This window comes from Xanthomonas sp. NCPPB 1638, assembly GCF_041475635.2.
GTDB lineage: Bacteria > Pseudomonadota > Gammaproteobacteria > Xanthomonadales > Xanthomonadaceae > Xanthomonas > Xanthomonas cucurbitae.
On the sequence record NZ_CM192984.1, the window covers coordinates 2687598 to 2745268 of the forward strand.

The 57671-nt window shown below is 65.9% G+C and carries 39 protein-coding genes and 4 pseudogenes; 21 read left to right on the forward strand and 22 right to left on the reverse strand.

Features of this window, described 5'->3' with window-relative positions:
• Window positions 1-135: 135 nt before the first annotated feature.
• The gene (locus ACCQ13_RS11540; protein WP_104604854.1) at window positions 136-558 is read right to left on the reverse strand and encodes an energy transducer TonB; all 423 of its coding nucleotides are present in this window, start codon (window positions 556-558) and stop codon (window positions 136-138) included.
• Window positions 555-911: a 4a-hydroxytetrahydrobiopterin dehydratase gene (locus ACCQ13_RS11545; protein ID WP_104604852.1), complete on the reverse strand. Its 357-nt coding sequence runs from the start codon at window positions 909-911 to the stop codon at window positions 555-557. The genes ACCQ13_RS11540 and ACCQ13_RS11545 overlap by 4 nt, the downstream gene beginning before the upstream one ends.
• Before the next feature lie 88 nt (window positions 912-999).
• Here ACCQ13_RS11545 and ACCQ13_RS11550 point away from each other — a divergent pair, with 88 nt between their 5' ends.
• The 7 genes and pseudogenes from ACCQ13_RS11550 to ACCQ13_RS11580 all read left to right on the forward strand — a co-directional run.
• Window positions 1000-1599, forward strand: a complete 600-nt coding sequence (locus ACCQ13_RS11550; RefSeq protein WP_029219923.1) for an NfuA family Fe-S biogenesis protein — start codon at window positions 1000-1002, stop codon at window positions 1597-1599.
• 13 nt (window positions 1600-1612) lie between these two features.
• The gene (locus ACCQ13_RS11555) at window positions 1613-3403 is read left to right on the forward strand and encodes a transmembrane repetitive protein (RefSeq protein ID WP_159407214.1); all 1791 of its coding nucleotides are present in this window, start codon (window positions 1613-1615) and stop codon (window positions 3401-3403) included.
• Between the two features lie 76 nt (window positions 3404-3479).
• Window positions 3480-4157 (forward strand): TraX family protein, encoded by a 678-nt coding sequence (locus tag ACCQ13_RS11560; protein ID WP_159407215.1) that lies wholly within the window; start codon window positions 3480-3482, stop codon window positions 4155-4157.
• Window positions 4158-4263: 106 nt separating this feature from the next.
• Window positions 4264-4464: pseudogene (locus ACCQ13_RS11565) on the forward strand (helix-turn-helix domain-containing protein); the annotation flags it as partial.
• 325 nt (window positions 4465-4789) lie between these two features.
• Window positions 4790-5089, forward strand: a complete 300-nt coding sequence (locus tag ACCQ13_RS11570) for an SEC-C metal-binding domain-containing protein (RefSeq protein WP_223214457.1) — start codon at window positions 4790-4792, stop codon at window positions 5087-5089.
• Between the two features lie 91 nt (window positions 5090-5180).
• A complete protein-coding gene (locus ACCQ13_RS11575; RefSeq protein WP_159407217.1) occupies window positions 5181-5396 on the forward strand; it encodes a hypothetical protein in 216 nt (71 codons plus the stop codon).
• Between the two features lie 429 nt (window positions 5397-5825).
• Window positions 5826-6116: pseudogene (locus ACCQ13_RS11580) on the forward strand (hypothetical protein); the annotation flags it as partial.
• Here the strand turns inward: ACCQ13_RS11580 and ACCQ13_RS11585 are convergent.
• A pseudogene (locus ACCQ13_RS11585) lies at window positions 6113-6705 on the reverse strand (transposase); the annotation flags it as partial. The pseudogenes ACCQ13_RS11580 and ACCQ13_RS11585 sit on opposite strands and share 4 nt — an antisense overlap.
• Before the next feature lie 101 nt (window positions 6706-6806).
• Between ACCQ13_RS11585 and ACCQ13_RS11590 the strand changes: the two are divergent.
• From ACCQ13_RS11590 to ACCQ13_RS11625, 8 genes and pseudogenes are all read left to right on the forward strand, one after another.
• Window positions 6807-6899: pseudogene (locus ACCQ13_RS11590) on the forward strand (integrase); the annotation flags it as partial.
• A gap of 132 nt (window positions 6900-7031) precedes the next feature.
• A complete protein-coding gene (gene xopE / locus ACCQ13_RS11595) occupies window positions 7032-8093 on the forward strand; it encodes a XopE/AvrPphe family type III secretion system effector (protein WP_159407218.1) in 1062 nt (353 codons plus the stop codon).
• Window positions 8094-8500: 407 nt separating this feature from the next.
• Window positions 8501-9316 (forward strand): MNIO family bufferin maturase, encoded by an 816-nt coding sequence (bufB, locus tag ACCQ13_RS11600; RefSeq protein WP_159407219.1) that lies wholly within the window; start codon window positions 8501-8503, stop codon window positions 9314-9316.
• Window positions 9309-10202 (forward strand): HvfC/BufC N-terminal domain-containing protein, encoded by an 894-nt coding sequence (locus tag ACCQ13_RS11605; protein WP_274391946.1) that lies wholly within the window; start codon window positions 9309-9311, stop codon window positions 10200-10202. Before bufB ends, ACCQ13_RS11605 begins: the two co-directional genes overlap by 8 nt.
• A gap of 253 nt (window positions 10203-10455) precedes the next feature.
• On the forward strand, window positions 10456-12846 hold the full coding sequence (locus ACCQ13_RS11610) for a TonB-dependent receptor plug domain-containing protein (RefSeq protein WP_274391947.1): 2391 nt from the start codon (window positions 10456-10458) through the stop codon (window positions 12844-12846).
• A 19-nt stretch (window positions 12847-12865) separates the two neighbouring features.
• Window positions 12866-14332 (forward strand): DUF3526 domain-containing protein, encoded by a 1467-nt coding sequence (locus ACCQ13_RS11615; RefSeq protein WP_274391948.1) that lies wholly within the window; start codon window positions 12866-12868, stop codon window positions 14330-14332.
• Window positions 14329-15687, forward strand: coding sequence for an ABC transporter permease subunit (locus ACCQ13_RS11620; RefSeq protein WP_104604645.1), 1359 nt, complete (start codon window positions 14329-14331; stop codon window positions 15685-15687). Before ACCQ13_RS11615 ends, ACCQ13_RS11620 begins: the two co-directional genes overlap by 4 nt.
• 10 nt (window positions 15688-15697) lie before the next feature.
• Window positions 15698-16408 carry an ABC transporter ATP-binding protein gene (locus ACCQ13_RS11625; protein WP_104604646.1) on the forward strand — a complete coding sequence of 237 codons (711 nt, stop codon included), beginning with the start codon at window positions 15698-15700 and terminating at the stop codon, window positions 16406-16408.
• Window positions 16409-16416: 8 nt separating this feature from the next.
• Here the strand turns inward: ACCQ13_RS11625 and ACCQ13_RS11630 are convergent, their stop codons facing one another.
• From ACCQ13_RS11630 to ACCQ13_RS11640, 3 genes are all read right to left on the reverse strand, one after another.
• Entirely contained in the window at window positions 16417-18267 is a 1851-nt protein-coding gene (locus tag ACCQ13_RS11630; RefSeq protein ID WP_372372080.1) for an asparagine synthase-related protein, read from the reverse strand.
• A gap of 12 nt (window positions 18268-18279) precedes the next feature.
• Window positions 18280-18909, reverse strand: a complete 630-nt coding sequence (locus tag ACCQ13_RS11635) for a lasso peptide biosynthesis B2 protein (protein WP_249027670.1) — start codon at window positions 18907-18909, stop codon at window positions 18280-18282.
• A gap of 147 nt (window positions 18910-19056) precedes the next feature.
• Window positions 19057-19212: a hypothetical protein gene (locus ACCQ13_RS11640; protein ID WP_170067010.1), complete on the reverse strand. Its 156-nt coding sequence runs from the start codon at window positions 19210-19212 to the stop codon at window positions 19057-19059.
• A 248-nt stretch (window positions 19213-19460) separates the two neighbouring features.
• On the opposite strand from ACCQ13_RS11640, the gene ACCQ13_RS11645 reads away from it, so the two are divergent.
• A complete protein-coding gene (locus tag ACCQ13_RS11645; protein ID WP_274391951.1) occupies window positions 19461-20387 on the forward strand; it encodes a hypothetical protein in 927 nt (308 codons plus the stop codon).
• An 11-nt stretch (window positions 20388-20398) separates the two neighbouring features.
• Here ACCQ13_RS11645 and ACCQ13_RS11650 read toward each other — a convergent pair whose 3' ends face one another.
• Window positions 20399-22141: an ABC transporter ATP-binding protein gene (locus ACCQ13_RS11650; RefSeq protein WP_211293019.1), complete on the reverse strand. Its 1743-nt coding sequence runs from the start codon at window positions 22139-22141 to the stop codon at window positions 20399-20401.
• A gap of 96 nt (window positions 22142-22237) precedes the next feature.
• On the opposite strand from ACCQ13_RS11650, the gene ACCQ13_RS11655 reads away from it, so the two are divergent.
• Window positions 22238-23392 carry an acetyltransferase domain-containing protein gene (locus ACCQ13_RS11655; RefSeq protein ID WP_104604652.1) on the forward strand — a complete coding sequence of 385 codons (1155 nt, stop codon included), beginning with the start codon at window positions 22238-22240 and terminating at the stop codon, window positions 23390-23392.
• Window positions 23393-23567: 175 nt separating this feature from the next.
• Window positions 23568-23843 (forward strand): hypothetical protein, encoded by a 276-nt coding sequence (locus tag ACCQ13_RS11660; RefSeq protein ID WP_104604654.1) that lies wholly within the window; start codon window positions 23568-23570, stop codon window positions 23841-23843.
• 119 nt (window positions 23844-23962) lie between these two features.
• On the opposite strand, the gene ACCQ13_RS11665 is transcribed toward ACCQ13_RS11660, so the two are convergent.
• Both ACCQ13_RS11665 and ACCQ13_RS11670 read right to left on the reverse strand, forming a co-directional pair.
• A complete protein-coding gene (locus ACCQ13_RS11665; protein ID WP_104604656.1) occupies window positions 23963-25294 on the reverse strand; it encodes a PQQ-dependent sugar dehydrogenase in 1332 nt (443 codons plus the stop codon).
• Window positions 25291-25707 carry a DUF2231 domain-containing protein gene (locus ACCQ13_RS11670; protein ID WP_104604658.1) on the reverse strand — a complete coding sequence of 139 codons (417 nt, stop codon included), beginning with the start codon at window positions 25705-25707 and terminating at the stop codon, window positions 25291-25293. The genes ACCQ13_RS11665 and ACCQ13_RS11670 overlap by 4 nt, the downstream gene beginning before the upstream one ends.
• 924 nt (window positions 25708-26631) lie before the next feature.
• On the opposite strand from ACCQ13_RS11670, the gene ACCQ13_RS11675 reads away from it, so the two are divergent.
• Window positions 26632-29403, forward strand: a complete 2772-nt coding sequence (locus tag ACCQ13_RS11675; protein ID WP_274391952.1) for a S8 family serine peptidase — start codon at window positions 26632-26634, stop codon at window positions 29401-29403.
• A 90-nt stretch (window positions 29404-29493) separates the two neighbouring features.
• On the opposite strand, the gene ACCQ13_RS11680 is transcribed toward ACCQ13_RS11675, so the two are convergent.
• A complete protein-coding gene (locus ACCQ13_RS11680) occupies window positions 29494-39432 on the reverse strand; it encodes an autotransporter-associated beta strand repeat-containing protein (RefSeq protein WP_274391953.1) in 9939 nt (3312 codons plus the stop codon).
• Window positions 39433-40140: 708 nt separating this feature from the next.
• Here ACCQ13_RS11680 and ACCQ13_RS11685 point away from each other — a divergent pair.
• Window positions 40141-41952, forward strand: a complete 1812-nt coding sequence (locus ACCQ13_RS11685) for an EAL domain-containing protein (RefSeq protein WP_274392108.1) — start codon at window positions 40141-40143, stop codon at window positions 41950-41952.
• A gap of 99 nt (window positions 41953-42051) precedes the next feature.
• Here ACCQ13_RS11685 and ACCQ13_RS11690 read toward each other — a convergent pair whose 3' ends face one another.
• From ACCQ13_RS11690 to ACCQ13_RS11730, 9 genes are all read right to left on the reverse strand, one after another.
• Complete coding sequence (locus tag ACCQ13_RS11690) at window positions 42052-42978, reverse strand: M14 family metallopeptidase (protein WP_274391954.1); 927 nt, start codon at window positions 42976-42978, stop codon at window positions 42052-42054.
• Window positions 42979-43500: 522 nt separating this feature from the next.
• Window positions 43501-43758 carry a KGG domain-containing protein gene (locus ACCQ13_RS11695; protein WP_104603666.1) on the reverse strand — a complete coding sequence of 86 codons (258 nt, stop codon included), beginning with the start codon at window positions 43756-43758 and terminating at the stop codon, window positions 43501-43503.
• Window positions 43759-44307: 549 nt separating this feature from the next.
• Window positions 44308-45054 (reverse strand): uroporphyrinogen-III C-methyltransferase, encoded by a 747-nt coding sequence (gene cobA / locus ACCQ13_RS11700; RefSeq protein ID WP_211293002.1) that lies wholly within the window; start codon window positions 45052-45054, stop codon window positions 44308-44310.
• 65 nt (window positions 45055-45119) lie between these two features.
• Window positions 45120-47855, reverse strand: a complete 2736-nt coding sequence (locus tag ACCQ13_RS11705; protein WP_492012032.1) for a nitrate reductase — start codon at window positions 47853-47855, stop codon at window positions 45120-45122.
• Window positions 47856-47914: 59 nt separating this feature from the next.
• Complete coding sequence (gene nirD / locus ACCQ13_RS11710) at window positions 47915-48280, reverse strand: nitrite reductase small subunit NirD (RefSeq protein WP_274391956.1); 366 nt, start codon at window positions 48278-48280, stop codon at window positions 47915-47917.
• Window positions 48277-50694, reverse strand: coding sequence for a nitrite reductase large subunit NirB (nirB, locus tag ACCQ13_RS11715; protein ID WP_249027643.1), 2418 nt, complete (start codon window positions 50692-50694; stop codon window positions 48277-48279). The genes nirD and nirB overlap by 4 nt, the downstream gene beginning before the upstream one ends.
• A 58-nt stretch (window positions 50695-50752) precedes the next feature.
• Window positions 50753-51922, reverse strand: a complete 1170-nt coding sequence (locus ACCQ13_RS11720; protein ID WP_211293003.1) for a nitrate/nitrite transporter — start codon at window positions 51920-51922, stop codon at window positions 50753-50755.
• A 670-nt stretch (window positions 51923-52592) separates the two neighbouring features.
• Window positions 52593-53657, reverse strand: a complete 1065-nt coding sequence (locus ACCQ13_RS11725) for a CmpA/NrtA family ABC transporter substrate-binding protein (protein ID WP_104603669.1) — start codon at window positions 53655-53657, stop codon at window positions 52593-52595.
• Between the two features lie 4 nt (window positions 53658-53661).
• Window positions 53662-54234 (reverse strand): ANTAR domain-containing response regulator, encoded by a 573-nt coding sequence (locus ACCQ13_RS11730; RefSeq protein ID WP_064510879.1) that lies wholly within the window; start codon window positions 54232-54234, stop codon window positions 53662-53664.
• An 84-nt stretch (window positions 54235-54318) separates the two neighbouring features.
• Between ACCQ13_RS11730 and ACCQ13_RS11735 the strand changes: the two genes are divergently transcribed.
• Window positions 54319-55323 carry an NAD(P)-dependent oxidoreductase gene (locus ACCQ13_RS11735; protein ID WP_104603670.1) on the forward strand — a complete coding sequence of 335 codons (1005 nt, stop codon included), beginning with the start codon at window positions 54319-54321 and terminating at the stop codon, window positions 55321-55323.
• 128 nt (window positions 55324-55451) lie between these two features.
• On the opposite strand, the gene ACCQ13_RS11740 is transcribed toward ACCQ13_RS11735, so the two are convergent.
• Genes ACCQ13_RS11740 through ACCQ13_RS11750 form a run of 3 tightly spaced genes read right to left on the reverse strand, consistent with a single transcriptional unit; the run spans window position 55452 to window position 57581 of the window.
• The gene (locus tag ACCQ13_RS11740; RefSeq protein ID WP_104603671.1) at window positions 55452-55814 is read right to left on the reverse strand and encodes a hypothetical protein; all 363 of its coding nucleotides are present in this window, start codon (window positions 55812-55814) and stop codon (window positions 55452-55454) included.
• A complete protein-coding gene (mobA, locus tag ACCQ13_RS11745; protein ID WP_159407220.1) occupies window positions 55798-56376 on the reverse strand; it encodes a molybdenum cofactor guanylyltransferase in 579 nt (192 codons plus the stop codon). The genes ACCQ13_RS11740 and mobA overlap by 17 nt, the downstream gene beginning before the upstream one ends.
• Window positions 56373-57581, reverse strand: coding sequence for a molybdopterin molybdotransferase MoeA (locus ACCQ13_RS11750; RefSeq protein ID WP_159407985.1), 1209 nt, complete (start codon window positions 57579-57581; stop codon window positions 56373-56375). The genes mobA and ACCQ13_RS11750 overlap by 4 nt, the downstream gene beginning before the upstream one ends.
• Window positions 57582-57671 lie beyond the last annotated feature (90 nt).

Below are 57671 nucleotides of genomic sequence, written 5' to 3' on the forward strand. Positions count from 1 at the left end.
GCCGCCATCAGTCCTGCAAGGCAACCGACCGGCGCAGGCAGACGATGAAATTGACGTGCAACGGTGTGCGGGCAGACGCCTGCGCCGGGATGGCATGTGCCGATGCAGCACGCCATGTCCCCCGCTCCGGCGCGCTCAACCGCCGCGCCGCGCCCGCTCTTCGATGGCGAAGCATTCGTCCGGCTGCGGTACCGGCGGCTTGAAGGCCACCGGCACCTGAATGGTCTGCGGCACCGCCTGCCCGTTGCGCGTGGCCGGCTTGAACTGCCATTCGCGCACACGCTTCATCGCAGCCTCATCCAGCACTGGCTGGCCGCTGCTCTGGGTCACCGACACATCGGTGGGCTTGCCCTCGATCCCGATCACCACGCGCAAGACGCTGGTGCCGCCGACGCCGGCGCAGGCCAACTCTGGGGCGTACTCCGGGGGCGGGGTCTTCAGCGCGGCCAGCTCGGTGGGGGGCACCGTGGGCGCGGCAGGCGGTTGCGAGGACTTGCCGCAGCCGGTCAGGCCGGCCGCCAGGGCCAGGCCGGCGAGGGCGGCGCGAGACAGACTCATGCGGTGACTCCCTGATCGTAGAGTTGCGCGGCCTTGGCGGCGCAGATGAAGTCGTTTTCGCTCAACCCGCCCACGTCGTGGGTGGAATAGCGCACCACGACCCGGTCGTAGTGCACGCCCAGGTCCGGGTGGTGGTCTTCGCGGTGGGCGATCCAGGCCAGCGCGTTCACGAAGGCCAAGGTGCGGTAATAGTCGGCAAACCGGAACGTCCGCGTGATTGCGGTACCGGCCTCTGCCAGCTCCCAGCCGGGTACCTGCGGCAGCAGTTCGGCCAGGCGCGCTTCGCCCAGTTTGTGGTCGCTGCCCTTGCGCGGCAGGCAGTGGGCCTGCTCCAGGGGAATCAGATCGGTCATGGCGGTCTCGCAGGGGTGGGCGGACGGTGCCCCGCCAGGATCACGGTGTTCCATGAGCGAGGGCGCATTGAGCGCTAGAATAACCCGCATGATCCAGATATCCGACAAAGCCCAGACCTATTTCCGCAAGCTCATCGAACGCGAGGGCGTGCCCGGCATGGGCGTGCGCCTGAGCGCGGTGGACCCGGGGACCCCGCGTGCCGATGCCCGACTTGAGTTCGCAGAGCCGGCCGATCTCAACGGCGACGAGTGGGCGATCGACTGCGACGGCTTCACCTTATATGTGGTCGCCGCCAGTGTGCCGTGGGTGGATGGTGCCGAGATCGACTACGTCACCCAGTCCACCGGCAATCAGCAACTGACCATCAAGGCGCCCAAGATCAAGGGCGAGGCGCCGGCCGAATCGGCGTCGATGGTTGAGCGTGTGCGCTGGGTGGTGGAGAACGAGGTCAACCCGCAGCTGGCCTCGCATGGCGGTCGCGTCGCCGTGCAGGAGGTCTCTGCCGATGGCGTGGTGCTGCTGCGCTTCGGCGGCGGTTGCCATGGCTGTGGCATGGCCGATGTCACGCTCAAGCAGGGCATCGAGAAGACCTTGATGGGGCGCGTGCCCGGGGTGACTGCGGTACGCGATGCGACCGATCACGCCACCGGCGACGCCCCGTACATTCCGCGCGATAGCGCGGCCTGATTCTGCACCACCGGTGACAACGGCTGCCGATCTGCTGCAGGCACTGCGCGCGCGCATGCCGGCCAAGCTCATTCTGGATCGGCGCACCGGGTTGCCGTATGGCTGGGGCATCTGGATGGGCAACCGCCCACGCGCGGCTGTGCCTTTCAACGACGACCAGGTGATGGATGTGCTGCTGGCGCGTCCATCGACAGCGGATGGCACCGGCGTTGCGCGGCGGCTGACGCGATTCCAGGCGTTCCGCAGCCTGTGGTGGCAGCACTGGGATCCACGCCCGCGCGATCAGCGCTCCCAGCACTGGCTCGCCTTGCTGGGCAGCTTGCTGATCCACATCGGCTTTATCGCCTTGCTGATCTGGGTGGTCGCCGTGCGCTGGGCGCCGGAGGAGACCACCCAAGGCGACGAGTCGCGGGTGCGCATGACGTTCATCGGCGATGGTGCGGCCGAGCAGGGGGGCGGGCAAGGGGAACCATCCGCTGCTGCGCCGCCTGCTGCCGGCGAGTCTGCCACGGCGCAGAACGCCAGTGCAGCAAGCGGGAATCCGGCCGACGCGACAACGTTACCCTCGGTGCCGCCACAGGCAACCGAACCCACTGAGTCCGCCAGCACGGTGCAAGCGACGGAGACCGCCCTCGAACCGGCGGTCGCTGCTGCGAGCGACGCGGTGGCGCCTGAGGTGCCGCAAGTGACGGTGCAGGTGCCATCGGTCACGATCGAATCGCCGCTGCAGGTGACCGAGACACCGATTGCCACGACCGACTTCGTGGTGCCGCCACCGCCGAGCATCACCGCGGCGCCGCGTCCCGTGGCGGCGTCGGCACCGCAGATCGAAGTACGCCAGCGCGACATCCAGACCGTGACCGAGCGGCCGGCACTGCACGAACTGCAGCGCCCGGCGCCTGCGGTGGCGCTGCGTGCTGCAACGGCGCCGGCGGTACGCGAGCGCGAGATCGTGGTGCCTGACCAACCCCAGCTCACCGTACCGGTGATCCGGCCGCGCGAGCTCGCGCCCAGCGTGCGTATGCCCGAGGTTGCGGTGCGCACCACCGAATTGCCCAGCGTGCCCGACCCGGCGCCGCCAGCTCAACCGGCACCGGCCAAGCCGGCGACCTCGTCGGCAACGGCCAGCGTGCCTGCTGCGCAGCCTTCGCCAGCCAGCTCGGCACCGCACACCGCGCAGGCCAAATCGGCGACGCCTGCGCAAGCTGACAAGACGGTAGCCTCTTCCGCTGCCACGCCCGCTGCCAGCAGTAACGCCGGCCCGCAACCGGCCGACCGCAGCGGCGGCTGGGATGTCGCGGCCAATGCCGACGACTGGAGTAAATCCGATCGCAACCGGCGCGGTGACACCAGCGGCGCAAACGGCCACCGCGATGGCGTCTTCAACAGCGACGGCAGTGTGCGGGTGGCCGGCACTGGCGAGACCGGCAGCGGCGCGGGCGATCGTGGGCCGCCGGGCAGCGAGACCGATACCTGGACACGCGACCAGATCGCCCAGGGCGGCACCTGGCTCAAGCGCCCACCATATGGCTACACACCGACCTCGCTGGACAAGTACTGGATGCCGAACCAGTCGCTGTTGCAGGAATGGGTGCGCCGCGGACTGAAGAAGATCGAGATCCCGATTCCCGGCACCACCTCCAAGATCAGTTGCGTGGTGTCGCTGCTGCAGTTCGGCGGCGGTTGCGGTCTCAGCGACCCTAACCTCAACGACCAACCGGCCACCGCCAGGCCCCCGCCGGACGTGCCATTCAAGCGCGAATTGCAGGAGGACAACGGAGCGGTGCGCGGTGACGGCAAATGATTGTGTGGCGCTGCGGCGGAGCAGGGGACGCGCTCAGGCAAGGGCATAAATCGCCCAGGCGAGGCAGGGCGCGTCAGTGACCAGTGGCGGCCGCGAATTTCTGAAATGGTTGGCAGTCGTGTTCATGACGGGCGATCACGCCTTGAAGGTCCTGGCGATCGGCTACGTGCCGGTCGTTGCCGAACTGGGGCGTGCGGCATTTCCGTTGTTCGCACTGGTGCTGGCCTACAACCTTGCGCAGCCGGGTGCGGATATCGAGAAGTCGGTGAAGCGTCTGTTTGTCTGGGGTGTCATCGCAACACCGGTCACTGCGATCGCATTCCAGCGCGTGTTTCCACTGAATGTGCTGCTGTCTTTTGCGCTCGCCGCTGCCTGCATCCTGGCGATCCAGCGTGGCCGCTGGATCTTCCTCGCGTTGTGCGCGGGTCTGGCGCCAGCGGCGATCGAGTACAACTGGAGCGGCCTTGCCATCGTGCTGGGCGGTTGGATGTTCTGGCGCAACCCGTGGCAATGGCGCGTGAGCCGCCCAGCCGCTGCGCTGCTCCTGCTCGTGTTGCCGGTCGCGTCGCTGTATTACGTCAACGGTAACGCCTGGGCATTGCTCGCACTGCCATTACTCGGGCTGGCAGCGTTGCCGATCCGGATACCACGCACGCGCCGCGCGTTCTACATTTATTACGTAGGGCATCTGATGGTTCTGACCGGTTGGGCTTATGCCTGGGCTGACCGGCGTCTCGTGACAGTTTTTACATAATATACAGAGCGCACGCAGTCGCTCTCGGCAAACTCCGTTATACAAATCTCCGCATCGTTCCATAATCAGCAACACACAGTTTCGGGATGCCAGAATCTTTGGCGGCATGACCCGTGAACAGGCTGCTGCCTTTCTCCGTGTCAGCGTGCGGACCATCGGCCATTGGGAGACGGGTAGGGCTCGGCCTAGCTATGCCGCGTTCAAGCTCCTCCGTGTGTACCGCCACGGCGATCTGATCCATCCGGAGTGGGGTAGCTGCTCCATCAATCATCGCGGCGCGCTCGTAACGCCTGAGGGGCACGAGATCAAGGCTGCTGACCTGTCCTGGCTAACCCTTCTGTTTCGGCGCGCTGAGGCCATGGGGTCGCTTTTGCGTGAGCGCGATGAGTTGCTTCGGCGGCTGCATTTCATGACGCGTCACGAAACCGGGCAGGCATCGGCCGGCGAAGCCGGCCGCATGCCTTGGGCTTGTCTATTATTAAACAAGTCACACGCGGCCTCTGCGATTCTTCCCAATAGCCAGTCGTATCAACGGTTTTCCTGGGTCTCTGCAGTTTCTTGCGATGGGGCCATAATGGGGCCACAATGGGGCCATGAACGATGCCATCCACAAGCTCAATCTCAGGTTGCCTATGCATGTAGTCGAGGAAGCCAAGGCTCACGCCCAGCTTCTGGGCGTCTCTCTGAACGCGTACATCCTGTTTTGCATTTCGGAACAGGTGAAACGCACACGGAGGGAGTTGTCGTTTCCACCTGGTCCACCTCCCGCCAAGAAAAAGTCCGGCTCTCCGGCTCGGTCATCGGCGGTCCCATCCTGGGACGACCCTGTAGTGACAACGGCAAGGCGTCCGCAGGCCAAGGTCGGTCGGAACGAGAATTGCCCATGTGGCAGTGGTCGCAAGGCCAAGCACTGCCATCCGGAGTGGACCTAAATTCTGACGCGTCAGGAAATGCCGGGGGTGCTCTGTGAAGCGCCAATCGGACCCGGACTATCTGCGGTCGGCCCTTGCTCGGGCCTATGAGATGCGCGACGTTATCGAGCAAATGCGCTCGGAAAGACCTACCAACGTCGCTGAAAAGGTGCAGTTCGCTTCAATGCTTCAGACCGCTGATACGTTCATCGGCTACTACCGCCGCGAGCTGTCGCTGATCGCGCGGCGTGGCGGTCATGGTCATCGTGTCAAGGGTGCGGCGCTTGGGCATGCGGGTGCGCGCCTGCGGCGCGCAGAGCAAGCCTGAGCGCTGCGCCCGTGTCTGTTGACCAGTACCGAATTGCAGCGGCCTCGGCGATAGTCGCGGTGTGGCTGCTTGTGGGGTGCAGGGGCGTCGCCCCTGCGGGTATGGCGCATGGATGCGCCGCTCTGCACTTAGCGGCTGGAGCCGCGCAAGAGTGCGGGCCAGGGCCGGGCGGTAACCCGACTGCTGACCCGTTTTTTCATGCCTATCAGGGCAATTCTTGCCGGTGGCAGCAACCACCGGCAGCACTCAGGGCCGCGTTGGAGGCGGCACGCGTATGAAGCCACAGAACCGAGTCGGACATAATATACATTATGCGAAATAGCGTTATGGCGGTTCGTTCCAGGCTCCTTTGGATCTGGCTGAAACCGGGCTAGGCATTGCTTGGCCCAATCACAGGATTACTGTGCAGTTTGAGAAATCTCCGGCCAATTGATACTGAGCGGACCGCACGCGCCAAGGCAGCACTACCGTGGCGCTTGCGCATCACTGCATCCAGTTCAGCGCGCTGTTCGATCGTCAGTAGGGGTCTTTGTCCGAGCATCCGATTTCAATGATTCATTGGACTGGGACGAACAGCGCCCCGGCGCCAAGGTCGCCATCGGCGAGGCGCTGCAGGATCTGGTCAGCCGCCTGGCAGAGCGGTTGCACGCCGAGGCTGATACGGTCGTAGCGCAGGCGCAGGCGCGCACCCAAGCGCTGGCACAGGCCCGACACGAGGCATACGCGGAGGGCGTCAGTCCGCCGATGGCTTTTTTGGGTCGCTCCTGGTTGTACTCGCGTCGCCAGCGCTCGATCTCGGTGCGCGCATGCAGCAGTGTGGGGAACCAGTGTTCGTTGAGGCATTCATCGCGCAACCAGCCGTCAGGCGACCATGGCCTTGCCGCAGAACTCAGTTCCACGATGCGCTCGCGCAACGCAACGTTGCGGTCCTCGCGCGGGCAATGGCGCAGCGCACTGGCGCTCATACCCATCGCCGCCAAGGCGCTCCGCTCGCTGGCCCCTCGCCCTACCCACTCGCGCACCAGTGCTCGCCGTGCCGGTGCGCTCACCATTTTTTTTACAGTGCCTCCTTGATCAGATCGTTCTGGAACACCTGCTCGGCGAGCAGCTTCTTCAGGCGCGTGTTCTCGGCCTCCAAGTCCTTGAGCCGCTTGGCATCAGGCACGCTCATCCCACCGAACTTGCTGCGCCATAGGTAGTACGAGGCCTCGCTGAAACCGTGGCGCCGGCACAGATCCTTGATCGCCACGCCGCTTTCGGCCTCACGCAGAAAGCCGATGACCTGCTCGTCAGTAAAACGCTTCTTCACGTCCAATCTCCTTCGGGGTAGGCAATTGGACTCTAGACTGGCGTGCTACTCAAAATCGGGGGGACCCTGCCGCAGGCCAACGAGGCCTTGACCGCACCCACCTGGAGCGGGAACTGGCGCAGCTGCGGCCAGCGCACTCCGTTGGCGAACCCGAAAATCCCATCGCAGCTGGTGCAATGCCAGGAAGTTCGTGATCCGCCGCTTGGCGGAGGCTAGGTAATCCCCCGCGTCAATGCTTCGTCGTCCCAGCCAGGATTTCGGTGAGGCGAAGCGAATCGGAAAGCCCCCCCCCAGAATTGCTCCTACACTCACTGCAGGAGATCAAGATGGGGCTATGCACTTCAAAGCTGAGCGTGGCGGGTTCACCTGAGCATTATTTAACCAACGCCACAGAGCAGACCACGCCCTCTACGCCTTCATCCCCCGAGGCGCCCATGTCACCCAGCCTGCATGGCTTGGTGGCACTCGGCACTTCGGGAGCGAGGCGGGGGCGCTTCCGGCAGCCGACCCTACAACCGCACGAAGTTCAGCAGGCGGCCTACCAGCTTGGTATGCGACTCAACGGCAGACCCATCGAAGACGCGAGCGACCGTCAACGCCTTGCCGATGCTACAGAGACGGTGCACGAGACACGACTCGCCTTGCACCGTGGGCGAGGCAATGTCGATAGCGATCTGCGGCTCAGCAACGGACGGAGCGCCACTTATAGCTCCCTGTCTTACTGTCTCGGTGAAAATGACGAAAGTTTACTGGCAGGCAGTGCGCTGGCTGCGGGGGCAGGCAACTGTGATCACAATGCAGCGATTAACGCACGTCGGCATGCAGTCCGCATGGAGAATGGCGGGCAGATGATGACCGTACGCGACTACGACCAGACCCACCTCTACGCGCTCTACCGGCCCCCAGGCTCGGCAGAGGCGGAAGAATCCACTGTAGTCCTCGACTCGTGGGCCGACGGTCCGGCCGTTCTACTAAGGGATTCGCACTGGGCCGAAACGTACGGAACATCCACCAATGTAGTTGAACGCTTCGACAAGCCTGATGCAATCGACGCGCTGGCCAGGACAAACGCATTCAGAGCCGAGATCGAGGACCCGCAAACTGAACTCCATGCAAATGCGCGCGACCTAGAGAGAGCCTTTCTAGCCAACCCCGCACCTGGCGATATCTGTTCCTCGATGCCGGTCATCGCCCCCGATCTGGCCCGAAACACGCGTCAAAGGCTGCAAGAGTACTCACCGCGGACGCGTCAAGCTCTAGCCGGCGATGCTGCGCGGCAGGCCTATGGACTGGATAACGCACAGCCCATCTCGCCGCGCACAACTGCTGCGATCCTTGAAGATGCAGAGCGCCTGGATGCCTTGGGTCGCCCACCCTTGAGTTGGTGACGATGGATGAAGCCGGATGAGCGTCGACACGTCCATGACGCCACCGGAGCGCGCTTGGGCGCGCTACGCGCCCAAGCGGCCAGGCCATGCGCGGTTGCTATAGGCCGGTCCTTCCACGTCGCCAACGTGTGGCGCGAGGTGGACGTCGAATTGCGGCTCTCCGTGTTGGACCTGGTGGTGCACGTGCAGCAGTAGCCCGGCATGAGGGTCGGCAGGGCTCGTTAGAAATCCTTTACTGACAGTGATTTAGCTCACTTTTGGCTGTGTTTTACACAAATCCCTGCCGACCCTCAGATTGGCCCGATGACGGCGGTGCTGGCAAGCATCGCTGCGATGACGGCGATCGCGCTGCTATCGCTCAGGCACTGGCGAGGCGAAGCACTGCATCAAGACGGGCCATTGCTCGCATGGCCCAAGGGAATTCGGAAAATTATCTCGACGATCATGGCTACCAACGCGCCATGCTGAGCCAGCTGGCCGCCGAGGTTCCCATCGTCATGCATGGCGTGAGCCTGTCGATCGGCTCGCAGACACCGCTCGACCACGATTACCTGCGCAAGCTCGCACGCCTGGCCGAAGACATCGGCGCGGCCTGGATATCGGATCACCTGTGCTGGACCGGGCTTGGCTCGCACAACACGCACGATCTGCTGCCACTGCCCTTCACTGCACAATCGCTGGCGCATGTGCGTGATCGCGTGCTGCGCGTGCAGGACCTGCTGGGCCGGGCGTTGGTGCTGGAAAATCCGTCCAGCTATGTGCAGTTCCAGACCTCGACCATGCCCGAGTGGGAGTTCCTGGCGCGTCTGGCCGAGGGCACCGGTTGTGGTCTCTTGCTCGACGTCAACAATGTCTACGTGAGCGCGCACAACCATCGCTTCGATCCCGAACAGTATCTGCGCGCCCTACCGCACCGCCAGGTGGTGCAGATCCATCTGGCGGGACCAACGCAGTTCGGCGATTGCCTGGTCGATACGCACGACCAGCCGGTGCCCGGGCGCGTCTGGGAGTTGTACGCACTTGCGCAACAGCTGACCGGCGGCGTGTCCACGCTGCTGGAATGGGATGCCAACCTGCCCGATTACACCGGGCTTCTGGACGAATTGAACAAGGCACGTCAGCTGCTGGAGGGCCGCACCCCGGCCATGATCGCTCCGGTGATGGCCGAGCACGCAGTGTCGACGCCACTGCACTACCGTCCGACGGAGCCGCTGGATGCCTGATCTGCGAACACAGGCCAGCAACGCAACGCCGCTCGAACAGCTGCAGCGCTGGATGCTGACGGCTACCACGCATCCAGCGGGATTGGGCGAGGGCCTCAGGACGGCATCTGCGCTATTCGCCGATCAGGGCGTGGAACTGAGGACACTGATTGCCGTCCCTGCCGGTGTCGACCCGCACCAGCGGCTGGCGATCTACGCCAATGGCTACTGGCTCAGGCTGATCGATTGCCTGCACGCCGACCACCCGGCACTGGCGCGCTTGTTCGGCGCGGAACTGTTTGCATTCTTCGCCCGGGCGTACTTGAGCAGCTCCCCCTCCGGGTCACCTTCCCTGCATGCGCTGGGGGCGCGGTTTCCGCTGTTCTTGCGGGCCTCGCAAAGAGCGCGCGCCGCGCAACGGCAACGCCTTCCGCTGGAGTTGGCGTGGATCGAGCGGGCGCTGGCCGATGCCAGCCGCGCGCATGGACTGGAACAGACGAAAGTGGACGCGGGCATCGACGCCAGCGCGCTGGCGCACGGCTGGCCTTGTGTCGTGCATGTGCCGGCAACAACACGCGTGACCATGGTCTCGCACACGGTGGAAAGTCTTCGCGGCTGGTTGTCGGGGGGCGATGTGGTCCCCGCCCCGGCCGCCAGCCGGGAGTTCGTGGTCGTTCGTCGCCATCGATTCCGTGTCGGGATCGAGCCGCTGACCGATTGGCAATTCTTCGCGTTGCGCCATGCCATGCGTCGGCCACGCCCGCTGGTCGATTGCGCACGCGCAGCGGCGCGGCGCACCGGACGTGCCGCCGGGGAACTGTGCGCCCTGCTCGCGCTGTGGCTTCCCACCGCTCAGGCTTCGAGCATGGTGTTGTTGCAGGCGCCCGTCGAACCGCCTGGCCGCTAGTTCCGACGCGCCGTCCTCGGCACGTCACCCGGCATGACACGCCGCCTCCGAACGCGCGTGTCGGCGCCAGCTCTGCGCTGAAGGTGCGCAAACCAGCACGGATGCACGGATGTTCGCCCTCCTTGCATTGCCGGATTGTCGCGCGGCGATATTTGTCATAAGATAACAAACAGGGGTTATATTGTAACAATTCCAGGCGCGTCGCATCACTGCAACGCCGCGATCCTTACGCTCACCACACCGCCGGCCAGTGATGAAAACTCGTTCCGTTGTCCTGCCGCCAGCACTGCTGGCGGCGAGTATCCTCGTTGTATTGGCGGGCGCCGCGCCGGCGCTGGCGCAGCAGCCAGGTGCCGCCGTGCGTGGCGACGCGCAGGATGTGCAGCCAGGCGACGGCGCGCGCACGCTCGCGCCGGTTCTTGTCACCGGCAGTCATATCCGTGAGATCACCACGGGCGGGGCGTCTCCAGTCATCGTCTTCGAGAAACAGGATATCGAACGTGTCGGCGTGGCGACGCTGCAGCAGTTCTTCGAAAAACTTCCGCAGAATTTCGGCGGCGGCGCCAATGGCGCCAATGTCGCCAACCTCGGGCTGGACCGCGATACCGGGAGCAATTTTGGCCAGGGGACCTCGATCAACCTGCGTGGCCTGGGTACCGGCACCACGCTGACCTTGGTCAACGGCCATCGGGTGGCCTCGTCCAACCGCTATCAGTACGTCGATGTGTCGTTGATTCCATTGAGCGCGGTGGAGCGGGTGGAGATCCTGACCGACGGAGCATCGGCGATCTACGGCGCCGACGCGGTGGGAGGCGTGGTCAACATCATCCTGCGCCGCGACTTCACCGGCTACGAAACTGCGGTTCGCGCGGGGACCACCACACGTGGCGGCATGCAGGAGTACCAGGCATCGCAGGCTGGTGGTTGGGCATGGGATGGTGGGCATCTGCTGGCCAGCTACGAATTTCTGAAACAGGACAATCTGGCCGCCAGCGAGCGTGATTTCTCGAAGAACGTCACCGCCACGCCGTACGACCTGTATCCCGGTTCCAGGCGACACAGTCTGTATATCGATGGCAGCCAGCAACTGAGCGAGGTGCTGACGCTTACCGTCACCGGCTCGTGGGCCAAGCGCGACATGGACACCACCATCTCCGGAACCGCCGATGAAACCCGCCTGTTCCCGCAGACGCGGCAGTTCGATCTGTTTGCCGGGCTGACCCTGGAGCTGCCGCGGCAGTGGCAGGCACGCTTGAATGGCGGCTACGGCAGGAATGCCGTGCGCTACGAGCGCACCACGATCTCGGCGACGTCGGCCACTACCGCGCGTCCTACCGACATGCGTTCGGACACGCGCTATCTGGAACTCATCGCCGATGGCGAACTGGCCACCCTGCCCGCCGGTGCCGCGCGGGTGGCGTTCGGCAGCAGCATCCGGCGCGATGGTTACGACTTTTTCGACTACCGCGGGCTGGAGCGGCCGTTCGACGTGCATCGCGACATCACCTCGGTGTTCGCCGAATTGAACGTGCCGCTGCTCAAGGACCTTCCCGGCCTGCGCAGGTTGTCGTTGACGGCCGCCGCGCGCCATGATGACTACAGCGACTTCGGTTCCACCCTCAATCCCAAGTTCGGCCTGCTGTGGGAAGCCACCGAGGGGCTGACCCTGCGCAGCACCTATGGGCGGTCGTACCGCGCGCCGGTGTACCAGGACATGCAGCCGAACAACACGGCCATTGTGGCGCGCATCCCCAATCCGAATGCACCCAGCGGACGCACCGTATTGATGATGCTGGCCAACGGCAATCCCGAGCTGGGCCCGGAGCGCGCCAGAACCTGGACCGGCGGGGTGTCGTTCGCGCCGCGCGCCGTGCCCGGATTGAAGATCGATGCAAGCTACTACCGCATCCGCTACGAAGACCGCATCGACAGCGGGTTTGCCTGCAGCTTTCCGTCGCTGTTCCTGGGCCCGACCGCAGCCTATGCCGATATCCTCACCTTCGCACCGACGCCCGAGCAGATCCGCGAGGCGCGCCAGATCGGTCAGGCCGGGCTGGGGGTGTTCGTGTCGCGGGTGGGTCCGTTCGCACTGCCGCCCGGAACCGACGAAACCAGCACCGAGGTGATTCTCGACAACCGCTTCCGCAACAACGCGTCCACCGCCCAGCGCGGCGTCGATCTGGATGCAGCCTACGAACTGGAGATGGGGCAGACCAGCATCGCGCTGAACCTTGCGGGGCAGTACATCATCGATTCCACGCGCCGGATCAGCCCAGTCGCACCGGAGGTCGAGGCGTTCAATGCGGTGTACCTGCCGATCGACCTCAAGCTGCGTGGCGGGCTGGCGGCCACCCGGCACCAAGTGTCGGGCGGCGTGTTCGTCAACTATGCCGATCGCTATCGCGATCCGGCCAACCTGGCCGACCCGCACGTGGCGTCCTGGACCACGGTGGACCTGACGATCGGCTACCGTTTTGGCGGCGCGTCATCCGCGCAGGAAGGCACGCGCCTGGCCGTCAATGTGCAGAACCTGTTCGATCGGGATCCGCCCTTCGTCGTGAACGGCATCAACAGCGGCTTCGATCCCACCAATGCCACTGCACTGGGGCGGTTTGCGTCCGTCACCCTGACCTATCAGTGGTAGCTCAACAAGGAAGCATGCCGTGGCCGGGCCTCTTGCAGACGACACCGTGAACACCTCCGCGCTGTCGCAGCTGCGTGGCGTGGCAACCACCCAGCTCGTGCTGATGTGGCGTGAGCGGCGCGTGGTGTGGCTGGCGGGGGTGGTGCTGTTGCTGGCGGTCACTTCGATCGTCACCAGTGCGGTGCGCCTGTCACAACAGGCGCAGGAGCGGCAGGCGGTCGCCCAGGAGGAAGCACGCCTGTGGGACGGCCAGGGCCTGATCGATCCACACGCAGCCGCGCATGTCGGCCGTGCCGTTCCGGCGCCGGTCACACCGCTGGCAAGCTTCGATGCCGGGCTGTCCGACGTGGTCGGCTCTTCGGTGTTCATTGAGGGCCATGCGCAGAATCCAGCGCGCCACCGGCCAATCGAGGAAGGCGCGGCGCTGAGCCGCTTCGGCGGTTTTTCGGCCGCCTGGGCGCTGCAGGTGGTGGCGCCACTGCTCATCATTGTCGCCGGATTTTCAAGCATGTCCGGCGAGGTGGCGCGCGAACGGCTGCGCCAGGAGCTGGCCGCCGGCGGCGGCGCGAAGGCGTTGGTCGGCGGGCGCCTGCTGGCCCTGGCCATTGCCGCCGGTACGCTCGCCGCTGCCCTGTTCGTGGCCAGCTTTCCAGCGCTGCTGCTGCAGGGTGCAAGTGGTCCCGAACTCGCCGCGCTGCTGGCCATCGGTGCCGGTTACCTGCTCTACCTGCTGACCTTCAGTGCCCTCACCGTGGCCCTCTCCGCGCTGTGTCGATCAGCGCGCACTGCGTTGGCGCTGCTGCTGGGCATCTGGGTGGTGTCCACCCTGCTCGCGCCACGGGTGGCCCCGGCGGTTGCCGAAAGCCTGGTTCCCACGCCGTCGGCTCCAGCGTTTCGTGCGGCGGTGACCGAAGAGGCCGAACGTGGCGTCGACGGCCACGACCCTGCCGACCAGCGGCTGGAGGCCCTCAAGCGCGCGTTGCTGGCGCGCTACCAAGTCGAGGACGTGGCGGATCTGCCAGTCAACTTCCGGGGAGTGGCGCTGGAGTTCGGCGAGCACAATTCCACCCAGACCTACGCACGGCACTTCGAACGCCTGCATGTCGCCTACCAGCGGCAGGAGCGCGTGCAGCGCGCGTTCGCAGCGCTCTCGCCGACGCTGGCCTTGCAGCCGTGGTCGCGCGCCTTCGCCGGCACCGACTACGCCGCCCACCTGGCCTACCTGCGTGGCGTGGAGGACTACCGCTATCGGCTGATACAGGCACTGAACCACGAGGTGAAGCTGCACAAGCCTGCGCCGGGTGAGCGCTATCACCTGGCCGACATCGCCACGCTGTCGCGTTCGGTGGTGTATGTCCCGCACGCGCAATCGCTGTCTGCCACGGCCGCCGCGCAGGCACCGAATCTGGCGATTCTGCTGGGCTGGCTACTACTGGCACTTGGCCTGACGCGCCTGAGTGCCGCCCGCCTGGAGCGGGTGGCATGAGCAGCAGTGCGGTAGCGGGCTATGAAATGCGTCGGTTGTTTCGCGATCGCGCCGTCATCGGCCTGCTGTTGCTGCTGGCCGCACTGGGAACCTATGCCGCGTGGAACGGCCACCAGTGGGTCGGCCAGCGCATGACGGCCATCGGCCTGCTCGCCGCCGAAGAGCAGCAGATGCAGACGCGTGCGCGCGACTTCGTCGGGAAGACGCCTTCGGTGTTGCCGCGCGTACAACCCGTGCTGCGCCCGGCAGCGATGGCAGCGGTGTCGATCGGGCAGGCCGATGCCTATCCCTTCACCGCCGACGTGGTGGCGCTGGGGGATGCCACGACGTTGTTCACGCGTGTGTGGGCGGATATCGGCAGCCCGACCGCGCGCGCAGCCGGGCGCTTCGACCTGGCCTTCGTCATCGTCTTCCTGCTGCCGCTGATCCTGCTGGCGGTCAGCTACGACCTGTGGTCGCGCGAGCGCGAGCGCGGCGTCGCCGCCATGCTGATGGCGCAACCGGTCAGCGTGGGCAGGTTGCTCCTGGTCAAGGCACTGGCACGGGCAGCGGTGGTGCTGCTGCCGGCCACCACACTTCTGGTGGCCGCGGCGGCGTGGGCCGGCGCGCACGATCCGGCCGGGCTGGCCTGCCTGGCCTTGATCGTCCTGGGCTATGGCAGTTTCTGGCTGGCGGTGGCCGTGGTGATTGCTTTGCGTGCGCGGCGCTCCACCGATGCGGCGATCGCCGCCGGTGCGATCTGGCTGTTGCTGGTGGTCATGGCCCCCTCGCTGGCGCTGGCCGGGGTCGACCTGCTGGCGCCGCCGCCCTCGCAGATGCGTTTTGCCACCGAGGTGAAGGCACGCATGGCGCACATTGCCGAACAACAACGCCAGCAGCGCGTGGCCAGCCCCGCGCCGGTACACACCCCGGCCCCCACCATTCCCGATCAACTGCGCGAGCGTTATGCCGACCTGGTTGCTGCCGACCGGCAACTGGCGCCCATGCTGGCCGATCACCGGCGCGCGCGCGATGCGCGCCGGCGCGTCATGGACCAATTGCGCTTGCTGCTGCCGGCCGTGGCCGCCCAGGATGCGCTGGATCGCCTTGCCGGCAGCGATGCCGACCGCGCCCTCGCCTTCCAGGATCAGGTGACCACGTTCTGGCACCAGCGCCGACGGCTGCACCAGTCCTACCTGGAACGCGATGCCGTCCAGACCCTGGCCGAGTACGACAGTCTGCCGCGCTTTGCCTTCCGCGAGGCTGGCAACGCCCTGTCGCCGGGCGTGCTGGCCGATCTGGCGGCGCTGCTCGCCGCCACGGGCCTGGCCCTGATCGCCGCGCGGGCCATGCGTGGCCAGGCGACATCACCATGAGGAGCTCTGCATGCTTTGCGCAAACGCCTTGACCAAACACCACGGCATGCAGCGTGCGCTGCAGGATGTGAGCTTCACGGTGGCCCCTGGCGAGATCTATTGCCTGCTCGGTGCCAATGGCGCCGGAAAGTCGACCACGATCAAGCTGTTCCTGGGCTTCATGGAACCGACCTCCGGTTCGGCCCAGGTGGATGGACTCGACGCACGACACGAACCACAGGCGGTACGGCGCCGTTTGCTGTACATCCCCGAGACGGTGGCCTTGTATGAAGAGCTGACCGGCTACGAGAACCTGGACTACTTCGCACGGCTGGCGAACGTGCAGGAACGCTCGCCGGCGCGCCTGCGCGAGGCGTTGAAGGCAGCAGGACTGGCCGCCAACGTGCTCGACCGCCGGGTGGGCCACTACTCGAAGGGAATGCGCCAGAAGGTGGGTATTGCGCTGGCCATCGTCAAGCAGGCCAAGGCGCTGCTGCTGGACGAGCCGACCTCGGGGCTGGATCCGGAGGCCTCAGCCGAGTTCCATGCCTTGCTGGTGCGCCAGCGCGACAGTGGAACCGCGATCCTGATGGCGACCCACGACCTGTTCCGCGCGCGCGAGGTCGCCACCACGATCGGTCTGATGCAGGCGGGCCGCCTACGCCGCACGCTGCAGGCCGCCTCCATCACCGCCAACGATCTGGAAGACCTGTACCTGGAAGAAATGAGCCGGCACCGGTAGGCCACCGCTCAAGCCGCAGCTGCGGCGGCACCAGGAGCGCTTGCCGACCAACGCCGCAGCCAGGCCTCGATATTGAGCTGGGGACCAAAGATGCCCAGTGCCTGGAGCGAATGATCCGGGCTGACGCGGCCGATCCCGGCGTCAGCCAGCTGGCTGTCGATCAATCCGCGCTCGGCCAGCCGCCCACCGACCAGCAGGCCACGGATGAAGTCGCGATGGTGCCGGGTGACGGCCACGGAGTGGTCGTCCAGGTAGCACTTCACCTTGCGCGACAGCAACGCCTGTGGCAGCAGGCCCTCGAACGCACGTCGCGCGATGGTGCGGTCTTCGGCGTCGGCCATGAGCAGGTGCAGTGGAATCCGCGCGAACAGCTCCACCACCGGCTGCGCACTGATCGGCGACACCCCGTGCCAGTGCCCCGCCCCCTCGAACGGGTCCAGCACGCTGACCGGGAACACCATCCTGCCGATATGCGCCAGCTTGTAGGGCGACACGCGATGCCCCTGGGCGATGGCGTGCCGCAGCCACGCCGGCTGCGACGCACGCTGCGCAGCGGCGTCCACCCGTACCCATTCGCAAGGGTTGCCCCAGTTATCGTTGATGCGCGCCGGTTTCTTCAAGATGCCATGCCGCAGCGCATCCTTGACCACGCCATAGAGGGAATCACCGGCCTGCGCGGTCTCCAGCGCCACGCGCAGGAAGTGCCGATCGATGCCATGCTGCCAGGCGTAGTCGATGGCTGGCGCATTGCCCTTGAAACGCAGGAAGACCGCATCGCCACCGACCCCGGTGAACTGCACCAGTTCCTGCTCCGGGGTGCTGCCCAGGCCGGTACGCCGATGCAGCAGGTAGCCCGAACAATGCGCCGGCCGCGCCGTCACCGGAAAGTGCATGAGCTGTTCCAGTGCGCAGTGCGGCGCCCGTGCGTATTCGATGTACTCGCAGCTGCGTCCGGATGAGGCGCAGGCGCCCTCCACCGCCATCCGCGCGAATGCGCGCTCATCGGCGCCGATGCCGGAATCGTAATGATGGACGCATTGCACCTGTGGCTGGGAAGGCGCGTGCAGCAGGCCGGCCAGGATGATCGATGAATCCAGGCCGCCGGAGAGCTGCAATTGCACCCGTGCATGCTGGCTGGCCAGCGCTCCGATGCAGCCCAGCAGCGTAGTACGTGCCAGCCGGACGGCGTGGTCCAGGTCGGTGATCGGATGCTCCACCGCATGCTGCACCACGTCCCAGTGACACTGCCGCCCGGCCGGCTGTCCATCGCGGATCGCGATACCCTCGCCGCCTTCCAGGGCATCGACCTCTTCGAACCCGGTCTGGGAGGTCTCGCGAAACGGAAACAACAGCGAATATTCCAGGTAGGACCAGCGCAGCGAAAAATGTCCAACCTGCAGTTTCAGGCAGTCTTCCATGCTGGAAAAGACGATCGTCACCGAGCCGACCACCGTGAGGAAGCATGCAAGCTCTGCAGTGGGGTCGCGCACCACGCACCAGCTGCGCGTAGCTGCGTCATGGCAGAACGCGACGTAGCGCCCCCAGTAATGCTGCACGAGGCGGCCGCCTTGGGTACTGCACACCGCCTGGGCTTCCTGCGCATCGAAGCTGGCCTTCGCTGGCACCGCACCGTCGGCAAAGGTCTTGGGGAAGATTTTCCCCAGTATCACCATCTGGCCGGTGCGCACGCACTCGAAAAAGCCCGGGTCGTCGGTCTGGCAATAGATCGCCGCACCGTCCTCGCGCAGCACGCAGGCAGCGTCAGGCAGCGCCGAGGCGATCGTCTCGTTGATCCGTGCGGCCTGCTCCACCGATGTGTCGGACAGGCCATTCCAGAAAACGGCAAGATAGCGATACATGGTCAGCCCGTGTCACAACACCAGGATGGGAACCATCCGGCGTAGATTGAATGGAATGTCGGTCAGCACGTAATCGTCGTACTGGAGCCAGCAGTGGGCCCTAAACGGGGCCGTTCGTACGGCAAATACCCATGAGGGGAAAAACCCGTAGCAGGCCAGAAACTCGCTCAAGGCAAGGCAATACAGAAAACACTCGTCGGTCTTCTTGAACGCGAGCGGGCGCAACCAATCGAAGATGCGTACCAGCGACGCCAGTCGCTGCACCGATTCCGGCGCCGATGGCTGACGCCGCGCCCTGCCCTGCGCCCTGGCCACGATGGCCTTGAGTGGCAACACTTTCTTGCTGAAGGCTGCAAAGCTCACCGCAACGACGAATCGGCGCAGATCCCGCGCCGCGATCGGCGGACGCCCCCGCAGCTCGCCCTCGCGCATCCAGCGGGTTGGCAGCGCAATCGTGGAAGGCGTGGCGGGCTTGCCCAGCCGGGCATCCTGCGTAATCAGGCGGCGATCGAGCAGCGTCTGGAGAATCGGCGGGATGCCTGGCGCATGGGCCGCTACCGGCCAACCCTGCACATGATGCCCCAACCTGGCCGCCTGCTGCTCGCCGATGGATAGATAGGCACCGGTCGCCACGTCCAGCATCACCACCACCCCATTGGCAATGCACACATGCGCTTGCCTGGACAGCAGATATGGCGGTGATGGCTCCATCTCACGCATGGCCGTTTCCATTCGCAAAAGAAGCGGTGCATGCCGCGCACGCACCGCTGGTGACGTCAGTGCCGCCGGTTACGGCGACGTGGTCGGGAAAATGCCGTCCCACAATGTCCCATGGCTATGGGCGCGGGTTTCGGACACGACGGAACCCAGTTCGATCAGACCGCCGCCATCGTGGTCCTGCTGGGTGGAATCTTCTGCCAGCCCAAGTTCGATCAACTCGTTCATGCACATTTCCTTTTGGTCGGTAAGTTGGCGCGCCCAACATTGTCGGACGCGTTCGAAACAGCCGCGGCAACCCTGGTGAAAAATTGCATACGCGGCTGCTCAATGTTACAAGATAACAATTGCCAGCGTGTGGCATTTATTTTCAATCACTGGAATTTCGACGTGACAATAATCACAGAACGCGCATGTCGCCGGAGAAACTCCTGCACGACCGACGCGACCGACGCGACCACGATGCAGGCAACCCAATGAGTGCACTGAACAACGACGAGGCGTTCGACCAGACGCTGCTGTTGCGTGGTTTGTTTCCGTTATCGCGGTTGATTCGTTTTGTTCGCGAACGATGCCCTGCCGGGCAGGTGGACGAGTCGGTCCAACTGGAACAGTGGCGCCAGGCCAAGGCCGTCGCGCTTGCGCTCGCCAGCGACGAGGCCGGCCATGCAGACGATATCGGTGTGCAGGCGTTGCCAGACGACCTGCAGGCATTGGGTGCAGCGGCATTGCGACAGCCATCGATGCATCGGATCACCAGCCTGGTGCCGCGCTCCTGGTGCATGGTGGAAGTGGACCGCCTGGTGGTCTTCCAGGAATCCATCAACCTGCGCTATCTACACACGCTCAAGGAGCGCGTAGCGTCCGCGCCGGACGAACGGCAGATCATGGAATTGGCTACCTGCCTGGGCGAACAGGCGCACCCAGAGGTGCGCCACTCGCAGGCAGACGGCGACCATGCCTTCGCCTCGACCTCCAATGACCTGCGCTTTCTCGATGTGGCCGTACTCGATCCATCCGCCATTGCGCAGTACACCCCCTTCGGGACGGCCAGCCATGCCGTGGTGATCTACCTGGGTTTCAGCGACAACGTCATCAGCGCCACCCGCGTCGGCAGACGGCTGATCCTGACCAATGGCTCGCATCGCGCCTATCTGCTGCGCTCGCTGGGGTTTCGCTACATCCCTTGCCTGGTGACCGATGCCAGCGACAGCGATACCTCGGAAATCCTGTTGCCTGCGGCGGTGAAACAGGAGCGTGATTTCTACCTGCGCGCCGCCAGGCCGCCCTTGTTCAAGGACTACAGCGATCCTCGCCTGACCCAGATCGTTCCAACGTTGCGGAGAAACTATGTGCTTCGGGCCAAGCTGGATTTGAAGAGAACCACCGTGCCGGCCGTGTAGCAGGTACGGCGTCAGGCCAGCTCGGCCGGCGCGTGCGACGTGCCCACATCGGCTTGCAGTTCGATCACACGGTCGGTCGGTGCAATGCTCGCGTGCCGGTGCGTGATGGCAAGCACTGTCACCTCGTTTGCCAGCGCACGCACATGCGCCATCACCTGTTGCTGGGTGACGTCGTCCAGCGCGGAGCTGGCCTCGTCCAGCAGCAGGATCGCAGGATTTCCGTAGAGCGCGCGCGCGATCGCGATGCGCTGCCGTTCGCCACCGGACAGCTTCAGACCACGTTCGCCGACGACTGTTTCCAGGCCGTGGGGCAAGGCATCGACAAGCGGCAGGATGGCCGCCCTGGCCGCAATCTGGCGCAGGCGGGCCTCATCGCGCGCGCGGCCAAGCAGGATGTTGTCTGCCAGCGTTTCGTTGAGCAGCACGACATCCTGCGGAACCAGGGCCGCGACCGCGTGCCAATCGGCGCGATCGATGCCCGCAAGGTCGACCCCGTCGACAAGGATGCGGCCGGCGTCCGGCTCGATGGCCTTCAACGCCAGTTTGAAGAGGGTGGACTTTCCGGCGCCGGTTTCACCCGTCAGAAAGGTGATGCCGCCCCGCTCTACGGTAAAGCTCACCGCAGCGACGCCACGGCCGTTGTCGTAACGGTGGCTGACGTGATCGAACACCAGCCGCCCCTTGCCTGGCACGAACTTGGGCCCACCCTGCACCCGCGGCTCTTCCGGTGCACCCCAGAGCGTCACCAACGGGAGCAGCATCGCGCGCGCGCGCGCAACATCGTCGATGGCGCGTGCAATCGCTTCGAACGGTGTGTTGAGCTGCAGCAGCAGCAGATTGAACAGCACCAGATCCCCGATGCTGACGACGCCCGCCTGGTAGCGCGGTAGCAGCAGCAAAAAGGTGACGGAGAACTGGACCGCCAGCCCCGCACCCAACAAGGCGATGTAGCCAAGGCGCTGCACCACATAGGCACGCCAGTTGTCACGGACCGCGTGCGCCCTGTGCTCGAAACGCTGGGTCATCCAGGCGTGGCTGCCGAACTGGCGCAGCGTCTCCATCGCGTTTATGGCATTGCCGACGAAGCGGGCATTCTCCTGTCCCGCTGCGGTAGCCGCCTCCAGGTAGATGCGCGCGCGCCGGGTGGCGATGGCCGACAGACCGATGGCCACCGCACCATAGACCACCACCACGAGAACGAGTTGAAGGTCGATCAGCGCGCCCAGCGTGAGCAGGCTCAGCAGGATCTGCAGCAGGCCGGGAACGAAGGCGACCAGTGCCAGCTGGACCAGCACTTTCAGTCCACTGCGGCCCTTTTCGCCAGCAGCCTGGATTTCCGCCGGATTGTGTTCGATGAAGAACGCGCTGGTCTTTCTGAGGATCGCCGCAAAGTAGCGCGTGCTGGCGATGAATCCGAGATTCTCCGAGCGCAGGAAGGACAGGTACTGCACCATCTGTTGCAGTGCCGATCCCAGCCCAAGCACGACGGCATAGGCCACGAATGCCCAGGCCAGGGCTGATGCGCCGTCCTGCGGTAGCCGATCGATCAGGCGTGAAAACAGGTAGGGCGCGGCGACTGTCGTGACGCTGGCCAATCCGACCACGGCAACAACGCCCAGCAGCGGCCAGCGGTCGGACTTCCAGTAGGCAACCAGGATGTCAGCGACAGGAGATGGCATGGCGATGACGACAGACGAACCGGTGATGGGGCATGACGCTCGCTCCCTGGTTGGGTGTTGTGTAGTTCTGGCCATGCATCCAGCATTGCTGCAGGAGCGCACCCATTTGCCACGCCATGGCATGCAATTACAGGTATATGTTATGTTATGACATCGTCGCAAGGGTCGTCGATGACTTTCAAGTCCGTTACCACTACACGTCTGTCCTCCATCGATGCCCTGCGTGGCACGGTGATCCTGATCATGCTGCTGGACCACGTCCGCGACACTTTTTATCTGCATCGCCAACTGGCCGATCCGGTAGATCTGGACCAGGTCGAACCTGCGCTGTTCCTGTCGCGCGTGTTGGCCCATTTGTGCGCTCCGGTGTTCGTGTTGCTCACCGGCTTGTCGGCCTGGCTGTACGGCAGCCGCCAGGCTGATTCGCGCAAGGCCACCAGCCTGTTCCTGTTCAAGCGTGGCCTGTTCCTGATCGTGCTGGAACTGACCGTGGTCAATCTCGGCTGGAATTTCCAGCTACCGCCCAGCGTGTTCTACCTGCAGGTGATCTGGGCGATCGGCGTGAGCATGCTGGCCCTGTCGCTGCTGCTGTGGCTGCCGCGCGCAGCCTTGGCGGCAATCGCGGCCATCGTCATCGCCGGCCACAACCTGCTCGACGGCGTCGTCGCCAGCGATGGCACCGCCTGGCATGTGGTGTGGGCAATCCTGCATGAGCGCGGCTGGTTCGAGGTGGGCGGCATCCCGGTCCGGACCTCGTATCCGGTACTGCCCTGGATCGGCATCATCGTCCTGGGCTATGTGCTTGGCCCCTGGTTCGGCCGCGACACCTCACCCGTGCAGCGGCGCCGGCTGCTGCTGCGCAGTGGCTGGGGCATGCTCGCGGCGTTCGCGGCGTTGCGCCTGATCAATGTGTACGGCGATGCGCCGTGGCAACTTGATGCCGATGCGCTCACTGCGTTGATGAGCTTCTTCAACCTCACCAAGTACCCGCCTTCGCTATTGTTCGTGCTGTTTACCGTGGGCATCGGCCTGCTGCTGCTGCGCGCCTATGAAACACCTTGGATAGCGCGCCTGCTGGCGCCGCTCACCGACTTCGGCGCCGCGCCGATGTTCTTCTACGTGCTGCACCTGTATGTGCTGAAACTGCTGTATCTCGCTGCGGTGGCCGCGTTTGGAACCAATCACGGCCGCTACTACGGCATGGACTGTGTGGGCATGCTCTGGCTGACTGCGGCGGTTCTGATCCTGGCGCTGTACTACCCCACCCGCGCCTTTGCCCGGCTGAAGGCGCGCCGGCGCGATCTGGCGTGGCTGCGCTACTTCTGAGTACCGCTGGGTCTGAGTACCGCTGGAGCCGGAGCCGTGTAGCGCCGCCACCCAGGCATGACAACCGCTGACGCGCACTTGCGCTTAACGCGCCGTCCCTATGCTGGGCGCGCGTTGCAGCCCGTGCGCTGCGCGTGGGCCGTACTGCATTCAAGGACATTGCAAAGGAGATCGTATGAAGAAACTGCACAGAGCCATCCTTGCCGGAGCCCTGCTCGGGCTGAGCCCGGTGGCGTTCGCGGAAGTGGCCAACCTGACCAACAGCGCCGACGGTGCCAATCGCGATGCGGGCATTGCAGCGGTCAAGAAGAAGCTGCAGGACGCCTGCCAGGGCCGTCAGGGCAAGGTCGACATGGCCTCGTTCGAGGTGGTGTTCGAAAAAACCAGCGCCAACCCGGAGGTACCCAAGCCCTATTACGTGGATGCCAAGATCAAGTGCGATCTGCCTTGAGCTAGCGCTGTTCGCACTACCTCGCACTGGCGTGTAAATCGCCTGCGCCAGGAGCCCCGCAGTGCGGGGCTTTTGCGTTGCACACGCGCATCCGCGATGAAAGGCGGGATGCAGCGAGGTCAGCGCGCAGTGGCTGCCGGCGAAGCGGCCGTTGCAGGCGCCATGTCGGGGGTGATGCGCCAGATCACGTTGGCCAGGTCGTCGGCCACGATCAATGCGCCGCGCGGGTCCACGGTCACCCCCACCGGGCGTCCGCGGGTCTTGCCATCTTCGCCGAGAAAGCCGGAGACCACGTCCACCGGCGCGCCGGCCGGCCGTCCATCGCGGAACGGCACAAACACCACTTTGTAGCCAACCTGCGGATTGCGGTTCCAGCTGCCGTGTTCGCCCACGAACGCCCCGTCGGCGAATTTGGCGCCCATGGCCGCCGACGAGAACGCAACGCCCAACGCGGCGACGTGCGAGCCCAGCGCGTAGTCCGGGGTGATGGCGGCAGCCACCTTGGCCGGGTCCTGCGGCATGACCCGGGTGTCTACGTTCTTGCCCCAGTAGCTATAGGGCCAGCCATAGAACCCGCCGTCGCGCACCGAGGTCAGGTAATCGGGCACCAGGTTCGGCCCGATCTCGTCGCGTTCGTTGACCACTGCCCACAGCGCGCCGGTGCCTGGCTGGATGGCCAGCGCCGTAGGATTGCGCAGGCCGGTGGCGTAGGACCTGTGCGCACCGGTGGCCGCATCCACCTGCCAGACCTGTGCGCGATCCACTTCGGCCACCATGCCGCGTTCGGTGATGTTGCTGTTGGACCCGATCCCGACATACAGGTAGCGGCCGTCGGCACTGGCGGTCAGCGCCTTGGTCCAGTGGTGATTGATGGCCGACGGCAGGTCGGTCACCTTGATGGGCGTACCCTCGGCCTTGGTCTGGCCGTCCCGATACGCGAAGCGCAACAGGGCATCCTGGTTGGCGACATACAACGCGTCGCCGATCAGTGCGAGGCCGTAGGGCGCGTTGAGCTTGTCGGCGAAGACGGTTTTCAGCTCGTAGACGCCGTCGCCATTGGTGTCGCGCAACAGCGTCAGGCGATTGCCGCTCTTGACCTGGGTGGTGCCCTTTGCCTTGATGGGACCGGCGATGATGTCCTTGGGCTTGAGCTTGGGAGCCGACCCGCCGCGTCCTTCGGCCACCAAAATGTCGCCATTGGGCAACACCAGGGTCTGGCGGGGAATGCCCAGGCCGGTCGCGATGGCGGCAATGCGGTAGCCGGCGGGCACGGTCGGGGTGCGGTCGTTCCATGCCGCGGGTTCGGCGATGGTCATGTCCGGCAAGATGCCGCGTTCGGGCGCCGGCAGCTCCGGGGCGGCACCGAGCTGGTTGAGATCGGGAGCCTTGCTGCATGCGGCCAGGGCGGCGGCAAGCGCGGAAACGGTTGCCAGCTGCAGGTAGCGATTCATCGTGCACCTCCGACGCGCAGGCCGGACAATCCGGCCCAGGTGGCGACCAGGGCAAACAGTGTTGCGATCGCCGATAGCGTCAGGGCCGCCGGCATGATTGCCCAGGCATCGCGTGCGTGATGCAGGGCGTCGAGAAAGCCCGCGACCCAGGTGGCGACCAGGGCAACGGGGTAGATCACATGGCGGCTGCCACGCAGCAGCCCGACAAGCGCGAACACCAGGGCCAGCGTGGTCAGCAGCATCGCCCCGACCAGCAGCCATGACGCGAAATTGCTCCATTGAATCTGGTAACTGCTCCAGTAGGCATAGTCGCTTGCCAGCGCACCGAGGAACAACGGCCACATGCCGCAGAGCACGGCAGCATGCAATGGATGAATGACCCATGGGCGGGCGTGGACAGCGGTAGCGTTCATGGCGGACTCGTTGGGGCAATGACGAACCGTTCCGATGCTGCCAGTGTGCGTGTGACGAGCAGGCCACGCTCGGGGACCTTGCGCAGGTGGGCTGGCGGCCTGCCGGAGGGCGTGTTGTGTGTCTGGATCGGCTTGTCCAGTGTGGCAAACGCATCCTGCGCGCTATCGGCAATCTTGAATAATCATTGGTCGATATACTTCCCGGCGCGGGCCTCGCACCTGCGAACCACTGGTTTATCGCGAATATATCAATCCTCTTCGAATCTTCGCCGATCCAGGCGACAGATATGCCAGAAATACTCCTCCGTGCGGATTTGCGTTAATTTCACACAATCCTGAACACAGCGCGATGCAGCTGCTCACGGCGATTATCGCTACTAAAATTTCGCGCACTGATGCATCCGTTATACCGATCGCCTCAGACCACCATTCGATAGGTAGAGTCCGTTACTGAAGCTAACCGTTGCTTTGGAATGGTGTAGGAAATGTACCGACATCCTTGACTGAAATCCCTGATGCCATGCGGCCCAAGTCGCATTTAGGATTGTCGCCCCATGAAAAATGCGATGCAAACCACTTGAGTTCGCTGATGCAAATAGTGTGTGGTCGAGGCCGCGCAATGCCTTGCGACGATGATTTGTAGCAATCAGCCCAGTGGCAGGCGGGATTTCTCTGAATAACAACTGTCCATTCAGATTTTAGACCGGAACGACAGCGCCGTTAAACATTCTCGTAAGCACTCGACAACCAGATTGCGGCTTGAGCGCATGAGCAAGTGATGCATCCCGAGGGGACGGCGATGCTGCTGTCGAGGTGATTAACACGTGAACTCAATGCCGTACCGGTGCGTTGCCGGTGACGGGACCTTGCGCTAACCAGGCCGTCAGCCGTGGCGGCGCGTCTGACCAACGGAATCATCTGCCCATGAATCGTTCGCTGCTCGCCACCACCATCGCCTCCTGCCTCGTCCTGACCGCCTGTGGTGGCGGTGGCGGTGGCGGCAATGTACGTAACGACCCGCCGCAGAGCACCGTGATCGGGCCGGCTCCGACCGCTCCGACTACGCCTACTACTCCCCCCACCACCCCTCCCCCGGTCACCACGTCCGACCCGCTGCCCAGGACCGCTCCAGCTCCGGCTCCCGCACCTGCCCGTTATCAGGGCGTCGGCAGCAACCTGCTGGTTGCCACCAACGCCGATCTGGCGCAGCAAGCCGGCGCGAGGGGCCAGGGAGTGAAGGTGGCGGTGCTCGACGACAACCTCTACGCGAGCTATGTCCCGATCAGTGGCAAGATCGATAGCTTCGCCGACTACACCGACGCTCCTGGGGCACCGGAGTCGACGTCCAATGCACTGCGTGGTCATGGCACGGTGATTTCCGCGCTGGTGGTGGGTTCGGCGCAGGAGGGATTCGGCGGCGGCATCGCGCCGGATGCCGACCTGCTGTATGCGCGCATCTGCGCCGAGAACTCCTGTGGCACCCAGCAGGCCCGCCGCGCGGCAGTGGCGCTGGCGGCTGCAGGCACGCGCATCGCCAACCTGTCGATCGGTGCCTCGTACGCCGATGCCGCCAGTAGCGCCAATGCCGCCCTGGCCTGGCGTTTCGCGCTGACGCCGCTGGTTCAGGCCGATGCACTGATCGTGGCGGCCACCGGTAACGCCGGTGAGGCCGAGGCGGCCTACCCGGCGGCCACGCCGGTGCAGGAGGCCAGCGTCCGCAACAACTGGCTGGCGGTGGGCGCGATCACCGTGGACAGCGTGGGCAACCCGGCCGGGCTGACCAGCTACTCCAACCATTGCGGCGCCGCCGCGCCGTGGTGCCTGGTGGCACCGGGCAGCGTCACCGCCCCGGCGCTGGCCACGACCGAACTGCAAGGCCAGGTCGCCGGCACCTCGTTCTCCACCGCGGCCGTCAGTGGCGTTGCCGCACAGGTGCTGGGCGTGTATCCGTGGATGAGCGCCGTGAACCTGCAACAGACCCTGCTCACCACCGCCACCGACCTGGGGGATCCTGGCGTGGATGCGCTGTACGGCTGGGGCCTGGTCAACGCGGCCAAGGCAATCAAGGGTCCGGGGCAGTTCGCCAGCAACTGGGCGGCCAACGTGGGCGCCGGCTACGACAGCACCTTCAGCAACGCCATCTCCGGATCTGGCAGCCTGACCAAGAACGGCGCCGGCCGGCTCACCCTGAGCGGCGACAACAGCTACAGCGGCGGCACCAGCGTCAGCGATGGCGTGCTGGCGCTGACCGGCCGCCTGCGCTCGGACGTCATCGTGCTCAACTCCGCCACCTTCGAATCGCGCGGTGGCGTCATCAACGGTGGCTACAGCCTGGTCAACAGCACCGGCACCACCGCCATCCAACTCGGCACGGGGCTGATCGTCACCGGCCAGGCCAGCCTGAAAGGCAATCTGCTGTTGCTGCCCGAAGCAGCCGGCTACAACGTCGGTAGCACCGAGCGGATCGTCACTGCCGGAACGCTGCTGGGTAGTTTCGACCGCGTGCAGTACGCCAACAACTTCTTCTGGACCGCGGCGCTGAGCTATGCGCCAACATCGGTCACTGCCACGCTGACCCGCAACGCCTCGGCCGCCAGTGCGCAGGCGGCGGGGGCACCGCAGGCGGTGGTCAATGGTGCCAAGCAGGCCGATACGCTGGTCAAGGCGTTGGACACGCGCGTGGCTGCCGGCGATACCGCCAACCTGGGCGGCTTGCTCACCGCCACCGGCGCGCTGATCGGCGCGTCCGATGCGCAGGTGTCTGCCTCGTTGCCGACCCTGGCTGGCCAGGTGCATGGCGTCGAGCGCACGCTCGGGGTGCAGTCTGCGCTCAACGACGCGCGGATTGCCGCTGATCGGTTGCCCTACCTGGCCGACACCACCACGCTGACCACCTGGATGCAGGGCAGCTACCTGGATGGCGATCTGACCCGCAGTGGGTTTGCCGCGGCCGACTACACCCAGCAGGCCACCACCCTCGGCGTGGATCTGCCGGTGGGGGGCGCCGGCACCATCGTCGGTGCGGCGGTGACCTCCGGACAGGATCGTGCACACGTGGACGCCTCGGCCAGCCGTCTGCGCGCGGACCGCTATGCGCTGACCGCGTATCTGTATCAGCCGATCGGTCAGGCCTATGTCTCGGGCATTGGCGCTTACGGCATGAGCAATGTGGACACCGAACGCAACGTGCAGGCCGGCGGCATCGGCGAGCGGCTGCATGATCGCCGCCACGACACCCACTGGTCGCTGCGTGCCGAACTCGGTCTGCTGCCGCATGCGGGGCTGTCGCCGTTCGTTGCCGCCGGTGTGGTCAACCAGACCCAGGATGCGTTCGGTGAAGCCTCGCTCACCGGTCTTGGGCTGAGCGCGGGCAGCGACACCGTGCGTGTCGGTTACGCCGAGGCCGGCGTGCGCGGGCACCTGACGCGCGGGAATTGGGGCCTGGACGGCCTGCTGGCGTATCGCTCGGTGCTGGGCAACCCGTCCACCGACTTCACCGCCTGGTTCACCGGATTGCCGGAAGCGCGCTTCACCGTGGCGGGCGAGCCGGTTTCCAGACAGGCGCTGCGCGCCTCGCTCGGGGTCCGCTACCAGGTCAACGCGGCGTTTTCGGTGTACGGCAACATCGGCGCCGAGCGCGCTCGCTCCGATGCCGACAGCGTCAACGCCAACGTCGGCGTGCGCTGGCAGTTCTGACCGCACCGCGGTTGCGCGGCGAAGCAGACAATGCCCACGCCCCGGCAGAACCGGGGCGTGGGTGTTTCGATGCCGCGCTACTGCGGCCGGTCAGAAACTCCAACCCCAGCTCAGCTGTCCTCCATAGGCGGTCTGGCCGTCACCGTTGAGTCCTTGCAAGGACACCGACATGCGGCTGTTGGGCGAGGTGACCAGGCTGAGTCCCACCTCGCCAATCGCTGCGTTCTTGGCCAGGCTGACGCCGTGCACCGTAAATGGCGCCTGCGTACCGACGAAGCCGGCCGACCGCCGCACCACACGATCACCGAAGGCATGTCGCCAGCCCAGCGATGCGTACAGGGCCGCCGGTTCGGCAAGCGCCCAGCGACCGCGCAGGCCCAGGGTGCTGGTGACGAACTCGTCGGTGGCGCCCTGCACCGCCAATCCGGAAATGCCTCCGCGTTCGCTGAAACCATCGGTCTTCAGGCGGGTGTAGTCGGCGGCAAGGAATGGGCTGTAGACCGCATCGCCGCTACGCCACTGCCAGGATGCTTCCAGCGAGGCGGTGACGGCGGTGGCATCGTAGTCGCTGGTGAGGCGTTCTTCGAGCACGCCCGGCAGCAGCACACGACGCGTGGCATCCACCGTGTAGTCGGCGTAGTCCACCGCAGCGTGCAGGGAGAACGCGGACCCGGCGAATTGGCCGTAGATACCCGCATGCGTGCCATCGATCCGGGCACGGTCGCCCCACTCCCGCGACCAGCTTTCGATGTCCTGGTTGCCCAACGCGACGCCGATCGCGCTGCGCTCGCCAATGCGACGTTCGGCGCCGGCCATGAGGCCGTTGTCTTCGCGGCGCACCGAATGCGTTTGCGCATCGCCGTCGATCCGGTTGGGCAGGCTGCGTCCAGTGATCCAGACCGTGGTCTGGCCGACCTGGGTGTCCTGGCTGTCGCCGCGCAGATGGTTGCCGATACCGCTGGCGAGGAAGCGGCTATCCAGCAGGGCGGTGGCGGTGCTGGCATGGCTTTCGCCCGACAGCGAGGTAAAGGCGATGGCGATCGCCGCAGGATCGTTGGGCAGACGCACAACCGACTGATACACCGGGTTGGTGATGGGCAGGCTGTCCACGCCGGCGGCAGCGGCTTGCTGGTTGGGGGGGGTGACCGTTTCGACCATCGCCACGGTATTGCGACCCAACTGAACCGACAAACCGGTGGCGCTGCTGCTCACGCTGGGCTCAAGGAAGGCGTGGTCGGAAACAACGTTGCTGAATTGCCCGCTCACCCCGCCGGCGGCGTTGAGGACAGGAATCTGGGTGAACGGCAACAGTTCGGTACCGCGCACCAACTGCAAGGTGTTGCCTGGCGCGACCACCGCTGCACCGCCGACCGCTACCGGCGTCACCGTTCCGTCTGCGCCCGGTGTGACCTGCAGGGTGGACCCGCTGCCGAACGTGGCAGTGCCGTCCACGCTGAGGGTGCCGTTGCTGCCACCGATCAACAGGCTGCCGCCAGCGAGATTCAGGCTGCCGATGGTGCCACCACCAGTGAGCGTGCCGCCCGGCCCCACCGTGACCGGCCCGCCAAGCGCGGCCCCCGGATTGGCGACGTTGCCAACGCTCAGGGTGCCGGCATTGACGGCGGTCGGCCCGGTGAAACCGCTGCTGTTGGCGGTGAGCAACAAGGTGCCCAGCCCATCCTTCACCAGCGTTCCCACGCCCGACAGCGTGCCGGCATACGTCCCGTTGATGTTCTGCAGGAAGGTCAGCGTGGCACTGTTGACGATATTGCCCGGCAGGCTGCTGGTGTTGCCGATCAGGTTGCCGGCGGTGATGGTGGTGCCGCCCAGATAGGTGTTGACGCCCGTCAGCGTGAGTGCACCGGCACCGGTCTTGATGAACGCACCGCTGCCGGTGATGTTGCCGGCATATGTGCCATCGCCGGCCTGGTCGAACGCCAGCACGGCATTGTTGAGGATGTTGCCTTGCAGGCTGGTGGCGTTGCCTTGCAAGGTGCCGCCGATGATGCTGGTACCGCCGCCGTAGGTGTTGGCACCATTCAGCGTCAGCACGCCGCCGCCCTGCTTCACCACGCTGCCCAAGCCGTTGATCGCCCCGGCAAAACTGCCGGCGCCAGCCTGGTCGAAGACCAACGTGGCATTGTTCACCACATTGCCCTGCAGGCTGGTGGTGTTGCCGATCAGACTGCCTGCACTGAGCAGCGTGCCGCCGGTATAGCTATTGGCCCCGGTCAGCTGCAGCGCGCCGGTGCCGGCTTTCTCCAGTGCGCCGGTGCCGCTGATCGCGCCCGCGTACACGCCACCGGTAGTCTGGTCGAAGACCAGTGTGGCGGCATTGGCGATATCGCCCTGTAGGCTGCTGGTGTCGCCGATCAGGCTGCCGGCCACGATGCGGGTACCGCCGGTGTAGCCGTTGGCACCGTCGAGCAACAAGGTGCCGGCGCTGTCCTTCACGACGCTGCCGGTCCCGGTGATCGAACCAGTGAACACGCCATCGCTGGCCTGATCGAACACCAGCGTGGCGTTGTCGACGATGGCGCCCTGCAGACTGGCGCTATCGCCCACCAGCGTGCCGGCATCGACCGTGGTGCCACCGGCGTAGCTGTTGTTGCCCGCCAGCGTCAAGGTGCCGGCATTGGTCTTGACCAGCGCACCGTTGCCGCCGATGTCGCCGGCCAGCGTCATCGCAGCGGGCGTGTCCACGGTGAGCGTGGCACCCAGCGTGACCGTATTGCCCAATGCCGTGGCGACCGCATTGGCGAGTACCGAATCGCCGGTCACCGACAACGCGCCGCCCCCCAGTGCGGTGTCACTGCCGACCAGCAGGGTGCCGTCGCCCAGCACGGTGCCGCCGACATAGCTGTTGGCACCGCTGAGCGCCAGCGTGGCCGAACCGCTCTTGACCAGGCCACCAGCGCCGCTGATGAGGCCGGACAGGCTCAGGTCGTTGCCGCCGAGCACGCCCACTGCGCCATCCAGCACCAGCGCATTGCCCACTGCCAGTGCCTGCGTGGCATCGAGCGCGGTGCCGGCGGCGGCGGTCAGCACGCCGCTGCCAAGCGCCTGCGCATTGCCCAGCAGCAAGCTGCCGCCATTCAATGCCGTGCCGCCGGCATAGGTATTGGCCGCATCCAGCACCAGGGTGCCGGTATCGAGCTTCTGCAGCGTGCCAGTGCCGCCGATGGACGCCGCGATGGTACCGGTGACGCCGGGATCCACCCGAATGATGGTGTTGGCGGCATTGGCGCTCAGCGTGCCGCTGCCGCTCAGGACATATCCGTCGGTGATGAATTGCAGGCCGGTGATGCCCTGGTTGCCCTGCACGTCCACCACACCGGCGCTACCGCCGAAGACGGCGAAGCCATTCTGCCAATCGCTGTTGGTCAGGCCATCGAGCGCGGTCCAGTTGGTGGCGCCCGCCACCCAGGTGCCGGTGCCGCCGTCGATGCCCCCATTGGCGATGAGCTGCGCGCCGTCCCAGAATTGCACCGTGCTGCCGGGCGCATTCACCACCACGTTGACCTGCTGGGCGAGCGCGGTCTGCACGGTCAGCTGGGCAGGGTCCACGCTGACAGGCAGCGTGCCCAGGCCCAGGCCGTTGTCGGTCAGTGCACCGGTGTAGTCGATCAGGCGGTAGACGCCACTGCCGAAACCGCCGATATCGGTGATGTTGAGCGTCCCGTCCAGCGTGAGGTTGCCGTTGACCGCCAGGACCCCTGTCTGGCTGGGCACTCCCAGGAACGCGTCGAGCGTGGCGTTGGGCGCCATGCTCAGGCTGCCGGTGGTCAGCAATGCACCGCTGTTGACCACCAGCCGGCCGCCATCGTTGACGGTGACTGCCGCATCGACCACGCCGCTGCCGCCCAGCGTGGCGCCGGCGGCTACGCTCAGGCCGCCAACGCTGGCCAGCGTGCCATCCACCGCCAGCGTGCCGCCGGTGACCTGGATGGTGCCGCCCAGGGCGCTGGTGCCGGTGAGCTGCAAGGTGCCGCTGCCGCGCTTGTCCAGGTTGCCGGTATCACTGAAGCTGCCGGCAAAAGTCCGGTCGCTGTTGTCGGCGCCCAGCTGCAGCGTGCTGCCGCCGGCGATCGCGACCTCGCCCTGCCCGCTCACCGCATTCAACGCCGTCGTGCTGCCCAGAGCCAGTCCGGCACCGGCGGCGACATCCACCGTGCCGGCGCTGCCCAGCGAGCCGGTGGCCGAGGTGGCAAGCACGCCGGCCTGCACCGCCACCGGGCCGCTGACGCTATTGGCGCCGGACAGGGTCAGGCGTCCGTTGCCGCTCTTGGTCAGCGCCCCGGTGCCACTCAGTACGCCGGTCAAGGTCAGATCCGCTGCGCTGGCAATGCCCAGATTGGCGCTCAGGTCGATGTTGTTGCCCAGCGTCAGTGCGACCGCATTGCTCAGGATGCCATCGCCCAGCACCGACAGGCTGCCGGCGCCCAGCGCGGTATTGCTGCCCAGTGCCAGGCTGCCGGCATTCAAAACGCTACCGCCGAGGTAGCTGTTGTTGCCGTCCAGCGTGAGCGTGGCGGCACCGTTCTTGACAAGGCTTCCGGTACCGCCGATGGCTCCGGACAGGCCCAGGTCGTTGCTGCCAAGCATCGTCACCGCGCCATCGAGCGCCACCGCATTGCCGATGGTCAAGGCCTGGGTGGCATCCAGGCTGGTCCCCGTGGCCGCGGTCAGGGTGCCGCTGCCCAGCGCCTGCGTATTGCCCAGTACCAGGGTGCCGCCGCTGAGCGAGGTGCCGCCGGCATAGGTATTGGCCGCAACGAGCACCAGGGTGCCGGTGTCGAGCTTCTGCACGCCCCCGACTCCGGTGATGGCGACATTGATCGTGGCACTGACGCCGGGATCGACACGCACCGCCGTCAGCGGGGCACTCACCTCCAGCGCGCCGCCTCCGGCATCGCTGAGCTGATAGCCATCGCTGACGAATTGCAGGCCGCCGACGCCTTGTATCCCCTGCATGCCCACGCTGCCGGCGGTGCCGGAAAACACCGCGAAACCGCCTTGCCAGGTGCTGTTGATCGACCCGTTCTGGTTGGTCCAGTTGGTTGCCGCGCCCCAGACACCGGCGCCGCCTTCCACGCTGCCGTTGGCCGTGGTCTGCACGCCATCCCAGAATTGCACGATGCTGCCCGGCACGCTGACCACCAGATTGATCTGCTGGCCGATCGCGGTCTGCAGCGCCAGCTGGCTGATGTCGATGCTGCCGGGAATGCTGCCGAACAGCACGCCGTTGTCGGTCAGTGCCCCGGTGTAGTCGATCAGCCGATAGACGCCGGTTCCAAAGCCGCCCAGATCGGTGATGTTGAGCGTCCCATCCAGGGTCAGATCGCCGTTGACCGCGAGCAGCCGGGTGACGCTGGGCGCGGCCAGCGCCACGTCCAGCGACGCGCCCGGGGCCAGGGTCAGCCCTGCGACACTGAGCGAGCTGCCACTGGTCAACGCCAGCCGGCCGCCATCGCCGATGGTGACGCCGCTGGCAATGGCCCCGTTGCCGCCGCTACCGGTCAGGGTGCCGCCCAGCCCGACGTCCAGCGCGCTCGTGCCCAGGTTGCCCACGACATCCAGGGTGCCGCCACTGACCTGGGTGGCGCCACCGATCGCGCTGGTGCCGAGCAGGCGTAGCGTGCCGGTGCCGATCTTGTCGAGCGCACCGCCGCCTGCCAGCGCACCGGCGAAGTCGCCACTGCCCAGTTGCAGGGTGCTGCCGGCAGCGATGTCCACGCTGCCGGCGCCGCTGAGTGCGCCGATCAGCCCCCCGCCGACCAGGTTCAACGCGGCGCCTGCCGCGATATCAATGGTGCCCGGGGCGCCCAGTGCCGCCGCCGTGCTGGCCACCACGGTACCGTTCTGGATCGCCAGCGGGCCGGTGTAGGTGTTGCTGCCGCTCAGCGTCAAGGTGCCCAGGCCGGTCTTGGTCAGCGCGCCGGCACCGCCGAGGCTGCCGCTGGCCAGCATGTCTGCCGCGTTGTCCACGGTGAGCGCAGCGCCCAGATCGATACCATTGCTCAAGGCCACGGCAATGGCATTGCTCAGGGTCGACGCGCCAGTCACCGAGAGGCTGCCGCTCCCCAGCGCAGTATCGGCCCCGACCGCGAGCGTGCCGGCGACAAGCGTGGTGCCGCCGGTGTAACTGTTGCCCGCATTGAGCGACACGGTGCTGCCGCCGGTCTTGACCAGGCTGCCGCTGCCGGCGATTGCGCCGTTCAATGCCAGCTCGTTGCTGCCGACCAGGGTGAGCTGGTTGTTCAATTGCAACGCGTTGTCGATGCCAAGCGCGGCGGTGGTATCAAGCTCGGCCACCCCATCGACCGACAGACCACCCGTGCCCATCGCCGTGGCGGTGCCGAGCAGCAGGCGCCCGCCCCCCAGCGCGACGCCACCGTCGAAGGTATTGGCGTTGCCCAGCGTCAAGCTGGCGCCGCCTTGCTTGACGAGGCTGCCGACGCCACCGATGACGCCGCCAAGCACCATGTCCTGCGTGCCGGGCAGCGTCAGCGCACCGTTCAACGTGAGCGCATTGGCCAAGCTCACCGCGCTGCTGGCATCCAGCGTGGTGCCCGCCGCAGCGCTGAGCGTGCCCGTGCCCAGCGCGGTGTTGCTCCCCACCACCACGGTACCGGCCTGCAGTTGCAGCCCGCCCGACCAACTATTGGTGCCATTGAGGACGAGTGTTTGTGTGCCGTTCTTGAGCAGACTTCCCGCGCCAGCGATGTCGCCATCGAGCGTGAGGTTCTGGCCATCGATGCCCAATGCCCCATCGACCGTCAGCGCGTTCTGCAGCGCCAACGCGGTGCCGGCGGTGAGCTGCGTGCCGCCTGCGGCGCTGAGCGCACCGGTGCCGAGCGCGGTGTTGCTGCCCACCACCAACGTGCCCGCGTCCAACCGCGTGCCACCGCTGTAGAGATTGTTGCCGGCAAGGCTCAACGCACCGCCGCCTTGCTTGATGAGGCTACCCGCTCCACTGATGCTGCCGGTCAGGCCAAGGCTATTGTTTCCGACCACAGACAGGGCGCCATTCACGACCACATCATTGACCAGCGTGGTGGCCACCGTGGCCTGCAACTGAGTGCCATTGGCGGCGGTCAGGATGCCGCTGCCCAGCGCCGTGGCGCTGCCAACCAGCAAGGCGCCGCCATTGAGATCCACGCCGCCGACGAAGGTATTGGCACCGGTCAGTGCCAGGGTCGCGGCGCCGTTCTTGACCAGGCCGGCACTTCCGCCGACCAGGCCATTGAGCGCGATGTCCTGGCTGCCCGCCAGCTGCAGGTCGGCATCCAGCACGACAGCGTTGGTCAGGCTGCGCGCCGCAGTGCTATCGAGCACGCCGCCGGCAACGGTCAGAGTGCCGCTTCCCAGCGCGGCGTCGCTGCCCAGCACCAGGCTGCCCGCGCTCAGGCGCGTGCCGCCGTTGTAGCTGTTGTTTCCGCTCAAGGTCAGGCTGGCGGCACCGAGCTTGTCCAGGCCACCGGGACCGCTGAGGTCCCCGGTAAGGCTCAATGCGGTACTGCCGCCGATATTGACCAGACCCGTCAACGCAATGGCATTGGCGAGTGTGCTGATCGCCAGGGTGTCCAGCGTGGTGCCGGCGGCGGCAGTGAGCGTCCCCAGGCCAAGTGCGGTGTCACTGGCGATGGTGAGCCTGCCCGCGCTCAGCGTGGTGCCGCCACTGAACAAATTATTGCCGCCAAGCGTGAGATCGCCGGCGCCGGATTTGACCAGGCTCCCCGCACCGCCGATGGCGCCGTTCAGCGTCAGCGCCTGCGCGCCGTCCAGGGTCAGCGCACCGCTGTTCAACGCGATGGCGGTATTCAAGGTGGTGGCTGCGGTGTTCTGCAACGTGGCGTTGCCAGCCACTGTCAATGCGCCGCCGCCGAGTGCGGCGGCATTGCCAAGCTGCAAGGTGCCCGCGCTGAGCGTGGTCCCCCCGCTGTAGGTATTGAGACCAGTCAAGGCGAGCGTGCCGGCTCCCAGTTTGTTCAACCCGCCGGTGCCGGCGATGGTGCCGGCCAGCGTCAGCGCGGTGCCATTGCTGCCAACGCCCAAGGTGCCGGTGAGCGCCAGCGTATTGCCGACGACGGTCGCCGCGCTTGCATCGAGCACGCCACCGCTGGCGTTCAGGCCGCCGGTTCCCAGCGCGGCGCCGGCACCGACCAGCAGCCGCCCCGCGCTCAGGGTGGTGCCGCCGGTATAGCTGTTGCCGCTGGCCAGGGTCAGATCGCCGAGGCCGCTTTTGATGAGGCTGCCGCTGCCGTCGATGGTGCCCGCCAGCGTCAACGCCTGCGTGCCGGTCCAGCTCAAGGGCCCGGCCAGGTTGACGGCGTTGGTCACCGTCAATGGCGCACTGCCGCTGAGGTTGGCTGCGCCGGTGACATTCAGCGCGCCGCTGCCCAGGGCGGAATTGCTGCCCAACTGCAAGGTGCCTGCCGCCAGCGTGGTGCCGCCGAGATAGGTATTGTTTCCGCTCAACGCCAGCGTACCGGCCCCGGTCTTGTCGAGGCCGCCGGCCCCGGACAGCGTACCGGTCAGACTGAGCGCGTTGCCGCTTGCGCCCACGCCCAGGGGATTGACCAGCGCGAACGCATTGCTGAGCGTCACGGGAGCGGTGGTGTCCAGCAGGCCGCCGGCCGCAGTCACCGTGCCGGTGCCTAGTGCATCGTTGCTGCCCACCGTCAGCGTCCCGCCGCCCAGGGTGACGCCCCCGTTGAAGCTGTTGGAGCCGGTCAGGGTCAGCCCACCGATCCCGTTTTTGACCAGGCCGCCCGCGCCGGTGATGCTGCTGCCGATGGTGTAGCCAGTGTTGCCCTGCACGGTCAAACCGCCGGCACCCAGCGTGATGCCGGCGCTGGGGGCCAGGGTCAGCCCGGCCGCCGTGGCCTCCAGTGCACCGCCATTTGCGGTGATCGCCGACCCCAGTTGCGCGGGTGTGGCCATTTGCAGCACGCCACCGTTGAGCGCACTGCTTCCGAAATTGCTTGCGCCGGTCAGCGACCAGGTGCCGCTATTGACGCGCAAGGTGCTGAAATTGATGTACTGGTCGGTGCTCAACGTGCCCGAGCCCGTATTTCCGCTCCCGGTGCCGGTCACCGCGTTCTGCAGCAACAGGGTATTGCTGCCGCCGGCACCGCCATCCACCACGCCGGTCCGCGCAAAGCTCAGCAGTCCGCCGGGGCCCAGCACTTCCAGCGCCAGCCCGCCGCCACTGCTGATGCTGCTGCCGGTGACTGCGGTGAAGGTATTGGTACTGCCCGCTCCCATCGACACGCTGCCAGTGATGCTGCCGCCGTTGATGAAGGTGTTGCCCGCGGCCGAACTCTGGAACGCGACCCGGCCTTCGATGGTGTTGGTGTTGACGGCATTGACGGTACCGCCACCGCTGACCGCGATCACCGGGGTGTCCGCACCCAGCAGCGAAAGATTCAACAGCGCTCTGCTGCTGATGAGCCCGGCATTGTTGATCTGCACGGTGCCGTTGCTGGCCGAGGTTATGCCCAATGCCATGCCGTCGAGGTTGAGCAGATTGGCCCCGATCAGGCCGCCGGTGCCGTAGATCGCGCCGCCGGCCAGATTGTTGGCGGTCACTGCTGTCGAGCTGGCATTGCCCATCGTGACACCAGTGCCCAACACCGACAGCAGGCCGAGGATGGATGGATCGATCGTGCCAGCGTTGTTGAGCGTGGCATTGGTGCCACCAAGCGCCACTGCGGTTCCTCCCAGCAGCCCCGCCGTCATCTGCGTGCCCGCTGCCACGTTGATGGTGAGATTGTTCGCGCTGCTGGCAAAACTATTGCCAATGCCTGCCAACCCAGTGCAGGTGACCGTCGCACCCGCCACCGGCACTGCCGGTGTACACGCCGACCAGGCCAGGGCGGGAGCGGCCGCCCCCGCGGCCAGGATCACCAGCTGCGGCAGTGCCCTGCGCGTCGCCCCGGGCTTGCGACGCCGACGCACCAGTTCATGCGTGACGACCCAGTTTCCGATGGTGGCGTTCCAGACGAGCGCAAATGCACGATTCATTTTTATTTCCCCCTGGTGACTGACGGGCGCAGCAGTACCGCCGCGCCGATGCATGGCTGTGCTTGCCGCTGGCGGCAATGCATTCAAAATTCATTCTTGATGACGCGCACGGGACGCCGCTCCTCACGTGGAGCAACCAAACTTGTTAATACCAATCGCTTGAAAACGGTGAAGGATTAATAGTCGAATCAAGGCCGGTGAAACTGTGATTAATATCACAAACCCCTGTATTCGAAATGGGCTCTCACGTAAATTGTCGAATAGTTTGCTCGCGTTCGCTCATCCATCGAAAATCGGCGCTCGCTTACTTTAATCGCCGAAAATGCGCAATATTTATCGATTTTTTTGCCGAAAAAGCAGCCTCTAGAGTGGAGTGGTTGCGGATGGTCGTCACGCAGTCACTAGCTCCAGGATTCGCAGAAATATAAGAGTGACACCCAGCTCCTCGCTCGCCGATTATCCGTTGAAAAGTATTGTCCCGTGCGCTCACGCATCGGCTCGGTTAATAAGACCAATTACATGAAGCAACGGGTTGAAAGCCTGATTGAAATTGAACCTATTTTTTCAGGAAGAGGTCGATTACCCATGGCAAAGACCGTTCAGTTGTACGGAAGAAGGCCGGTGTGGCGATTATCCTGCGGGGGCCACCCCAGTAACGGCTTGTCACCTCACGACGACCTGCGTATGTTTCTAGTAGGCGTGCAGCGCGTGATCTGCGACACGGAACCTGACGACATGACGTCCTCTCCAGGAAACAACATGCAGGAACGCCAGTCCGACTGGTCGGGTGTGCCGATCGACCTGGGTGGCATGGAGCCACTGGAGCAGATTGCGCGCCTGCTGTGTCACGCCCTGGTGGCGCCGGCCGCCGCGCTCACCATTACCGAGGGGGGGCGCATGCGCGTGCTGGCCGCGCGCGGCGTGGATCCGGATCACGTCGAACAGGCCATTGCGCTATGTCCGCCGGCAGCAAGCTCGGCCAGCGGCGTTGTCGAACGGGTGGAGCACGATGCCCTGGCATCGATTCAACTCGGCGACGCGGCATTTCCCGGATTGCCTGCCCGGTTCATCGCCTGTGTGCCGGTTGGCGCACCGCAAACCGGTATCTGCGGCACGCTGTGCGTCATCGACACGCGCGAGCGCCGCCTGGCCAGCCAGGAACATCAGCAGCTGCGCATGTTCGCCAACGTCGCCGCCGCACAGCTCGAACTGCAGTTCGGCGCGGGCCGCCGCGAACCGCATAGCGGGCTGTTCAATGCGCGCCAGTTGCAATCGGACCTGGATGCGCTGGCCATGGGCAACCAGCACGTAGCGACCATCGCCGCCTTCATCGAGGTTTACGACGCGCAGGCCGCCAATGAAGCGCGCCAGGTGCTGGGCATGCAACCGCTGGAAGAATTGATCCGGCATGCCAGCTACGTACTGACCCGCGCATTGCGTGGCAAGGCGACGGTGTATCACGTTGCCTCGATGCGGTTTGCGTTCTTCCTGCTCAATTCCGCACCCGACGAGATGGAAGACCTGCTACTGGATCTGCGCGACATGCTGCAAAAGCCGGTGGATGCCGCCGGGGTACCGATGTCGCTGACCTTCCATGCTGGCGTGGTGCGGTTCGCTCCGCAGCAGCCAGACACCAACGATGTGATGCGCAAGGGCCTGGTTGCACTTGGCGATGCCATCGGCAATCACGCCATCGTCTGCTGGTACAACGCCTCGCACGACGATGCCATCCAGCGCTCCTACCGGCTGGCGCTGGATGCCGAGGATGCCTTGAAAGCTGGCGAGTTCCGCCTGGTGTTCCAGCCACGCATCAACCTGCTGGATCTGTCGGTGACCGGCTTCGAGGCGCTGCTGCGCTGGCAGCATGCCAGCCTGGGGCCCATCGGACCGGATGAATTCATCCCGCTGTTCGAAAAGACCGCGCTGATGTGCACGGTCACCAACTGGGTCATCGAGAACGCACTACTGCAACTGGCGCAGTGGCGCGCCCAGGGGCTGGAATTCTCGATTTCGATCAATTTGTCTTCGCGCGACTTCGGCAACACCAACCTGGCGGCGGATGTCATCGACCGCTGTCGCGCGCTGGCGATTCCCACCACGCGGATCGAGTTGGAAATCACCGAAGGCCGTTGGCTACGCAGCAATGTGGAGGCGGTTCCCCGTCTACGCGCCCTGCGCGACGCCGGGGTGAGCGTGGCCATCGACGACTTCGGCACCGGCTATAGCAACTTCGGCTACCTCACCGAGCTGCCGGTCAACGTGCTCAAACTGGACCGGTCACTGGTGACCGGCATCGCCGAAAAATCCGGCATGCAGACGCGCGCCGAAGCGGTGGTGCGGCTGGCCAGTGCACTGGGGTATCGCACCGTGGCCGAGGGCGTGGAGCACGCCGACGAAATCGCGCTGTTGCGCAGCTGGGGCTGTGACGAGGCGCAGGGCTATCTATTGTCCAGGCCGATGGAGGCGCACCTGGTGGCTGCTTATGTGCGCCAGGCCACCGAGCAACAGCGGCTACCCTGACGCCGATCTAGCGGCGGCGAGTCCGCCTGCGACAGAGACGCACTGCCGCAGCACGGCCACGGCACGCACCCATCCCTGCAAGTGCACTCGGTGCGCAGGTCAATTGCCCGGATGCGCCAACGCATGATCCAGCGCAGCGCAGATGGCCGTCACCTGCGCTGTATTGCATTGGGCGGGCGTCGCGCCGGGACTGTCCGGATAGACCTCGGTGGTGGTGCGGTAGCGTGCATCGGTCATCCCCGCGCACAAGCCCAGGCGCCGCACCGGGTAGTGGATGACACCATGATCGACCACCGGAGCACCGATGATCCGACCGTGCGCATCGGGCGGGGCAATATGCGTGACCTTCGCCACCGCCGCGATGATCGCCTGCTGGAAGCCCGGCTGCGGATCCTCGCTATCGCCCACCAGATAGAACCCATCAGGGATGCTGCCCGGCACGAACGCCACACCGTCGCGCGCGGCCAGTGCAGGACGGAATTCGTGTTCGTCGCTATCGGTGGTTTCGTGCAGGTCGATGTGCACCAGCATCCGGCCCGGCATGGCCGCGACCAGTTGCATCAGCGCGGCCGATTCGGCGGCAGGGCTGTGCGGGCGGAATGCGCGGTTCGGATCCACCGCCTCGGCATTCCAGCGCTGGATACGCTCGTATCCCCATGGATTGACGCATGCTGCGACCAGCAGGTTGATCCTGCCAGCATAGGCCGCACCGTATTGTTGCAGGAACTGCAGCGCTCCCTGCACGCCGCTGGTCTCGTAGCCGTGTACGCCGCCGGTGACCAGCGCGCACGGCAGTGCGGCATCCCAGGTGGCGCTGCGCAGTGCCAGCAGTCGGTAGCGATCGCCTGCCGAGACGATGCTGCCGTAGTGCTCGCGCGCATAGCCAGTGGCCAGGGCATTGATCGGCTGCTCGACCTCCACCGCATAACTGCGCCGGGGGAACTGACGCGCGCGCCAGGCATTGCGCTCGGCTTCTTCCCAGGGCTGTCCCGGAGTGCCAATCGGATAGGTCTGTTGCATGGTCATGGGCGAACCGTAGTGCGGGTGAACGCAGCACAATACCGGCAAGCGGCACTCGTGCGAGAAGCCCGCAGCGCCGGAACCCTGCACCACCCTGACAATCCAGCGGCTTACCCCCTGCCCTGCGGTGCCACGTGCCCACAGCGTGCTCCACCGCAAAATCCAGCCGGCGCCAGGTGCGTACAGCCTGTACGCGGAGTGCAGGAAATGCACTCCGATGTTGCCTTCGACGGCCGCTGGTGCAGCTTTGTACTGCAATCGATGGCAAGAATGCTGCAGGTTTGCAGTAACATTTATCCACTAGGCGGGCGACGATAGTTCAATCAGTTACACGCCATCCGGTGATGTCCGAGGTCTACGCATGGATGCACACGGCCGATGAATGCAATCGATTGCTGTCCTTGAGGCGCCTGTCTGCACGCCTACTTCCCAAACTGGCCATGCGCGCCCAAGGTGGCGTGCGCGCATGCCGAGCAGACACCCCGGCTTAAGGAGGACCGGCACGCCCAGGAGCGTGCCGGTCCTCGATCATGCGGATTCTTCCTGCGGCTTGGCCTGCTTGGAGCGCCCGCCTTTGCTGCCGATGCGCGACATGTGGTCGCGGTCGCGACTGACGGCCTGGCCGCCCTTGCGGCCCGCTTCGCGTGCCTCGTCGCTGGTGAACTCGTGCGCGTTGCCGCTGGCATGCGCAGCCTTGCCGCCGCTGCTGGCCAGGATGCGGCGCTTCTCCGGGTCCAATGCTGCAAAACCACGCCGGCTACGGGTGTTGTTCTGTCCGTCTTCCACTGTGCCTCCTCTGATCCATCGGTACGTCATTGGGTAATCGGTGTACCGCAACAATCGTGCCAACCCGGAAAACCAGGCTGGGCGGTGGAAACTGGGCAAATGCAGGAAAAAACCGCTGCGCTGGCAGTGCAAATCTTGCACACCTGACCGCGGTCGCGTGGCTGCCTCGCCGCGCACGTAGCGAGCGCCACCAAGCCTGGCGGGGCTGAGGGCGGCCAACACACCGTTGCGCTGGCGCGAAACGGTGCCCCGGCGAGACGCCCATGACGCATGCCGAACCGGCGTCATCTCTGGCCTGAAGCTACGGGCAGATCGGCACACGGATGGATGAGTCGTGCACTCGGCGGCTATGTCACCGGTGTCTTTTTTTGCCCTGGACATTCTGGATGGAGCGCGGGACGACTGCGCCCGCGCTGAAGCACCACGGGCGTCTGTCGACAGACCTGGAGTAACCGCGTTGCAGCTGCCCACTCCCCCCGACGACAGCCCTGCCGAGGGCGCCACCACCGGTGGTCTGGGGCCGCAGGCGATTGGAAGCGCCGTGGCGGTTCAGCCCATTGCCTGTTGCAGCAAGGTGGGCGCGCGATCATCGCAGGCCAGCGCCGCTTCGCCGAGCGCCTCGCCTACCAGCAGCAGAGTCGGCAAGCCCGGCAGCAGTGCCGCTGCGGTGGCACCCAGTTCGCCCAGCGTGGTGAGCCGACGTTGCTGGTCGGGGCGCGTGGCCGCCTGCACAATGGCGGCTGGCGTACTGGCCGGCAGATGCGCCAGCAGCGCCGCCGCCAGCGCCTCCGTGCGCCGCAGGCCCATGTAGATGCCCAGCGTGGTGCCGCTGGCGGCCAGTGCCCCCCAGTTCGGCTCGCCGTGGTCGTGCGTATGCGCCGTGACGAAGGTGATGCCGTGGCAATACTCGCGATGGGTCAACGAGACTTGCAGCGCGGCGGCGGCGGCGAACGCGGCGCTGACGCCGTTAATCACCTGCACACCGACACCGGCGCGACGCAGGAAGCCGATCTCTTCGCCAGCCCGCCCGAACAACAAGGCATCGCCACCCTTGACGCGCACCACGCGCAGACCCTGCAGCGCGTAGCGCCGCATCAGCCGACAAATGAATTCTTGCGGCGTGGAGCGGCAACCGCCGCGCTTGCCGACGCGGATCACGCGCGCCTGCGGTGCCAGTTCCACGATCTGTGGGTTGGCCAGGTCGTCGAGCAACAGCACCTGCGCCACTGCCAGCGCCTTGACCGCCTTGATGGTCAGCAGTTCCAGATCGCCGGGACCGGCAGACAACAACACCACATCACGCGCGCAGGAAGGGATGACGGACATGAGAGATCTCGCAGTGTGTGGAGGGGTGAAGCGCATCAGGCCAGCCGCGGTTGGCGGCACAGCCGGGTCAGTTGCGGAACGCAGGAGCCGCAGACGGTGCCGCAGCCCAGGCGTTGTTTGAGCTGTGCCACATCGGCGCCGTCGTCGATGGCCGCATGGATCGCCGACGCCGCGACATTCATGCAGGTGCAGACGATCGGATCGCTGGGCACAGCAGGCGTCTGTGCGAACACCGCCAGCCGCGCGCAGCGCCACGGCTTGCCTGCCAACGCGGTGCTCAGCAGCGCCTGATTGGCCTCGCTGGGCTGCGCGGCAGTGAGCAACAGGCCGTCGATATGACTGAGCCCGTGCTGCGTTCGCCAGCCGACGCGGCGCATCAGCCCACGGCGCAGATCGCGGTATTCCAGAACATCGGCGCCGGCGGGCAGCTGCAAGGCGGCGACCAGGCGATCGATCCAGCCAGCCTCGGGCGCACGCTCACAGGCGGCATGCAGCACCGCCCACTCACCGGCGGCCTCCGGCAAGGGTTCGGCATGCAGGCGCAGGCTGGCATAGCCGCAGTCGCGCAGCAGCGGCTGCAGCGCCTGTTGCAGCGCCAGTGTATCGCCGCGCCGCGCGGCCAGCAGATGCCAGCCGAACACCGCCTTTTCCACCCGCACCGCCGCGTGCTTGAGCTCGGGCTGCTGCGAGCGCGCATCCACTGCCGGCGTACTCACTTCGTTGATGCCGCCGCTGGAAAGGGTCTGCCCGCTCCAGTGCATCGCCGCGAACACGGTGCCCGAGCGCAGCTCGTCGGACAGTTCCAGCGGCAGCACCAGCGCGCCACGCTTGCTGGCCACCTGCACCAGTTCGCCGGCCAACAAGCCGCGCCGCGCCGCATCGTCCGGATGCATGCGCAAAGACGGTTCGGGACTGTGCGCAAACGCAGCCGCCACCCGCCCGGTGCGCGACATGCCATGCCACTGGTCGCGCAGGCGACCGGTCAGCAGCCGCATCGGGAAGCGCGCCGAGGTCGCCTCGGCCACCTTGCGATACGGGGTGGCATGGAAGCGCGCACGCCCATTGTCAGTGGCGAAGACGCCATCGGTATAACGCCGCGCCTGCCCCTGCGTGCTGCCGGCTGGAAACGGCCATTGCTGCGGACCGGTATCCAGCACTGCGTAATCCAGCCCGCCGATGTCCAGGTCGCGGCCCACCGTCAACGCGCGGTGTTCGTCGAAGACCTGCGCGGTGGTGTCGAAGGCGAACAGCCCGGCCGCGGCGCCGGGTTGCAACTTGGCCTCCAGCCGGCGTGCCACCGCGTTGGCGATCCACCAATCCGCACGCGACTGGCCCGGTGGATCCACCGCCTTGCGCACGCGGGTGATGCGGCGCTCGGAGTTGGTCACGGTGCCGTCCTTTTCGCCCCAGCTGGCGGCAGGCAGCAGCACATCGGCATACGGCACGGTGTCGGTGCCGGAAAACGCCTCCTGCACGATCACCAGCTCGGCCTGCTCCAGCGCCGCGCGAATGCCGGCCACCTCCGGCATCGAGTGCACGGGATTGGTGCACACGATCCACACCGCCTTCAGCGTGCCGGCACGTAGGCGTTCAAACAATTCCACGGCCGGCGTGCCCGGCGTGGGGCTGATGCGCCCGGCCGGCACGCCCCACAGCGCTTCCACCTCCGCGCGATGCGCGGCATTGCCGATCTCGCGGTGCGCCGCCAGCATCGTCGCCATGCCGCCCACCTCGCGCCCGCCCATCGCATTGGGCTGGCCGGTCAACGAAAACGGGCCTGCACCGGGTTTGCCGATCTGCGCGGTGGCCAGGTGCAGATTGATCAATGCCAGGTTCTTGTCGGTGCCGTGCGCCGACTGGTTCAAGCCCATGCAATACAGCGACAGCGCCGCCGGGCTGCGCCCGAACCACTCGGCCGCCTGCACCAAGTCCTCATGCGAGATCCCGCAGATCTCGGCGCTCATGCGCGGGGTGTATTCGCGCAGCATCCGCTTGAGGGCATCGAACTCCTGGGTATGGCCCGCAACGAAACGCGCATCCACCAGACCCTCCCAGATCAGGTGATGCAACATGCCGTTGAAGAGCGCAACGTCGGTCCCCGGTTCGATCGCCAGGTGCAGGTCGGCCATGGCCGCGGTGTCGGTACGGCGCGGATCGATCACGATCCAGCGAATCTCCGGGTTGCGTGCACGCGCAGCTTCCAGCCGGCGAAACAGCACCGGGTGCGCGTAAGCCATGTTGCTGCCGGCAAACAGCACCGTCTGCGCCAGCTCCAGGTCTTCATAACAGGTGGGCGGGCCGTCTGCGCCCAGCGCAAGCTTGTAGCCGGTGACGGCGCTGGACATGCACAGCCGCGAATTGGTGTCGATGTTATTGGTGCCGATCAGACCCTTGGCCAGCTTGTTGAAGACGTAATAGTCCTCGGTGAGCAACTGCCCGGACAGATAGAACGCCACCGCATCCGGGCCATGCGCCTGGATGATGGCCGCCAGTTTGCTGGTGACATGCTGCAAGGCCTGATCCCAGCTCACCGGCGCACGCTGCGCCTGCCGGTGCCGACGCAACTCGGGGGCCAGCACGCGCCCCTGCGTGCTGGTGGTGGTTTGCGGCAACGCCAGCCCCTTGCTGCACAGACGGCCATGATTGGCCGGGTGCTGCGGGTCGCCTTCGATGCCCACGATGCGCTCGCCGGCAGCATCGTGCTCACTGTGGATCAACACGCCGCAGCCGACACCGCAGTAGCAACAGGTCGAGCGCGTGATGCGGTGCATCGGCGATGCCGCAGACGCGTGCGCAGCGGTCTCCGATGCCGGCGGCGGCAGGCCCTCGCTCATGCGGCCGGCTCGGCAACGGCCTGGGGCTCGGGGACCGGCTGCAACACGATCCACACCGCACCGGCCTCCACCTTCACCGGATACCGCGGGGCGCAGCCCACGTCCGGTGCACAGGCCTGCCCGCTCTGCAGGCCGATCGCCCAGCCATGCAATGGGCAGGTCACCGTGTCGCCGGCCACGATCCCTTGCGATAAAGGGCCACCCTTGTGCGGGCAACGATCGCGCAGCGCAAATACCTGATCGCTAGCGGCGCGGAAGATGGCGATCGGCGGCAGGCCGTCGACCTCCAGCACGCGCGCACCCAGCGCCGGCAACTCCTGCAAGGCACACACATGCACCCACGCGTGATTGGGCATGCTCATTCCTCCACCGTTGCCGCAGGCGCCGCGATCCGCAGCGGTTGATATTCCTGGCGACGCTCGCCGGCGATGCGTGCCTTCCACGGGTCGACCAGGCCTTCCAGCGAAAACAGCAGGCGCTCGTACAGCGCTCGCCGGTTTGCCGCGTCGTCCACCACCTGCGCACGGATGTAATCCAGGCCCACGCGTGCGATGTAGTGCACCGTGCGGTCCAGGTAATAGGCCTGCTCGCGGTACAGCTGCAAAAATGCGCCGGTGTACTCGCGCACTTCCTCGGCGGTACTCACCTTGACCAGGAAACGCGCCACCTCGGTCTTGATGCCGCCGTTGCCGCCCACGTGCAGCTCCCAGCCCGAGTCCACCGCGATGATGCCCACGTCCTTGATGCCGGATTCGGCGCAATTGCGCGGGCAGCCGGACACCGCCAGCTTCACCTTGTGCGGGCTCCACATATTGGCCAGCATGGTCTCCAGGTCGATACCCATTTGCGTGCTGTTCTGCGTGCCGAAGCGGCAGAACTCGCTGCCCACGCAGGTCTTCACCGTGCGGATCGACTTGCCGTAGGCATGGCCCGACGGCATGCCCAGATCGCGCCACACATCCACCAGATCTTCTTTCTTGACCCCGAGCAGATCGATGCGCTGGCCACCGGTGACCTTGACCATCGGCACCGCGTACTTGTCGGCCACATCGGCAATGCGGCGCAGCTCGCCGGCATTGGTCACCCCGCCCTTCATCTGCGGAATCACCGAGAAGGTGCCGTCTTTCTGGATGTTGGCGTGTGCGCGCTCGTTGATGAAACGCGATTGCGGATCATCGATGGCCTCATGCGGCCACGTCGACAGCATGTAGTAGTTGATCGCCGGCCGGCAGGTCGCGCAACCGTTGGGCGTGCGCCATTCCATGAAGGCGTAGGCCTGCGCATGGGTGAGCAGCTTGTGCTCGCGGATGGCGCGGCGCACCTCGCCGTGACTCAGGTCGGTACACGCGCAGACCGCCTTGGTCTTTGGGGTTTCCTGGAAATTGGAGCCCAGGCAGTTCATCAGGATCTGCTCCACCAACCCGGTGCACGAGCCGCAGGAACTCGCTGCCTTGGTGTGCTTCTTCACTTCATCGACGGTGAACAGGCCCTGTTCGCTGATCGCCTTGACAATCGTGCCCTTGCACACGCCGTTGCAGCCACAGACTTCATCGCTGTCGGCCATTGCGCTGGCGCGGTCCTGGCCGCCGGTGCCGGCATCGCCCAGTGCGCTTTCGCCGAAGATCAACTGATCGCGCTGCGCCTGGATCGGCGTGCCGTCCTTGAGCAGCTTGAAATACCAGCCGCCATCACTGGTGTCGCCATACAGGCAGGCTCCCACCAGCACGTCGTCGCGTATCACCAGCTTCTTGTAGACGCCGCCGGCCGGATCGGACAACACGATCTCCTCGCAGCCATCGCCCCCCATGAAATCGCCGGCCGAAAATAGATCGATGCCGGTGACCTTGAGCTTGGTCGCCGCCACCGAGCCGCGATAGATACCAATGCCGAATTGCGCCAGATGGTTCGCGCACACCTTGGCCTGCTCGAACAACGGCGCCACCAAGCCGTAGGCGATACCACGATGGTTTGCGCATTCGCCCACCGCATACACGCGTGGGTCGAAGCTCTGCAGGCTGTCGTTGACCACGATGCCGCGCGAGCAGTGGATGCCGGCTTCTTCGGCAAGGCGCGTGTTGGGGCGGATGCCGGCGGCCATCACCACCAGATCGGCCGGGATTTCGCTGCCATCGGCGAATCTGGCCCCGATCACTTCGCCCTGCGCATTGCCGAGCAGCGCGCTGGTGGCGGTGTTCAAGCGAAATTCCAGGCCACGTGCGCGCAGTGCCTGTTGCAGCAGGTTGCCGGCCACCGGGTCGAGCTGGCGTTCCAGCAGCCAGCCGGCCAGGTGCACCACGGTCACGTCCATGCCGCGCACCTTCAAGCCATTGGCCGCTTCCAGGCCAAGCAGGCCGCCGCCGATCACCACCGCATGCTGCTTGCTGCGCGCAGTGTCGATCATGGTGCGGGTGTCCTGGATATCGCGATATCCGATCACGCCCTTCAGCGCATTGCCCGGGATCGGCAGCACGAACGGCACCGAGCCGGTGGCGATCAGCAGGCGGTCGTACTCGGCCTCGGTGCCGTCGGCGGCAATCACCCGGCGGCGCACGCGATCGATACGGGTGACTTCGGTGTTCAAATGCAGATGGATGCCGTTGTCGCGATACCACTGCAACGGGTTCAACACGATGTCGTCGAACTCCTGCTCGCCGGCCAGCACCGGCGACAGCAGGATGCGGTTGTAGTTGGGATGCGGCTCGGCGCCGAACACGGTGATGTGGTACATGCCCGGCATCAGCTTGAGCAGTTCCTCCACGGTGCGGATGCCGGCCATGCCATTGCCGATGACGACGAGTCTGGGTTGCTTCATTGCCTGAATTCCTGTCGACATGTCAGACGCGCGCCGCGCCGGCGGTGGACCATTCGCTGCGCCACTGGGTCTTGACGCCCGCCAGCAATCCCCAGCCGCCAAGCGCGAACGCCGCGAACAACCACATGCCCAACGCATAGCTGCCGGTGTGCTGCTTGAGCACGCCCAACCCGGCCGCAAGCACAAAACCGCCGATGCCGCCGGCCATGCCGATCAAGCCGGTCATTACCCCGATATCCTGGCCGAAGCGCTGCGGCACCAGCTGGAACACCGCACCATTGCCGGCGCCCAGGCACAACAACGTCAGCACGAACAACGCCAGCGTGATCGTCGCGCCGCCGGCACCGAACCCGGCAATGCCTACCAGCGTAGCGACCAGCAGATACACCGCCAGCAAGGCACGCGTGCCGCCCACGCGGTCGGCGATCACGCCGCCCAACGGGCGCATCACCGAACCGGCCAGCACGCAGGCCGCAGTGGCCCAGCCCGCAGTACGCGCGTCGAAATCGAACTGATCGTGGAAGTACCCCGGCAAGGCACTGGCAAAGCCGGAAAAGCCACCGAAGGTGATCGCGTAGAACAACATGAAGCGCCACGCGTCGCGGTTGCCCACCAGCACGCGACCATAATCGGACCACTGCTTGCGTGCGACCGGTGTCGGTGCCTCCTTGGCAATCGACGCAAACACCATCAGCGTGAGCACCAACGGGATGCAGGCCAGCCCGAACACGTTTTGATAGCCGAAGGCGGCAGCAAGCATCGGGGCGAACAACGCCGCCAGCACCGTGCCGGAATTGCCTGCACCGGCAATCCCCATCGCGGTGCCCTGATGCTCGGGTGGATACCAGCGCGATGCCAGCGGCAACGCCACCGCAAATGAAGCACCGGCGATACCGAGCAGCACACCCAGCAGCAGCGCCTGCCCCATGCTGTGCACGCCCAGTTGCCAGGCGCCGAACAGTGCAGCGATCACCGCGAGCTGCGCGACCATGCCGGCGCGCTTGGCGCCGATGCGATCGGCGAACATGCCCAGCACCAGGCGCAACACCGCCCCGCACAGAATCGGCACCGCCACCATCAGGGCGCGCTGCTGTGTATCCAGGCCCAGCGATTGCGCAATCGGCACCTGCAACGGACCGAGCAGATACCACACCATGAAACTCAGGTCGAAATACAGGAAGGAAGCGAACAACGTGGGCGTGTGCCCGGATCGCCAGAACGAGCGCTGCATAGGGACCTCTTCGAATGCGATGGTCAAAAAAAAACGGCGCCCTCCGGTAAACCGGAAGGACGCCGTTGTCCTGGATGCGTGCGGATCGTCGTTGAACCGCCGCACCGTGTACGGGTTGTTGCAGGCACGCCGTTGCACCTGCACGTCAGTGCTACGCAATCACCGTGCCAACTTGTTCACCCGGGCATCATGACCAGACAAGTCGTTGAAAAATGGTTGATTTGATTGTGAGACGTCTGCCCATTACGGGATGCAGCGGTGCTGGTGCCAGTGCCTCGTTCCCGGCTTTCGTGCAGTGATGCACCAAACCTGTGCGGTGGGTTTTCGAAGTGTCGCCGCGTGCCGGTCAGTGCGCGGCACCAAGCCGGAGCAGCCACTGGATCGCTCGCCCCATGCACACCGACCATCTCGACCGGTCCTTGCCCGCTCACCGTCGCGGGACCTTATGCGGCATGGATGCCGCATAAGAGCCTACATGGACGTACTTGCGGCGTGTCCCGCGATGGTGGGCGGGCAAGGGCCTTGCAGCCACGTCTCAGATCAATGCTGAAGCACGTAATGCACAATTCAACCAACAAGCGCCAGACGCGTTTTTCGGCTTGAATACTGCGAGAAGGCGCAACCAGCCGCCTCAAAGCGTGTTGAACAACCGATTGCTGCGGTGATCGCTGTCCGGCACTGCCACACCCACGCGCGCCGCAGCACGACGGTAGTTGTCCAGGCGATGGATATCGCGTAACCGCGCAATATCGTCGTGCTGGATGGCATGCCACCCCCACCGCTGGAACTGGCTCAGGAACCATTCGCCATCGGACAGCCACGGCATGTTCACCGCACCGTCGCGATGAAAGGCCAGCGACGTCGCATCGACATGCGGTGCATCGGCGTCGGCATCCAGGCACGCAGCAAGATGCGCTGCCGACACCCCGATATGCTGCGGTTCGGCCAGCCACTGCGCACACTGTGCGCGGTGGTCTGGCCCGGTATCCAGCCAGCGGCAGGCCTCCAGCACGCAGGCCGTCAGCTGCTGCGTCAGCTCTGGCTGCAGGGCGGCAAATTCGCGCCGGCACGCCAGCACCTTTTCCGGATGGCCGGGCCACAGCTCACCGCTGCGGATGACCCGTGTCCCCACGCCTTGCGCCTGTGCCACGGCCGCCCACGGCTCGCCGGAGCAATAGCCATCCACCAGCCCGCTGCCCAGCGCGTCGGGCATCTGCGGCGGCGGGATGCTGAGCACATCGACAGCACGCATCGGGTCCACCCCGCCGGCGGCCAGCCAGTAATACAGCCACAACGCATGCGTACCGGTGGGAAAGGTCTGCGCAAAGACCGCGCGTCGCCCCAGGCCGGCCAGTGCCTGCGGCAACGCCTGGCCGTCGGCCAGCGCCTGCGCCAAGGCAGGCGCCAGGGTGATCGCCTGACCGTTGTGGTTGAGCGTCATCAGCAAGGCCATCGCGCATTGCGGCCCGGCAATGCCCAGGTCGATGGCGTACACCAGGCTGGCCAGCGCGTGGGCGGCCTCCACCTCGCCCGCCAGCAGTCGATCGCGCACGCCCGCCCACGAGGCCTGCCGTTGCAGATCCAGGTGCAGGCCATGCGCATGGTCCAGCCCCAGCCGCTGCGCAGCCACCAGCGGCGCGCAATCGATCAGCGGCATATAGGCCACGCGCAGTACGGGAAGGTCGGCTCGACTCATCGGTTCATCCCAGCAATTCGGCCATCGCCACGATGCGACGCGCCACTTCGGCCAGCTTGACGCCCTGCTTCATTGCCTGCTGGCGCAGCGCGGCATAGGCATCGGCCTCGCTGAGGCCGCGTTTTTCCATCAGCAGACCCTTGGCGCGGTCGATCTGCTTGCGGTCCTGCAAGGCTTGCTGCACGTCGTCCAGGCGCTTGCGCATGCTGCTTTCGTGCGCAAACCGCGCCAGCGCCACCTGCACGATCGGCGCCAACCGCGCCGGCGCCAGGCCATCGACCACATACGCGGTAACACCCGCACCGACCGCGGCATGGATCAGTGCATCGTCGCCATCGCCGGAAAACATCACCACCGGTCGCGGCGCATGCGTGTGCAGCATCGACAACTGCTCCAGGGTGTCGCGCGAGGGCGAATCCACGTCGATCACCACCACATCCGGCTGCTGGCTTTGCACCGCATGCAGCAAGGCACCGACCGAAGCCACGTCATCGAGCACCGTGTAGCCGGCGCGGGTGAGTGCCTGGCGCAATTGGCCGATCGGCTTTTCGGTATCGTTGACCAGCAAAACACGCATTGGCGGCAGCGAGGCGTGTGGACGTACTCCGATGGTGCCATGCAACATGCCGTTGGTGCGAGTCATCTTTCCGGGAGTGAGCCGATGCCGTTGTTTCCGTTGTTCGCCAATCTGCAGGGGCGCGCCGTGCTGGTGATCGGTGGCGGCGAGGTCGCCACGCGCAAGGTGCTGGCGCTGCTCAAGGCCGGTGCGCAGATCCGCCTGTACGCGCATGCGCTCTCGCCCGAGCTTGCGGAGCTGATGCAGGCCGGTCGCTTCGAGCAACTGGGGGGCGCATTCGATCCTGCCTGGATCGATACGGTATGGCTGGTGGTTGCGGCCACCGACGACACCGACTTGAACCAACGCGTGGCCGCCGCCGCAGGCGCACGCCAGCGCCTGGTCAACGTGGTGGACGATGCCGAGTTATCCACCTATCAGGTGCCGGCGATCGTGGACCGCGACCCGCTGGTGATCGCCATTTCGTCCGCAGGCGCCGCCCCGATGCTGGCACGGCGCCTGCGCGAGCGGCTGGAGCGCGAGCTGGATGCATCAGTCGGCCGCTTCGCCGGCCTGTTTGCGCAGCATCGCGAGCGCATCCGCAGCCAGTTCCCGGACATGAACCGGCGCCGGCGCTGGTTCGATCGCGTCATCGACGGCCAGGTGCCTCTGCTGCTGCAGTCCGGCGACGAGGCAGCGGCCGAAGCCGCATTCACTGCGGCGTTGGACGACGCCGGCACGGTGCCGGCGCGCGGCAGCGTGCAGCTGGTGGGTACCGGACCAGGCGATCCAGGCCTGCTCACCTTGAAGGCGCTGCGTGCGATGAACCTGGCCGACGTGCTGGTGGCCGGCGACGACATTCCCGATGCAGTGCTCGAACTGGCGCGCCGCGACGCCTCCCGTCGCAGCATGCCGCACGCTGCCGAAGCGCAGCTGGCCCTGCTGCTGCAACTGGCCGGCGACGGGCTGCACGTGGTCGCGCTGCGCAGCGGCACCGGCTACGACGACGTTGCTGCCGCGCCGATAGAATCCGCGTTGCGGGCACAGGGGCTGGTCTGCGAACGCGTGCCGGGCATCTACCAGGAGCGGCGCAAGCGGCCTGCTGCGTAATCGCTCAGGTGACCACGGCTGCGGAGCACTGCGCGCCTTTCAGGACGCAGCAGAAAGCAGTCTGCAGCTGGCATGCAAGCGTCAATGGCAGGCAGCGTGCAGGGCAGCGACATACTTGCTCCAACACGTCACTCCTTCGGCAGTCGCTTGCGCGCACTGTCGCGCACATCGATGTCGAAGGTCACCTGCAGCGCCATGTGCTCCGCATGCCCGGCGCCCGCGTCGAAGCTGAAATGCAATCCCTCGCGGCTCGGCAAGCGACGCACATGCTCTTCCAGCGCGTCGCGCGGCACCAGCAACTGCCAGTGGTCGGTGGCGCAATTACAGGCCGCGTGACCACCGGTCAGGCTCACACTGTGGCGTACCAGGCGCGCCCCCTGCCCGCTGGGCAGCCGGCTCAGATTATCCACGCTCTGCCCGGCCAGCAGCCTCGCCAGTTCGTCCTCGTCGATACGGAACCGCACCTGCTGGCCTTCAATCTGGATTTTCATGGATGAGCTGGCTCCACTGCTCGGGCGTATTGCAATTGACGAACGCGGCGCGTTCGCTGGCGGTGACAGCCACGCGATGACACTGCAGCAATTGTTGCAAGGCGCGCAGCGAGCGGCCTGAAGCCCCCCCTGCCATCAGCGCCGCCAAGGACTCGCGCACGCCCGCATCGATGCACAGCCGCATCGGCAGCATCTGCGCGTCGAAGGTGACGCAGCGCTGCGGCGCGGCAGCCAGCAACCGCTCCAGCAGCGGCATCGACAACAGCGGCATATCCACCGGTACCACCACCAGCGTGGTCGCATCGCTCAGCTGCGCGATCACGCTCGCCAGGCCACCGAGCGGTCCCAGGTCCGGCTGTGTATCGACGATACCGGGATGTCCAGGACGATCGCCACTGACCAGCACCTCCTGCGCGCCTGCGCTGTGTAGTAGTGCCTGCATGTGCGCAAGCAATGGCCGCCCGCGCCAGGGCAGCAGGGCCTTGTCGCGTCCCATCCGCGATGAGCGCCCGCCCGCCAACACCAGGCCGGTCCAGCCAGGCGCCGGCGGCGGAGGTCTCATGGTTCGAACGCTGGCGCGGCTGGCTGCAGATGCCCCACGCCGTAGACCTGCACCCGCGTGCTGGGGGCAGCACCTTCCGGCTGCGGTTCCAGCACCGCCCAGGCGTTGGCCTGCAACAAGGGCACCACGCGGAACGATTCCTGCTGTGGCAGCACCTGCACCGACAACACACCCGCGCCATCGCACAACAGGCGTGCGCGCAGGTGTTGTCGCCAGATGGGGCGTGCCTGCAGCGGCGTGCGCAAGACCACCGGCAGGCCATGCTCCGGCGGCAGGCCGAGCAGCCCACGCAAGGCCGGCTCGACGAAGAATCGCAGCCCCGCAGCGCTCGCCATCGGGTTGCCCGGCAGGCCGACGTACAGCACGCCGTCGGGCAGGCGCGCCAGCAGCACCGGCTTGCCCGGCCGCACCGCCACCTTGTGGAACAGCAGCTGCGCGCCATGCCGGGCCAGCGCATCGGGAATGAAATCGTAGCGCCCGCGCGACACCGCGCCAGTGCTGAGGATCAGTTGCGCGCCAGATGCACGCGCCTGTGCCAGGGCCAGATCGAATGCTGCCACCTCATCGCCCACCCGCCCCTGCCAGACCGGACGCGCACCGGCCGCACGCAGCTGGCTGAGCAGATAGGCACTGGTGCCGTCGCGGATCTGCCCCGGCTGCAACGGCTGGGCGGGGTCGCCGACCAGCTCGCGGCCGGTGGCGATCAAGGCCACCGGGGGTTGCCGCACCACGTCCACCCGCGCGCAGCCCAGCCCCGCCAGCAGCAGTGCATGCGCACCACGCAACACGGTGCCGGCCGCGATCACCCGATCGTTGACGGCCACGTCCTCGCCACGCCGACGGATATGCTGGCCGACACGCACGTCCGCCCGCAGGCGGATCCGCCCGGGACGCCCGTCCTGCTGCGCCGCCAGCACATCGATCTGCTCGATCGGAACCACCGCATCGGCGCCTGCCGGCAAACCGGCTCCGGTCATGATCTCCCAAGCGTCGCCGGCTGCATGCGCAGGATCCTCGCCTGCAGCCAGGGTCGCAGCGATGCAATGCTCGCTGCCCGCCGCAGCGCCCTGCCCTGCCGTGGCCAGCGCCACCCCATCCATCGCACTGTTGTCGAAGGGCGGCAACGCGTCCGGGCTCAACAAATCCTGCGCCAGCACACGGCCTTGCGCATCGGCGCTGTCCACCGATTCGCTCGCAAGCGGCATTACCTGCTGTTGCAGGCACGCAAGCGCCTCGGCATAGCTGATCGTGAGCAAGGCGATAGCCGGGTTCGATGAATGACCCGACTAGAATAC

Coding starts and splice junctions, on each gene's coding strand:
- ACCQ13_RS11540 (WP_104604854.1), bottom strand. CDS start 558: ATGAGTCTGTCTCGCGCCGCCCTCGCCGGCCTGGCCCTGGCGGCCGGC.
- ACCQ13_RS11545 (WP_104604852.1), bottom strand. CDS start 911: ATGACCGATCTGATTCCCCTGGAGCAGGCCCACTGCCTGCCGCGCAAG.
- ACCQ13_RS11550 (WP_029219923.1), top strand. CDS start 1,000: ATGATCCAGATATCCGACAAAGCCCAGACCTATTTCCGCAAGCTCATC.
- ACCQ13_RS11570 (WP_223214457.1), top strand. CDS start 4,790: ATGCATGTAGTCGAGGAAGCCAAGGCTCACGCCCAGCTTCTGGGCGTC.
- ACCQ13_RS11575 (WP_159407217.1), top strand. CDS start 5,181: ATGCGCGACGTTATCGAGCAAATGCGCTCGGAAAGACCTACCAACGTC.
- xopE (WP_159407218.1), top strand. CDS start 7,032: ATGGGGCTATGCACTTCAAAGCTGAGCGTGGCGGGTTCACCTGAGCAT.
- bufB (WP_159407219.1), top strand. CDS start 8,501: ATGGCCCAAGGGAATTCGGAAAATTATCTCGACGATCATGGCTACCAA.
- ACCQ13_RS11605 (WP_274391946.1), top strand. CDS start 9,309: ATGCCTGATCTGCGAACACAGGCCAGCAACGCAACGCCGCTCGAACAG.
- ACCQ13_RS11610 (WP_274391947.1), top strand. CDS start 10,456: ATGAAAACTCGTTCCGTTGTCCTGCCGCCAGCACTGCTGGCGGCGAGT.
- ACCQ13_RS11620 (WP_104604645.1), top strand. CDS start 14,329: ATGAGCAGCAGTGCGGTAGCGGGCTATGAAATGCGTCGGTTGTTTCGC.
- ACCQ13_RS11625 (WP_104604646.1), top strand. CDS start 15,698: ATGCTTTGCGCAAACGCCTTGACCAAACACCACGGCATGCAGCGTGCG.
- ACCQ13_RS11630 (WP_372372080.1), bottom strand. CDS start 18,267: ATGTATCGCTATCTTGCCGTTTTCTGGAATGGCCTGTCCGACACATCG.
- ACCQ13_RS11635 (WP_249027670.1), bottom strand. CDS start 18,909: ATGCTGGACGTGGCGACCGGTGCCTATCTATCCATCGGCGAGCAGCAG.
- ACCQ13_RS11640 (WP_170067010.1), bottom strand. CDS start 19,212: ATGAACGAGTTGATCGAACTTGGGCTGGCAGAAGATTCCACCCAGCAG.
- ACCQ13_RS11645 (WP_274391951.1), top strand. CDS start 19,461: ATGAGTGCACTGAACAACGACGAGGCGTTCGACCAGACGCTGCTGTTG.
- ACCQ13_RS11650 (WP_211293019.1), bottom strand. CDS start 22,141: ATGGCCAGAACTACACAACACCCAACCAGGGAGCGAGCGTCATGCCCC.
- ACCQ13_RS11655 (WP_104604652.1), top strand. CDS start 22,238: ATGACTTTCAAGTCCGTTACCACTACACGTCTGTCCTCCATCGATGCC.
- ACCQ13_RS11660 (WP_104604654.1), top strand. CDS start 23,568: ATGAAGAAACTGCACAGAGCCATCCTTGCCGGAGCCCTGCTCGGGCTG.
- ACCQ13_RS11665 (WP_104604656.1), bottom strand. CDS start 25,294: ATGAATCGCTACCTGCAGCTGGCAACCGTTTCCGCGCTTGCCGCCGCC.
- ACCQ13_RS11670 (WP_104604658.1), bottom strand. CDS start 25,707: ATGAACGCTACCGCTGTCCACGCCCGCCCATGGGTCATTCATCCATTG.
- ACCQ13_RS11675 (WP_274391952.1), top strand. CDS start 26,632: ATGAATCGTTCGCTGCTCGCCACCACCATCGCCTCCTGCCTCGTCCTG.
- ACCQ13_RS11680 (WP_274391953.1), bottom strand. CDS start 39,432: ATGAATCGTGCATTTGCGCTCGTCTGGAACGCCACCATCGGAAACTGG.
- ACCQ13_RS11690 (WP_274391954.1), bottom strand. CDS start 42,978: ATGACCATGCAACAGACCTATCCGATTGGCACTCCGGGACAGCCCTGG.
- ACCQ13_RS11705 (WP_492012032.1), bottom strand. CDS start 47,855: ATGCACCGCATCACGCGCTCGACCTGTTGCTACTGCGGTGTCGGCTGC.
- nirD (WP_274391956.1), bottom strand. CDS start 48,280: ATGAGCATGCCCAATCACGCGTGGGTGCATGTGTGTGCCTTGCAGGAG.
- nirB (WP_249027643.1), bottom strand. CDS start 50,694: ATGGCCGGCATCCGCACCGTGGAGGAACTGCTCAAGCTGATGCCGGGC.
- ACCQ13_RS11725 (WP_104603669.1), bottom strand. CDS start 53,657: ATGAGTCGAGCCGACCTTCCCGTACTGCGCGTGGCCTATATGCCGCTG.
- ACCQ13_RS11730 (WP_064510879.1), bottom strand. CDS start 54,234: ATGCGTGTTTTGCTGGTCAACGATACCGAAAAGCCGATCGGCCAATTG.
- ACCQ13_RS11735 (WP_104603670.1), top strand. CDS start 54,319: ATGCCGTTGTTTCCGTTGTTCGCCAATCTGCAGGGGCGCGCCGTGCTG.
- ACCQ13_RS11740 (WP_104603671.1), bottom strand. CDS start 55,814: ATGAAAATCCAGATTGAAGGCCAGCAGGTGCGGTTCCGTATCGACGAG.
- mobA (WP_159407220.1), bottom strand. CDS start 56,376: ATGAGACCTCCGCCGCCGGCGCCTGGCTGGACCGGCCTGGTGTTGGCG.
- ACCQ13_RS11750 (WP_159407985.1), bottom strand. CDS start 57,581: ATGCCGCTTGCGAGCGAATCGGTGGACAGCGCCGATGCGCAAGGCCGT.